Raw genomic sequence first — 57,671 nt, forward strand, 5'->3', positions numbered from 1 at the left:
ATCCGCACGCTGTGAGAATGCATTGCGTTCATTGATATATACATCGTAATCAATCATATGCGCAACGGTGTTGGGCGTAACGACAATTTCATTAACGGCAAAACCGGAATTGATTAGATTGCCATTATCATAAATTGAAACTTCGAGTAAAAAGCGAGGGTCATCGTCATATTCTCCGGCAATAACTGGACTTAACTGTTCCACGACTTGCTCATGCGAAATGTCGGTTAAAAAGCCCAAATTACCCCGATTCACGCCGATTACTCTAATCTTATAATGTGATAAATAGCGAGCAGAACGCAACATATTGCCATCGCCACCAACGACAATCGCCAGATCAGCTTGTTCTCCAATCGTATCCAAATTGGCATAGACATTGGCTGGAAATTTAATAAATTCCGCTAATCGGTCTTCAACTAAAACACGAATCCCTAATTTGATTAACCAATCATAAAGCACTCTGTGGGTTTCGATAGCGTCTAATTTGCGTGGAATGCCAACTAAACCAATACATTTAAATGGTGCACCCATAAAATATCCTTGTCATTTTTTTATTTAAGTATCATTGATTTTTTTAATTAAAAATAAAAAAATATATATTAACCTATAGAGATAACCTTGCAATAACAAAAATCGTCCCCATAATAACCTTAATTCACTAAGTTTTCGACTATATTTGGAGTACCTTATGACAGAGCAAGACAAGAACATGTCAGAAAATGAACCTAACATTGATGTAGCGGTAGAAGAACCAAAAGAATCAGAAGCACCAGCTGAACCGAATTACGAGGAGCAATTAAAAGCGAAAGATGCACGTATTGCTGAATTAGAGCAGGCATTACAAATTGCGAAAAAAAATGAGAGTGAGGCGATGATTCGTGCCCGTGCTGAGATTGATAACGTTCGTAAACGTGTTGAACAAGACGTTGATAAAGCGCGAAAATTTGCGTTAGAAAAATTTTCGAATGAACTGTTGCCAGTTATCGATAATTTAGAGCGAGCTTTAGAATCTACCGATAAAAATAATCCTGAACATCAAGCAACTGTTGAAGGATTAGAGCTTACCTTAAAATCATTTTTAGATACCGTCAAAAAGTTTGGGATTGAGGTGATTAACACAGTAGATTCACAATTAAATCCTGATGTTCACCAAGCGATTAGCATGGTTGAATCGCCAGATCATCAATCAGGTCAAATCGTCAATACCATTCAAAAAGGTTATACCTTAAATGGTCGTTTAATTCGTCCGGCAATGGTGATTGTTGCGAAATAAATAAGCGATTATGCTGAGATAAAAGGGAAATCGAGTATTTCCCTTTTTTGTTTCGGTTTGTTCAAAAGATAGATTAATACATTTTTTATCTTTTATTTAAACTGTTATGGCAATGATAAATATCCTTTTATAAATTCAACGATTTGACCTGCTTGATTGATATCAAGAACGGGTAAATCGGTTTCTAAAGGGGCATCACTGGCGATGGCTAGGGTATATTCGTCAATATACAATTCAGATTGATTTGTATGCCGATGACAAATAATTTTAGGTATTTTTTCTTCTTTAAATCCTTCAATCAAAACGATATCGACATGGCTAAATTGGTTAATTAGTGTCGATAAATCGACAGGATTGTTTGGGGTCTCTTCAATAAATGCATAGCGGTTATCACATGCAATGATAGTTTGTAAAGAACCGGCTTTTCGCAGTTCATAACTATCTTTACCGGGAATATCCAGTTCAATATTATGATGCGCATGTTTTAACGAGCCAATGCGAAAACCCTGTTCGACCAATAAAGGAATTATTTTTTTGAGTAGGGTCGTTTTACCACTACCACTGAAGCCACTAATTCCAATCATTTTTGTATTGTGCATAGACTCTCTGCTTTATCGTGTTATATTGAAGATGCGATTAATATAACATCATATTAAAAAATGAAGTTGGAATAAAGGTAATGATATGTATGATTTTTTGAATGATTATAACCAAACAGTGCATCCAAGCTTGTTAAAAAGCTTTGTTGAAACGACCAATAAAAAGTTAAGTGGCTATGGTTTAGATGAGTGCTGTCATCAAGCTAAAGAAAATATCAAAAAGCGTCTAAAATCCCCGAATGCAGATATACATTTTATGCCAGGTGGAACTATCACGAATTTAACGGTTATTTCGCATATTTTAAAACCTTATCAAGCGGTTATTGCGACCGAAAGTGGACATATTAATGTGCATGAAACAGGGGCGATTGAAGCAACAGGGCATAAAGTATTAACGGTGAAAAGCCATGATGGAAAGTTAACACCTGAATTGCTAAAACCTGTTTTGGCACATCATCGTGATGAACATATGGTACAACCTAAATTAGTGTATATTTCAAACACCACCGAACTTGGTACTATCTATAGTAAGCAAGAGCTTAAAAAGCTATATCAATTTTGTCAAAATAATCAACTTTATCTGTATTTAGATGGTGCACGTCTGGCAATGGCATTAGCCGCAAAAGATAATGATCTAACCTTTCCGGATTTAGCTAAATATACCGATGTTTTTTATATAGGTGGCACGAAAGTGGGGGCATTTGCGGGTGAAGCATTGGTGTTTAATAAACTGACGATTAACCAAGATTTTCGATTTAGTATGAAGCAAAAAGGCGCAATTTTAGCTAAAAGTTGGATTGTTGCCGTACAAATGAATGCGTTGATGCAAAACAATTTGTATATCAAACTGGGTAAGCATAGTAATTATATGGCAGATAAACTGCAAACACTGTTTGAAAATGCTGGATTTTCATTCTTAAGTAAACCACAAAGCAATCAATTATTTGTTAGTGTGCCAAAACGATTAGCCAAGAAAATTCTTGCACATTATTCGGTCGATAATCTTGGGGCAATTGATGAGGCGCATATCGGGTTACGTTTTTGTACTTCTTGGGCAACACAGGATGTTGAAATAGACGATTTTGCTAAACACTTAACAAAGTGGAATAAATAGCAGTTTAATCTAAAAATAAGAGATTTATTTTTTTGATTGAGTGAGTTGCTCAAGTATCTCAGGGGTATTAATATTGGTAAAACATGATGGTTTATCACTAAAATCGACAGCATAAGCATTGATTTGTTGTAAAAATAACATCAATTTACGCTCACCTTGTGCCAAATAAGCTTTAAGTGGGGTAATGATGGTTTTATGAATCAATAAAATGGTTGGATGATGATACTGACCATCAAAGGGATAAACAGCGTGATGTGTCGTGGTGTGTTGGATTAAACGAAAGATTAAATCGTCAGGTAAAAAAGGCGTATCACAACTGACAAATAAGTTCCATTCAGTAGTGCTACGTAATAATCCACTGTAAATGCCGGAAAGGGGGCCATGATAACCTGCTAAATCATCAATGAAGGTAGGGTAGCCTGCCTTTTGATATTGATTCAGATTGCGATTACAGTTAATCATGATGAAATCTGTTTGTGATTCAATACGATCAATGACATGTTGATAAAGCGGTTTTCCATGTAGCTGTAATAATCCTTTATCGTTACCATTCATTCGGGTACTTTTTCCGCCAGCTAAGATAATTGTTGTAATAGGTAGTTTGCCCATAAAATGTCTCTGTTTCACATTGCGAAAAATCTAAATAGCATTACTATATAGCAAAATTAATTTAAGTTATAAGGGAAAATAGACTTATCACAATTATTTCATAGACATTAAATTGTATTGAAAGATAAGTCGATACCCATGACTTTTAACGTGTCGTTTGTATTTAATAAAAAGAATCGCTACTATTGTTTATGTTTCTGTGACAGAATTTATAGCGTTAAATATTTAACATTAATTTTATCTCATCATCTTCAATTAATTTGAAGTATACAAAAAGGTATGAATTATGAAATGTCATCGTATTGATGAATTAATGGAGTTATTACAGGCAGCCTGGGAAAAAGATTCAGATCTGAATCTGTTACAATTTCTTGCACAATTAGGGCAAGAAGCAGGTTTTGAAGGCGACTTAAAAGAGTTAAGTGATGAGGTTCTGATTTATCATTTAAAAATGCGTGACGCTGATAAAAATGAAGCTATCCCCGGTCTGAAAAAAGATTATGAAGATGATTTTAAAAGTGCATTGTTAAAAGCGCGTGGCATTATTAAATAATAAGGAGAATTGACTAATGAAAAAGACGTTTATTGCTTTGGGAGTATTACTTTTTTCGGTAAATAGTTTTGCAGAGCAAGCCCCCGCAAGTATTGACTCTAAGGAAGATCAAACACCGACTATTACGGCACCATTAGCACCGATTGAAAAAGGTGTTCAGTATGTTGTACTACCGACTAATCCATCACCAGACAAAGAAGTGATTGAGTTTTTTTCATTTAATTGTCCTAGTTGCTACCGATTTGAAACAAAATATCATGGTGCACAACTTATCAGTAAGGATTTACCAGAAGGGGTAAAATTTAAACGTTATCATTTAGAGGATTTTGGGCCACTTGCCAAGGAACTTGCCCAAGCATGGGCGATAGCTAATGTACTCGGTATTCAAGATAAAGCTTCAGATGCTTTTTATCAGGCAATACAAGAAGAACGCAGCATAAAATCTGCTGATGACATCAAAGCGGTATTTTTAAGATTAGGTGTGGATAGTAAAACGTTTGATGAAACGAAAGACAATTTTTTAGTTAAAGCTTTTATGGCACAACAAACTGATGCCATTAAAGAATTGAAACCAAACTCAATACCTTCTGTTATCGTTAATCGCAAGTTTTATGTCAATTCCAAAGGACTTAATATATCTGATGAACAAGCATTTATGAATGATTATTTAAGAGTGACTTCGTTCTTAGTCGGATTAGATCCTAAAACCGAAAATTAAGCGAGTGTCATTGATTAAAACATCTGTTTTGAGAGCGATAAATTGTCATATTATTTGAATGTAACATGATGACAATTTTTAAAGCTGTCATTTTAAATCCCTTTGCAAAATCATGATTGCAGAGGGATTTTAATTTTAGGTGAGGTTTTAAAAACGTTATTCTCGTTCTAAAGCATAAATCGGATCAAGTTTGGCGGCTCGTTTAGCTGGAAAATAACCAAAAATTATGCCAATGATACTCGAGCAACTAAAGGCAGCGATAATTGAAATGATAGAAAAACGCATCGCAAAGGATGTGACAACATAATTGAAAATCCCACCAACCACAAATGATAACAAGATGCCTAATGTGCCACCGATAAGACACACTAATACCGCTTCGATTAAAAACTGTTGCAGTATATCACTTGAACGCGCACCCACTGCCATGCGTACGCCAATTTCTCGGGTTCTTTCTGTGACGGATACTAGCATGATATTCATAACACCAATCCCCCCCACTAACAGTGAGATAAATGCAATGGTTGAAATTAATAATGTTAATACCCAAGCTGAGGAATTAACGGTTTCACGGATGCTATCTGAATTAAAAATAAAAAAGTCTTTAACACCATGCCGTTGTATCATAATTTTATTAATCGCTTGTTCAGCAATCGATAAATCAACATTATCATTGACCCGAACCGTAATACTTCTTAACGAGGTTTGTCCGACCATGCGATTAATGACTGTGGTGTAAGGAAGCCAGATGTTAAGGCTTTCATTATTACCAAAACCTTGTTGTTGTTTTGTGGCAACACCAATTATTCGTACCGGTAATTGACCCACCATCAGAATTTTGCCGATTGGATTTTCATTCTTAAATAGCTGTTTAACGGTATTTTCATCGATAACGGCATCTTGTGCTGACGAAGCAACACTGGTCTGATCAAAAGCAATACCTTGCGTAATGTTATAGCCACGAACGGCAAAAAATTGCTCTCCAACACCATTTACTGTTCCCGTTACAGCCAAATTTTTAACCCGAAAATAGACTGATGTTGCCAGATTTGGGGTCGTGCTATGTACAAAACTTTGTTTTGCTAAAAAGTCGGCGTCGGATGAGCGTAAGGTGGTAATTTTATCAGCGTTGCGATCCCCAAATCCGCTTCCGGGATAAATTTCGAGTGTACTTGTCCCTAACGAATTTATATTCGATAATATTTTTTGTTTGGTGCCTTCGCCTAAGGCAACCATTGAAACGACCGAGGCAATACCAATGATAATACCAAGCATGGTAAGAAAAGTTCGTAATCGTTGAGAAAGCATCGACAATATTGCCATATTAAAGGCATCTCGAAAACGATTGTACTTAGCTTGAAAGTTGTCTTGGGTTTTTGTCGTTTCGATCTGTTTGACTTGGCGATGATCCTCTTCTTCTGCGTGATAGTTAGGATTGATTGAGTCAGAGATAATATTTCCGTCACTGATTTCAATAATTCGCTCCGCACTTTGGGCAATATTACTATCATGTGTCACAATAATGACGGTATGCCCTTGTTTGTGAAGTTCTCGCAAGATAGCCATGACTTCTAATCCGCTTTTACGGTCAAGTGCGCCCGTTGGTTCATCTGCTAAAATAACTTGTCCGCCGTTTATTAAGGCTCGAGCAATACTGACACGCTGTTGTTGACCGCCAGATAATTGACTGGGTTTATTATTAATCTTATCTTCAAGCCCTAAACGGGTTAATATTTCAATAGCTCGTTTTTTTCGTTGTTCATTGGTGATTCCGGCATAAATAGCTGGGATTTCAACATTACCTTGTGCCGTTAAGGCGTTTAGCAAATGATAACGTTGAAAGATAAAACCAAAGTGTTCACGACGTAATTCAGCTAATTCATCAGGTGATAATTGATTGGTGGTTCGTCCTCCAATGGTATAGACACCAGAGCTTGGTTTATCTAAACAACCTAAAATATTCATTAATGTTGATTTGCCCGAACCAGACGCCCCAATAATGGCAACCATTTCGCCAGCATTAATCGTTAGATTGATGCTTTTAAGCACTTGAATGGTTGAATCGCCAGCTGGAAATTCACGAACAATGTTTTCAAGTTTAATAAGCGGATTATTAGTGTTTGTCATATCAGAATCTTATCCTCGGCGTGCGTCCATTAGGATTAAATAATGCGCCATTGTCACTACCAATAATGACGACTTCCCCTTCTTTAAGTCCGGATTTGATTTCCACATTAATATTATTATTGATACCTAAACTGACTTCTCGTTCTTCAGCATTATTATGTTGATTAAGTACATAGACAATTGCTTTATTATCTGCCAAATTTTTTTGGATAGCTTGAGATGGGATTGCCAATACATCTTTTGCTTCAGATAAAACAATATAAACTTGGGCTGTCATCGAAATTCGTAAAATATGATCAGGATTATCAACATCGAATAATCCATTATAGTAAATTGCTGTTTTAGTGGTGGATGAAGAAGCGCTTAAACTTGATGAACTTTCCGTATTAATCGAATCTGGCGCAGGTTCAATGGCGCGTAATGTTAAACCGTCAAAACGTCTATTAGGTTCACCTAATATGGTGAAATAGACGGGCATTCCTTTTTTTACATTAATAACATCCGCTTCTGAAATTTGTGCTTCAATGGTCATCTTATCTAATTGTGCAACCTTCACAATGGTTGGTGCACTTTGCACAGAGTTAACGGTTTGACCTTGATCAACGGGTATGGCGACAATCACGCCATCAATAGGTGATCGTATTTTTGTATAACCAAGATTCACTTTGGCTGTATCAACAGCGACTTGTGCACTGATGATATTTGCATCTAAGGCAGCAATATCTGCTTTGATTGCATCGAGATCGGCTTTGGCTGAATCTAAATCGGATTGAACGCCGACCCCTTTATTGACGAGTTTTAATTGGCGATTATAAGTCAGTTGGTAATTAATTAAGTTGGCTTGTTTTGATTTACGTTGTGCTTCAAGGCTACTAAGCGAAGCTTCGGCTTGTTTCAAATCATTGCTCTGTTTTAGATCATCAATTTCAGCAATCATGTCCCCTTGTTTAACTTGATCACCTAATTCAACATATAACTTTTTGATCTGACCCGAAACCTGCGCACCCACGCTGACTTGCTTGAAAGCGCTAATTGTACCATCAGCCAGTACCGTTTTTTCAATATTAACTTTAGTCACAGGTGAGGTAATATAATTCACTGGTGATTGTGACGGAAAAACGATCAGCTTGATAATATAGAGAAGCACAAACAGAAAAATAGCAATCACTATATTTTTGAATTTAATTAACTTTAACAATATCTTTTCATCCTTTTATTCTATTCTTTAATCGTTTTAGCATTGTAGCGTAATAATATAAATGTTATTGATAACTATTCTTAATAAATTGTAATTATTATGAAAATAATACAGGCTAAATTATCTAATTTATATTGAAATATTTCAATAAATTCAGACTTATTGAGTCTATCATGAACATGATATCCGTATTCTTTTTTAGAAATTAGGAAGGATTGCGCTATAATGGCGCAAATTTTTTGGAGATGATAAAGTTAATTGAGCAATGGCATTAAAAATAACCAGTAAATGTATTAATTGTGATATGTGTGAGCCTGAATGTCCTAACGAGGCTATCTCTATGGGGTTTGATACTTATGAAATCGATCCTAACAAATGCACTGAATGTGTCGGTTATTATGATCATTCAACTTGTCAGCGTGTTTGCCCAATTCAAAATGCTATTATTGCTGATCCTGAGCATGTCGAGACCCATGAACAGCTATTGGCAAAATTTGAGCAACTAAAACACACAAATTAACCCGTTAGTTTGCTTTTACTTCAATACGCAATTCTTTTGGAATTTCAAAGGTAATATTTTCTAAAATCCCGTCTGTTTCGATCAGTGATGTGCAACCCAAACTTTTCAAATGTTCAATAACCTGTTGCACTAATATATCGGGTGCAGATGCGCCTGCTGTTACGCCCACCGTGCGAGCATTAGTTAGCCATTCTTGCTCAATATCGGTGGCATAATCAATCAAATAAGCATTTTTACTGTTGCGTCTGGCAAGTTCAGCTAATCGGTTTGAATTGGATGAATTTTTTGAACCGACGACAAGTATCACATCTGCTTGTGAGGAAAGTTGTTTTACGGCTTGTTGTCGATTGGTTGTAGCATAACAAATATCATTTTTACGTGGGCTACGGATTTTAGGAAATCGTACTTTTAAGGCAGCAATGATTTCAGCCGTATCTTCCACTGATAAGGTCGTTTGAGTGGTAAAGCAAAGGTGATCTTCGTTTTTGACTTGTAATGTTTGAACATCGTTTATCGATTCAATCAAATAAATACCACCATTAGGATTATTGTATTGACCTAATGTACCATCCACTTCAATATGCCCGGCATGACCGATTAAGACCACTTCTTCACCACGATAACTGGATCTTGCCACTTCCATATGAACTTTAGTCACTAATGGGCAAGTTGCATCAAAGATACGAAGTTTTCGCTTTTTTGCTTCTTCACGCACCGCTTTAGATACACCATGCGCAGAAAAGATAAGAATACTATCGTCAGGTACTTCGTCAATTTGTTCAATAAAAATTGCGCCTAACTCTTTTAAGTTGTTAACCACATAGCGGTTATGTACCACTTCATGGCGAACATAAACAGGTGCGCCAAAGAGTTCAAGTGCGCGTTCAACGATCGTGATAGCTCGATCAACACCAGCACAAAAACCTCGAGGGTTAGCTAAAATAATTTGCATATTATTCGGTCTTTTGGGGTTTTTTATAACTACTTAAAATAAATAATCCAATACCGATACAAATCGCACAATCAGCAATATTAAAGGTTGGATAGTGCCAGCTACCGAAATTCACATCTAGAAAATCAACCACAAAACCATGATAAAGGCGGTCAAATAGGTTGCCTAAAGCACCACCTAATATAAGTGATAATGAAAAATTTTCTAATTTTTGCTGTCGTTTATTACGATAAAGCATATACAAAATAGCACCACTAATGAGTAAAGCAACGGCTGCAAGCATCCAACGTTGACCTTCAAAAATACTAAATGCAGCGCCAATATTTTGTACATAAGTAATCGAGAAGAAAGGCAACACGTTAATTGATTCATAAAGGTGGAATTTATTTAGGATCCAAAATTTACTAGCAATATCAATAAAAAACACAATTGTGCTAGTCATTAACCAGTAAAGTCCATTCTCTTTTTTCATAAAGTTCATGCTCATGATGATATTTCGCCGACTGTTGTCGGCGTTTAATGTAATAAGTGGCTATAAGCTATTGTCTTATAGCCGTGTTTATCTGTCATTCAATTATTAGGCGAAATGTCTAACTTCACCATTACCATGAATGTTTTCTTCACAGCGTTTACATAAATGTGTTGTTGGGTCATTATCAATGGTGTAATGCCAACAGCGAGGACACTTATCACCTTGCGCTTTAGAGAGCTCGATTTTTAGACCGGCTATATCACTTTGTACTGCCTGTTGTGGCGCACTGTCTAGTGGTTTCACGCTGGCTTGTGATGTGAGTAGTACAAAGCGTAATTCGTTCTCTAATTTAGCGAGTGCTGTGGCAATCTGATCGTCTGCATAAAGGGTAACAGTGGCTTCAAGAGAACCGCCAATCACTTTATCGTTACGACCTTGTTCTAGCACTTTGTTTACTTCGCTACGAATTGATAAAATTTGTGCCCAATACTCACTATTTAATGTTTCGTTATCGGATAAACTAAATAGTTCGTTATACCATTCATCTTCAAATACAAACTCTGATTTTTCAGCTGAAGGTAAATATTGCCAAATTTCGTCAGCGGTAAATGATAATACTGGTGCTATCCAACGTACCATTGCTTGAGCAATATGATATAACGCAGTTTGGCAACTATGACGAGCAACGCTATCACTTTTTGCGGTGTACTGACGATCTTTAATAATATCTAAATAGAATGATCCCATTTCAATTGAACAGAATTGCATAATACGTTGTACGACTTTATGGAAATCATAGCTTTCGTAAGCTTGGATAATTTGATCTTGTGCCTCTTTTGCCATGCTGACCGCCCAGCGATCCAGTACCACCATATCTTCAGGTTTGACCATGTCTTTAGCTGGATCGAAGCCGTTTAAGTTAGCCAGTAAAAAGCGAGCTGTATTACGAATACGACGATAGCTATCTGCGGCTCGTTTGATGATTTCGTCAGAATAGCTCATTTCACCCGAATAATCGGTCGAAGCAATCCATAAACGTAAAATATCCGCTCCGAGTTTACCCATAACTTCTTGTGGGGTAACGATATTGCCTAACGATTTAGACATTTTTCGACCTTGACCGTCAACCACAAAACCATGAGTTAACACTTGCTTATAAGGAGCTTTGTTATCAATCGCTGTTGATAGCATTAAAGATGACATAAACCAACCACGATGCTGATCTGAACCTTCTAAATACATGTCAGCTTCGTGCCCTTCAAACTCAGGGCGTACACCGACTACCGAAAAGAAAGTTGATCCTGAATCAAACCAGACATCAAGGGTATCTGGGACGTTGCGATAATCGTCTGCATCGGGGCCAAGCAAATCTTTGATATCTGCATCCCACCACGCTTGGATACCGTGTTGTTCAACTAATTTAGCGACTTTTTCAACAAGTTCCAGAGTATCGGGGTGTAGCTCTTCGGTCTCTTTGTGGACAAATAACGTCATTGGTACGCCCCATGTACGTTGACGAGAGATACACCAGTCAGGGCGATTAGCAACCATTGTTTCAATTCGTGCTTGTCCCCAATCCGGAATCCAGCGGACTTGTTTAATTTCTTTTAATGATTGGGCACGTAAACCTTGTTTATCCATGCTAATAAACCATTGCGGTGTTGCACGATAAATAACCGGAGTTTTGTGACGCCAACAACATGGATAGCTGTGTTCAATATTTTCAAAATGAAGTAGCGCATTGTGGTCTTTTAATATGTCGATCACAACTTTATTCGCTTTAAATACAAATAAGCCATCTAAACCTGCACCAGTGCCTGGTAAATAGCACCCATTGCCACCAACAGGGTTTGCAACTTCAAGCCCATATTTTTGACCAACTAAAAAGTCTTCCGCACCATGGCCGGGTGCAGTGTGCACCGCACCAGTACCAGCGTCAACCGTAACATGTTCACCAAGTACAATGGGTTCATCAAAATCAAGGAAAGGATGCTTAAAGCGTAATAGTTCAAGCGCATCACCTTTACAGCTGCCAAGTACTTTCCATTCTGAAATTTCGGCACGTTTCATGACGGATTCGACCAGATCAGTGGCTAAAATTAAGCATTCTTTATCATTTATTTGTACCAGTTGATACTCAAATTCAGCATTTAAGGCAATGCCTCGGCTAGCGGGTAATGTCCAAGGTGTTGTCGTCCAAATCACGGCATAAATAGTTAAATCGGTATGAACGCCAAATTTACTTGCAACAGCTTGGTTATCCACGGCTTTAAATTTTACATCTATAGCGGGTGAAGATTTATCATAATATTCTACTTCCGCTTCTGCTAACGAAGACATACAATCAGTACACCAGTAAACAGGTTTTGCTCCTTTGACTAAATGCCCGTTTTTGATGACTTTACCTAATGCTCGAATAATATTCGCTTCCGTATCGTAATTCATTGTACGGTAGGGATTTTGCCAATCACCCAGTACACCCATACGTATAAAATCAGCTTTTTGTAGTTCAACTTGAGAAGCAGCATAGTCACGACAAATTTGGCGAAACTCAGCAGGCGTTACTTTTACGCCTGGTTTGCCGACTTGTTCTTCAACTTTTTGTTCGATAGGCAGACCATGACAGTCCCACCCTGGAATATATGGGGAATCATAACCGCTTAAACCTTTTGATTTAATAATAATATCTTTAATAATTTTATTAACTGCATGACCTATGTGAAGTTTGCCGTTTGCATAAGGAGGACCATCATGCAAAATAAAGGCTTTTTTCCCTTTTTTTACTTGGCGGATTTTGCGATAAAGTTCTTTATCGTACCAGTTTTGCAACATCGCCGGTTCACGTTTGGCAAGATCACCTCGCATTGGGAAACCGGTTTCCGGTAAATTCAATGTATTTTTATAATCTGTCATGCTGATTTATTCCAGTTAATTTTGTTGATACTACTTTCTTAATTGGTTAATTGTGCACTGATCTTTTTCGCAGTGCAAACATCTTGTGTAATTTGTTCTTTCAACGCTGTTATAGAGTCAAATTTTTTCTCGTCTCGTAATTTTTCGAGGAAGGTTACGTCTAAATATTGTCCATAAATATCACCCGAAAAGTCAAATAGATTCACTTCTAAAATGGCTTTTTTTCCTTGAATAGTTGGTCTTATACCAATATTAGCAATGCCATAATAAGATTGTTGGCTACAACAATTTTTGACGTTAACTAAATAGACACCGTGTAAGGCTGGTTTTTTGCGGTGTAGTTGAATATTTGCCGTTGGAAAACCTAATTGCCTTGCTAATGCATTGCCATGAATAACACGCCCTTGAATGCTATACGGACGCCCTAATAGACAACGTGCTAATTCAAAATCATTGTTGAGTAAAGCTTTACGCACCGCGGTACTACTAATTCGTAACTGATTCCAAACGTAGGTTGGCATACTTTCGACAGTAAAATCATTTTTTTGTGCATAATGTTCAAGAAGATGAATATCCCCTTTACGTTCAAACCCAAACCGAAAATCATCACCAATAATAATATATTTGGCCCGTAACTGATTTATCAACCACGCTTGAATAAAGTCATCAGCAGACATTTTGGCAAAGGTTTGAGTAAACGGAACAGCAATAATATAGTCGATACCGAGTTTTTCAATAAAAATCACTTTTTCTTGAAATGAAGTTAATCGGGAAGGGGCATTTTCCAAACAAAAAAACTCTAACGGTTGCGGTTCAAATAGCATAACCACGGTTGGTAGATTTAATTTTTTACCTTGGGTGATTAAATGGTTAATTAATTGCTGATGTCCTAAATGTATGCCATCAAAATTGCCCAATGTCAGTACGCACTGGGAAAATTGATTTTTTAAATTAGCAATACCGCGAATGATCTTCATGAAAATGTGTTATTTAACTGTGTAATTTAACTCAAGTAGCCGAGAATTATACCAATCTTTCTTGAAGATGCACGTAATATAAAGCTGATTTTCGGTTGTTTTGTATTTGAGTTTTAGGTTTTGATTATTGTTAAATATTCAATTCCCATACGATTGTTACAAAAATCCGCTGAATTTAGGTTTACGTCAATTTTGATTGTTACCAAAAAATCCGACAATAAGCCAGTTCATTTGCCCGTTTTTTATATTCAGCTTGTTGCGCTTTAGGAATAAAAAAACGGTTTTTTTCTATCTCTTCGCACTCTTTTACATCACGTTTAATTTGTTCTGCTTCTTCTTTTGAAATTCGAAAGAAAACTGTATTAAATATACCGATTTTTGAATAGTTATCACCATGAAAAGTCACTCTGTTTTCTAAACCAAAATTTCTTTCTGATGGATAAGCGAGTCCATCGAAATTGTCTTGGGGTTTTGTCACTTTTCGCATCGCAATGGTTTGATCATTACCATAAACATAGTTTTCATTGATAAAGTAATTATCCCCTTGTTTACTTATTTCAACAACATTGGCGTACGTTGCAGTATATTTAAAATCGGGACCACCTTCTACCCAAAAACCAATAAATTTATCGTTATTATTAGAATTATTAGATTCCTGTTCAGAGCATGCTGTTATCAATAATACCATAAAAATGAGTGATAAAAATTTCATTGAATATCCTTATATTAAGAGTGATGTAATGCTCTTAAAAATTCTTGTCTGGTACTTGGATTGGTTTTAAATCCGCCACCCAGCGCGGTCGTGGTTGTCATACTGCTTGAATCTTTAATGCCTCTGGCTTTCACACAATAGTGAGTTGCATCGATTGAGACCGCCACATTGACCGTGCCAAGTAAGGTTTGAAGAGCAACGAGTATTTGTTGAGTTAATCTTTCTTGTACTTGTGGTCGCTGTGAAAAAAATTCAACAATTCGATTAATTTTGGATAAGCCAATAACTTTATCTTTAGGGATATAAGAGACGGTGGCTTTGCCGTCAATGGTGACAAAATGGTGTTCGCATACACTGGTTAAGGTAATATCACGAACGGTGATCATCTCGTCGACTTGCATTTTATTTTCAATGAGTGTGATTTTGGGAAAATTTTCATAATAGAGCCCAGAAAAAATTTCATCAACATACATTTTAGAGACACGATGTGGTGTTTCGGCAAGACTGTCATCAGTAAGATCCAACTCCATTAATTTCATGATCTCACGAAAATGTTCTTCGATTTTTGCCTTGCGCTCACTATTATCCATTGCTAAACGACAAGAAGGGGTTTCAAGATTTTTAGCTGCCAGTGCATCTTTAACTTTTTGTGCAGCAAGACTTAACTGTGTCATTAATCGTATACTCAGGTTAAAAAAGATACAGTATTATATAATACTCATTTTGCAATATACAGTTTTTTAAGTTAAAACTTTCTATTAAAACATTGTGTAAATATGAAAGATTTTTACATTTTATTGTTGTAGATAATAAGAATATTGTTGTTAATTGGGGTATACTGTTAACCATTATAGCGAATAACCTTTGGGTAATACTAATGCCAAATAAAACACCAATTATCCTGATTGATGGATCTTCTTATCTCTATCGTGCTTTTTTTGCATGTCCGCCGTTAACCAATGCCAAAGGTGAGCCAACAGGGGCTATTTTTGGTGTCATCAATATGATCCGTAGTCTGATTAATCAGTACAATCCGACACATATTGCTGTAGTTTTCGATGCTAAAGGTGGCTCTTTCCGTAACGAAATCTACAGTGAGTATAAAGCCACTCGTGAGGCAATGCCGGAAAATCTTCGTCCGCAAATTAAACCAATTCACACAATTTTAAAAGCCATGGGTTTGCCTTTACTCTGTATTGAAGGGGTGGAAGCGGATGATGTGATTGGTACACTGGCAAGGCAGGCTGAAAAGGAGAATCTGGACGTTTTAATCAGTACTGGTGATAAAGATATGGCACAGCTTGTCAGTGATAAAATTACCCTGATTAATACCATGAATAATACGGTGCTTGATCCGAAAGGCGTGATGGAAAAATTTGGCGTGCCACCCGAAAAGATTATTGATTATTTAGCATTAAGAGGCGATTCGTCTGACAATATCCCAGGAGTTCCGGGAGTAGGTGAAAAGACGGCTCAAAGTTTATTAACTGAATTTAACAGTGTTAACGATATTTATCAGCGTTTAGATGATATTGAAAAATTATCAATCCGTGGCGCAAAATCGTTAAAACAAAAATTGATTGATAATCAAAAAGAAGCCGAGTTGTCTTATTTGCTGGCAACGATTAAAACCGATGTGCAATTAGATTTTACTAATGAACAGCTCATGTCGAGTGATATGGATGTTAATGCATTAAACGAATTATTTGCCTATTACGGCTTTCATCGTTGGCAAAAAGAGTTGATATCGGGCAGTTTTTTAAAAAACCAAAAAGCATCAGCGGTCAATGTGAACCAGAATATGCCGTTATTGGCGCAAGAACATTCACCTGCCCAAAATAAACAGACTGATTATCAATGCATTTTGACTGATAAACAATTAGAACAGTGGGTAACCAAATTATCGCAAAGTCAGCAATTTGCGTTCGATACTGAAACGGATAATGTCGATCATGTGCATGCTAAATTAGTTGGGATTTCGCTCTGTATCACGCCGCATGAAGCTGCTTATATTCCGCTTGCTCATCAATATCTTGGTGTTCCTGAGCAGTTACCGCTTGATAGCGTGCTGGCAAAATTAAAGCCAGTGCTAGAAAATCCGAAGATTAAAAAAATCGCGCAAAATGCTAAATTTGATTACAGCGTACTGGCTAACTATGGTATTAAAGTACAAGGTATTGCCTTTGATACCATGCTTGAGTCATATGTACTAAATAGTACAGAAAGACACGATATGGATAGCATGGCTAGTCGTTATTTGAATCATAAAACCATCACTTATAATGAGTTAACCAAGCAGGATAAAAAACAAGTGACTATTGATGCTATTGATGTTGAAAAAACGACACAATACGCAGCAGAAGATGCAGATATTACGTTACAATTACATGAAAAACTGTGGCCAGAGTTAGAAAAAGATTCAAAATTAACTAAACTGTTTACTGATATTGAAATGCCTTTGGCCATTGTGTTGGCTGAAATGGAAAGAACAGGGGTATTGGTTGATGCTAAACAGTTAAATGATTATTCCCATGAACTTGCCAAACAGTTAATGGCGACGGAAGCCGAACTTCAATCACTGGCTGGTGAAAAATTTAATCCTGCTTCGCCAAAGCAGATTCAAGCAATTTTATTTGATAAACATCAATTGCCTGTTTTGAAAAAAACGCCAAAAGGTGATCCGTCAACCAGTGAAGATGTGTTGAGTGAATTGGCTAATGAGTACGAATTACCACGTATGATTTTATTTTATCGAGGATTGGCTAAACTCAAAAATACCTATACAGATAAATTACCTTTAATGATTAGTCCTATCGATCATCGTATTCATACGAATTACAATCAAATTGGGACAGTAACAGGACGTTTATCTTCCAATGATCCTAACTTGCAAAATATACCGGTACGCAATGAAGAAGGGCGTCGAATCCGCCAAGCATTTATTGCACCAGAAGGGTATAAGATTATTTCTGCTGACTATTCACAAATTGAATTACGCATCATGGCACATCTATCGCAAGATAAAAGTTTACTCAATGCGTTTGCCCATGACAAAGATATCCACCGTGTGACGGCGAGTGAAGTATTAAGTAAACCTGAATCAGATGTGACGTCGGAAGAACGTAGACGCGCTAAAGCGGTCAATTTTGGTTTGATTTATGGAATGAGTGCTTTTGGATTATCAAAACAGATCAATATTCCTCGTAAAGAAGCGCAATTCTATATCGATCGCTATTTTGAACGTTATCCGGGGGTACAAACTTACATGGAAGAGACGCGTCAATTGGCAGCACAGCAAGGTTATGTCGAAACCTTATCTGGTCGACGTTTATATCTGCCTAAAATCACCTCGACTAACGGCATAGAAAAACGAGGAGCCGAGCGAGCAGCAATTAATGCGCCAATGCAGGGTACCGCGGCGGATATTATTAAAACTGCGATGATAAAAATGAGTGATTGGATTAACAACCAACCGTCTGGCAATATCAGAATGGTGATGCAAGTGCATGATGAATTGGTATTTGAAGTCAAACAAGAATTGGTTGATAAGTACAGTGCACAAATCAAATCCATTATGGAAAATTGTTATCAATTATCTGTGCCATTAAAAGTCGATGTTGGCGTCGGTGATAATTGGGATGAAGCACACTAATTTTTCATCAGCATTAGTAAATTATAAGATGTTTTCTGTTTTTAGATTTAAATGTAGGCTTAAGCTCAAACATCTTGAAAATTTGTGATCGATTTTAAGGCGTGAATAGGCTATTGCTCAAACCTTTTAGCGTGTTAGAATAAGTAACGAAACTGAATTTATATCAAAATGTTATTATTCTGGTTAGTTAGTTAACCGAATTGAATAAAAGAGCGCTGTTAACGCTTTTTTCGTTTACGTGCTCTTTTTTATTATTATTAGGATTATTTCATGAAAATTAAAACCCGTTTTGCACCAAGCCCAACCGGTTATTTACATGTTGGAGGAGCACGTACCGCGCTCTATTCTTGGCTTTATACTCGTCATGCACAAGGTGCATTTGTCTTGCGTATTGAAGATACTGATCTAGAGCGTTCAACGCCAGAAGCCATTGAAGCGATCATGGAGGGGATGAATTGGTTAGAATTATCATGGGATGAAGGTCCTTATTTCCAAACTAAACGTTTTGATCGCTATAATCAAGTGATTGATGAAATGCTTGCTAAAGGAACAGCTTATCGTTGCTATTGCTCAAAAGAACGCTTAGAAAAACTGCGTGAAGAGCAGATGGCGAAAGGCGAAAAAGCACGTTATGATGGCCATTGTCGTTGTGATGAAGTCCAAAAACAACATAACCATAGTGAACCGCATGTTGTCCGTTTTGCCAATCCGATTGATGGTGTTGTCGTATTTAACGATTTAATCCGTGGCCCTATTGAGATTGCCAATAAAGAGCTTGATGATTTAATTATTCGGCGAACAGACGGTTCACCAACTTACAATTTTTGTGTTGTGGTGGATGATTGGGATATGGAAATTACGCATGTGATTCGTGGTGAAGATCATATCAATAATACACCTCGTCAAATTAATATTCTCAAAGCATTAGGCGCACCGCTTCCTGAGTATGGTCATGTATCTATGATTTTAGGGGACGACGGACAAAAATTATCTAAACGTCATGGTGCGGTGAGTGTGATGCAATACCGTGATGATGGCTACTTACCGGAAGCTTTACTCAATTATTTAGTACGCTTAGGCTGGTCACATGGTGATCAAGAGATATTCTCCGTGCCTGAAATGATTAGTTATTTTACCTTAGATGCAGTAAGCAAATCAGCCAGTGCTTTTAATACTGAAAAATTATTGTGGTTAAATCATCATTATATTAATCATTTAGATGCTGATTATGTTGCTCAGCATTTAGTTTGGCATATGAATCATCAAGGCTATGATTTAACACAAGGCCCAGATTTAATCACAATTATTAAATTGTTTGGTGAACGTTGTAAAACACTTAAAGAAATGGCGGAATCATGCCGTTATTGTTACCAAGATTTTGATGATTTTGATGCTGATGCCGCTAAAAAACATTTGCGCCCCGTAGCTAAAGAGCCGTTAGAACTTATCAAAGCTAAAATTGGTGCAATTGCTGATTTTGACTGGCAAATTGATAAAATTCATCATGCTATTGAAGCCACGGCGACTGAACTTGATGTTGGAATGGGGAAAGTGGGAATGCCATTGCGTGTTGCAGTAACAGGAATTGGGCAATCGCCATCCGTGGATGCAACGGTATTTGCCATTGGCAAAAAACGAACACTATCTAGAATTGATAAAGCATTAGCTTATATCGCACAGCGAGAACAGTCACCAGCGTAATATTATTGCATTGCCGAGCAACACTCGGCAATAAACCTTGCTAAGTAGAGAGTTTATTTATGGCTCGCTTGAAAAAACGCTATTGGTTTTCATTTATTTTTATGCTGATTATTTCATTGCTAGGTCTGTTTGGATGGCATTATTGGTTGTCTTTTAAGCAAAAAAATCAGTTAACCTTAGATTGGCATGGCTTCAATATTGGTTTTGATGGGGTATCATTTGATACTTTTACCGTTTCTCAGCAATCACAATTATCTTTAACGGCAAAAAAATTGCATGTTTCTTGGTCAAATCTATCAGCAGAAAATGTAGATATCTATTGGCAGCCCGTTAACGCTAAAGCAGAGAATATTAGCGATCACGGAGTTGATGGCGAGTCTGATCACCTTAATCCATCTGAATTTGATACTTCATCTTTTTCATCAATATTATATTGGTTACCTAAAGCTATTCATATTCATTCGTTGCGATTTTATCAAAACAAAGTGCCTTTGTTTGATATCAAGCTAGATATGGATAAACAGCCACAAGCTATACAGCTTGAGTTATCCACCAATACCCAATATGCTGCAAAGTTATCGACTGTTTTACAATTTAATGAAGCCGATTCGCGTATTGATATTCAACATGGCATGTTTACGACCTCATTAGCTCAATTTGGCATACAAAATGGCGATTTATCCTTACCGTTTAAAGGATCGATAACCCAAAAACAGCTTACACTGACCAATTTGGATAATGCGTCATTTAGCTTAAAAAAAGCGAATGTCTCGGAAGATTTCATTGTTAATGATCTAAGTGGAAATGTCCGCTTTCAAATTCAGTCACCGCTTCCATTTCAATTGGATCAAACCTCAGCGACAGGTCAATTAACGATTAGTCAGTTTAATGGTCTTTATAAAAATAGTGAGATTAAATCGGCAACGGGTAATATTAATCTTTCGGTTAACAACAATAATTTTACGCTTTTCACATCTGATTTATATATTCAAGAAATCAATCTTGGCATTGGTTTTGAAAAAGTTAATGTTGCTGGCGCTTATTCGTCAACTTTAACTGCACCGACTAGCGGTGTCATTACGTGGAAAAAATTACAAGCTAGGCTATTTTCTGGTCAGTTGTCGGTTGATAAAGGAAAATTGAATTTATCCAGATTGCCTCAACAAATTAATGTCAGACTAAAACAAATACAATTAAAAGATATTTTAGCCAAATATCCGGTTGAAGGGCTTGCCGGTAATGGGACGATAGATGGCATCTTACCGATTACATTAAGTGAAGTTAAAAACAAAAATGAGCTATCATATAAGCTGGTCGTTAAAAATGGTCAATTAGTTTCAACTAATCAGGGTGAATTACAGTTTGAAAATTCAGCGCTAAAAGATTATGTAAAAAATAATCCAAATATGAAAATACTCACTGATATTCTTAAAAATTTTCATTATACTAAGCTCTCGAGTAAAGTTGATTACGCTAATGATATTGCTAAGTTAGGTCTGACTATTCAAGGAAATAATTTAGACGTGCAAAATGGTAAAGCGGTGAATTTAAATATCACGCTGGAAGAAAATATCGCTAAATTAATGACCAGTTTACTTTTATCAGACCAAATTAGTGAACCGATTCGTAAACGAATTGAGGCACGATTGAAAAAAAATCATGATAAATGAAAGAGGCTATTTTTATGATACGGAATGTGATTGCAGTCATGGTAGTGAGTAGCGTATTAATGGGATGCTCGCCGACGGTGAGAGTTCAGGCACCCAATGAGCCAATAAACATAAATTTGAATGTTAAAATAGACCATGAAATCAACATAAAGGTTGATAAAGCGTTAGACAATGTAATTAATAAATCTGGTTTATATTAATTATTTATTGAAGATTCACGGTTATATTTTGGTTGGCGTTGTCAAAAGTGAATTAAGAGTGTAAATCACTTTGGCGTTAATGAAATATAAAGTATTTATTAAAGGGGTTATTATGACTATTTATAAAAAGTTAACGATTGCATTATTAACAGCAGCTTTATCTTTACCCGTGTTTGCATTAAATTTAGATCAAGCGATTAACGCATTAAGTCAAGCAAAAGCGAGTGGTTTAGTAGGCGAACAAGAGGATGGCTATTTGGGTGTGGTTAAAAACGAAAGCAATGCAAGTGAAATAGCACAACTCATTAATCAAGCTCGTAAACAAGAATATCAAAAAGTTTCTGCTGAAAGTAAAGTTCCTTTGAACGAAGTTGAAGTAAGGGCAGGAACGAAAGCTCAGGAAAAAATGCCTGCTGGACAATATATAAAACAACAAGGTCAATGGAAAAGAAAGTAATGATGTCATAAAGTCGTTAACTTCTTTTTGCAACGATAGGAAAAGTATCACGACTTGGGACTTTAATTGTTTATAAATAGTGTGTATGCTGTCTACCTTTATTATTTGCGCTTTAAGCTTGGTAAGAATAAAGCGCAAAGTAATTTAAAATAAAAAAATTTTCAAATTTTCATATAGTTATTTTTACGTACAAATAGTATCGCGTTTGCGATTTTAAGTGGAGAAAATCAATGTGTTCGATTTTAGGTATTCTTGATATTAAATCAGATCCGGAACAACTACGAACAAAAGCATTAGAACTATCAAGTCTACAGCGTCATCGTGGGCCGGATTGGTCTGGTATTTTTGCTTCTGATAAAGCAATTCTTGCTCATGAACGTTTATCAATTGTAGATGTTAATACAGGATCTCAACCGCTTTATAATAAAGATAAAACTCTCGTTTTAGCGGTAAATGGCGAAATTTATAATCATCAAGAACTCCGAAATCAGTACAAAGATCGCTATGAATTTCAAACAGGTTCTGACTGTGAGGTTATCTTAGCGCTCTATCAAGAAAAAGGAATTGATTGTCTTGATGAACTACAAGGTATGTTTGCCTTTATTCTCTATGATATTAATAAAGGCACTTACTTTATTGGTCGTGATCACATTGGTATTATCCCAATGTATATGGGACATGACGAAAATGGTACATTCTATGTCGCCTCTGAAATGAAAGCGTTAGTCCCCGTTTGTAAAACGATTGAAGCTTTTCCTCCTGGATGCTATTTATCAAGCACTGAAGGTGAAATTAAAACCTACTATAAACGTGATTGGATGGATTACGAAAACGTCAAAGATAATAAAACAGACATTAATGCGCTTCGAATAGCATTAGAAGAGTCTGTTAAAAGCCATCTTATGTCAGATGTGCCTTATGGTGTTTTATTATCTGGTGGGCTTGATTCTTCCGTTATTTCGGCAATCACTAAAAAATTCTCAGCGCGTCGTGTTGAGGATCATGAAAAATCTGAAGCTTGGTGGCCACAATTGCATTCATTTGCAGTGGGTTTAAAAGGTGCGCCAGATCTTAAAGCAGCACAAGCGGTTGCCGATCATCTTGGTACAGTTCACCACGAAATTAACTTTACTATTCAAGAAGGTATTGATGCCATTCGTGATGTTATTTATTTTATTGAAACTTATGATGTCACAACTATCCGTGCTTCTACGCCAATGTATTTAATGGCAAGAAAAATTAAAGCAATGGGTATTAAAATGGTGTTATCTGGTGAAGGTGCTGACGAAGTATTTGGTGGTTACCTCTATTTCCATAAAGCGCCAAATGCTCAAGAGTTCCATGAAGAAACGGTGCGAAAATTAGCAGCGTTACATATGTATGATTGTGCACGTGCTAATAAAGCGATGGCTGCATGGGGTGTTGAAGCTCGTGTCCCATTCCTTGATAAGAAATTCTTAGATGTGGCAATGCGCATTAATCCGAAAGATAAAATGTGTGGTAGTAACGGAAAAATGGAAAAACACATTGTTCGTGAAGCATTTGAATCTTATTTACCTGCGTCTGTGGTTTGGCGTCAAAAAGAGCAATTCTCTGATGGTGTTGGTTATAGTTGGATCGATACTTTAAAAGAGATTGCAGAAAGCAAAATCACGGATCAACAATTGGAAAATGCAAAATTCCGTTTTCCTTATAATACGCCAACGTCGAAAGAAGCTTACATGTACCGAGAAATTTTTGATGAGCTATTCCCCGTTGAAAGTGCAGCACATTGTGTGCCGGGTGGTCCAACTGTTGCTTGCTCTACGGCAAAAGCGATTGAATGGGATGAGTCATTCAAAAATCTTAATGATCCATCAGGCCGTGCGGCAGTAGGTGTACATAACGATGCTTATAAAAAATAAGCGTTAAATGTCGTTATTCATTGACATAAAAAAACGGGGAATACCCCGTTTTTTTATTGCTCTCATCACTTGTTTTAATAACAGCGACGATTAGTGGGCAGCGCCTTTAGGTGCACCAATTGGTAAAATAGTGCGTCCGTATTGTTCGTTAAGTACTTCAGCCATTGCTAAATAAATCGCACTAGCACCACAAATAATCCCTTCAAAGCCTGCGATATGAATGATACTGTGATTACCAGAAATATTACCAATTGCTAATAACGCAAATAGGACAGTTAAACTAGCAAAAACAAATTGTAATACTCGATTACCTTTTAACGTACCGATAAACATAAATGCGGTGAAAATCCCCCATAATGCAAGGAAGATACCAACAAAGGTTGCATCGGTTGGTGCTGTTGCTGGTGAGGTTGGTAAATACCAAATGCCAACAAGCGCAATCCAAAAGAAACCATATGAAGTAAACGCTGTTGTCCCAAAAGTGTTACCTTTGCGAAATTCTAAAATTCCAGCGATCACTTGTGCTAGTCCACCATAAAAAATACCCATAGAAACGATTGCTGTCATCACAGGGAAAAATCCCGCATTATGAATATTCAATAAAATGGTTGTCATACCAAATCCCATTAGTCCTAGTGGACCTGGATTTGCAAGTTTAGTTTGTTCCATAAGGATCCTATAAAATGTGTCTTATTAAAAAAAGAGCGGCAATAATAAGTGTAGAAAACTTTATAATCAAGATTTATGCAAAAATAATTTTTCATTCCCCCCCTTGATATTAATAATAATGTTCCCATCTATGTGGAAACACTAACATTTCTTTGACTAAATTAAAGACTTGAAAATCACAATTTCAGTCTTATATATAAGAAATAAAATACAGGTTTTGAGGAGAAAAGATTATGGGTAAAATTATTGGTATCGATTTAGGTACAACAAATTCATGTGTTGCAGTAATGGATAATGGTCAAGCTAAAGTTTTAGAAAATGCTGAAGGCGACCGTACAACCCCGTCGATTATTGCTTACACACAAGATGGTGAAATTTTAGTTGGTCAACCAGCAAAACGTCAGGCAGTAACAAATCCGCAAAATACATTATTTGCCATTAAACGTTTAATTGGTCGTCGTTATGAAGATGCTGAAGTACAACGTGATGTGGGTATTATGCCATATAAAATTGTTAAAGCTGATAACGGCGATGCGTGGGTAGATGTAAAAGGTCAAAAAATTGCGCCACCACAAATTTCTGCTGAAGTACTAAAGAAAATGAAGAAAACTGCAGAAGATTATCTTGGTGAGCCAGTAACAGAAGCGGTTATTACCGTTCCAGCTTATTTTAATGATGCGCAACGTCAAGCAACTAAAGATGCGGGTCGTATTGCTGGTTTAGATGTTAAACGTATTATTAACGAACCAACAGCTGCTGCACTTGCTTATGGTTTAGATAAAGATGTGGGTAACCGCACAATTGCAGTCTATGACCTTGGTGGTGGTACATTTGATATTTCAATTATCGAAATTGATGATGTCGATGGCGAAAAAACTTTCGAAGTATTAGCAACTAATGGTGATACTCACTTAGGTGGTGAAGATTTTGACTCTCGTTTAATTAACTATTTAGTTGATGAATTTAAACGTGAACAAGGTTTCGATCTTAAAAATGATCCACTTGCAATGCAACGTTTAAAAGAAGCAGCAGAGAAAGCAAAAATCGAATTGTCATCAGCGCAACAAACTGATATCAACTTACCTTATATCACAGCTGATGCATCAGGCCCTAAACATTTAAATATTAAAGTGACACGCGCTAAACTTGAATCTTTAGTCGAAGATTTAGTTAAACGCTCTATGGAACCAGTGAAAACAGCATTAAAAGATGCAGGTCTTACTGTTTCTGATATTAAAGATGTGATTTTAGTTGGTGGTCAAACCCGTATGCCAATGGTACAAAAAGCGGTTGCAGACTTCTTTGGCAAAGAACCACGTAAAGACGTTAACCCTGACGAAGCAGTAGCAGTAGGTGCTGCGGTACAAGGTGGTGTTCTTGGTGGTGATGTTAAAGATGTATTATTACTTGACGTCACACCATTGTCTTTAGGTATCGAAACGATGGGTGGTGTAATGACTACCTTAATTGAGAAAAATACGACTATTCCAACTAAACATAGTCAAGTATTCTCAACCGCTGAAGACAACCAATCTGCGGTAACGATTCATGTATTACAAGGTGAGCGTAAACGTGCTGGTGATAATAAATCATTAGGTCAATTTAACCTTGATGGTATTCAAGCTGCACCACGTGGTATGCCACAAATTGAAGTGACTTTTGATATTGATGCCGATGGTATCTTACATGTATCAGCAAAAGATAAAAATACTGGTCGTGAACAAAACATTACCATTAAAGCTTCTTCAGGTTTAAGTGAAGAAGAAATCCAAAAAATGGTCAATGATGCGGAAGCAAATGCTGAAGCTGACCGTAAGTTTGAAGAGTTAGCACAAGTACGTAACCAAGCAGATCACCTTGTTCACTCAACTCGTAAACAAGTGACTGATGCAGGCGATCAATTATCTGCTGATGATAAAAAAGCGATTGAAGATGCGGTAACTGCATTAGAAAATGCTGCTCGTGGTGAAGATAAAGCTGAAATTGAAGCTAAAATTAATGCGTTAATGGAAGCATCAAAAAAATTACTTGAATTAGCTCAACAACAAGCGCAAGCAGATCAATCTGCAGGTCAAGCAAATAATGGTAGCGCTTCGGCTCAAGATGATGTTGTTGACGCTGACTTTAAAGAAGTTGATGATGATAAAAAATAATCGTTAACTAAAATGTTTTTTAATGAGTTATTTCAACGAGTTTTAGACATGTAACACATTAAACGGGCGCGAGGTAACTCAAGCCCGTTTAGTTGTTTATGCAATAAAAAATAAAGGTTAATTATGGCGAAGAAAGATTATTATGAAACATTAGGCGTGAGTAAAAGTGCCAGTGAAGCTGAGATAAAAAAAGCCTATAAACGCCTAGCCATGAAATATCATCCTGACAAAAATCAGGATAATAAAGCTGAAGCAGAAGCGAAATTCAAAGAAGTTAAAGAAGCTTATGAAGTATTAACCGATGCGCAAAAGAAAGCGGCTTATGATCAATATGGTCATGCAGCCTTTGAACAAGGGCATGGCGCAGGCGGCGGTGGTTTTGGTGGCTTCGGTGGTTTTGGCGGCGGTTCTGCATTTGATGATATCTTTAGTGATTTCTTTGGTGGTGGTCGTGGACGTAGTCAAACTTCCTCACGTGGCGCAGATCTGCAATATAATATCTCGTTAACACTGGAAGAAGCTGCTGCAGGTGTCAGCAAAGAGATAAAAGTACCGACTTGGGTAATTTGTGATGTTTGTCATGGACAAGGAACTGAAAAAGCCTCAGATGTAATGACGTGTGAAACCTGTCATGGTGCAGGCGTGGTACAAATGCGACAAGGTTTTTTTGCTGTGCAGCAAGAGTGTCCAACCTGTCATGGTCGGGGTAAAGTGGTAAAAAATCCATGTAAAAAATGTCATGGTGAAGGACGCGTTCAGAAAACTAAGACCCTTTCTGTAACGATTCCTGCCGGCGTTGATACAGGTAGTCGTATTCGACTTTCCGGTGAAGGTGAAGCAGGTTTAAATGGCGCACCAGCTGGTGATTTATATGTTCAAATGCAAATTAAACCACATGCTATTTTTGAACGTGATGGTACTAACTTACATTGTGAAATTCCAATTAATATTGCTTTAGCATCGTTAGGTGGAGAAGTAGAAGTACCAACACTAAATGGTAAAGTAAGCTTAACTATCCCTGCTGAAACACAAACAGGTAAAGTGTTCCGCTTACGAGGTAAAGGTGTTAAATCGTTACGTGGAAGTTCCATTGGTGATCTTTATTGCCATGTGGTTGTTGAAACACCAGTTAATTTAACCAGTAAACAGAAGGAATTGCTTAAAGAGTTAGGTGAAAGTTTTAAAGCCGATAAAAGCTCTAAGCACAGTCCAAAAGAGAAGAGCTTTTTTGATAAAGTGAAGAAGTTTTTTGGTTAAAAAAAACGATTTATTCATAAACGAGATTAGTTTTGCTAATCTCGTTTTTTTATACTTTTATCTTAGGTTTGATTTTATTGGATGCTATTACCATCATATTTAAACATACTCTTTATTATCTACTTACTTTTCGCTCTTTTAAGCGATATATCTTCTCAAATTTATTAGTATAGCTCTGTATAAATGCTATTAATAGGTATCCTTCAAAAAGCAATTAAATCTATTGAGATATCGATCGATTTGATTAATTAGAAGAGGCAATTAATGCAGCTTTAGAAACTAATAAAAACAGAATTCATTGCCAGAATATAGTTAACAGTTGTTAGAAGTAGGTTGTGGCTTGGTAAAGATGAGGTATTAGCCATTTATCTTGCTCAGTATATCGCAAGACAAAATAAGATGCTTTCTATATATTTAATGTGATTTCGTTCCAATTTGATCACACGATTGAGGCTAGATTGATTGAGCTGAAGGATAACAGATAAAAATAAACCCAGTAAGTACTGGGTTTATATAATGTGTTATCAAAAAATTACATTTTAGTTGTAAATGTACGAGCGATAACGTCGCGTTGTTGTTCTGCTGTCAATGAGTTGAAACGTACCGCATAACCAGAAACACGAATAGTTAATTGTGGATATTTTTCTGGGTGTTGTACAGCATCTTCAAGCGTTTCACGACGAAGTACGTTAACATTTAAATGTTGTCCACCTTCAACTTTGATAGTCGGTGCAACATCTAAAGGAATTTCACGATATTCAAACTGACCAAGTTCAGCTGTTGGAATGACTTGATCTTCTTTATATACTGATTTAGCTGCGACACAACGCGCTTCATTAGTCGAGTCATCTAATAACCAAAAAGAATTAAGAAGTGCTGAGTTGTCAGCTTTAGTAATTTGGATACCTGTAATCATTTTAAAACCTCCTATGAGCGTTATTGCCCCTAAAATATTAGGGTTAATATAACACTTATATAATTTGATTAAAGTCAAAAAAAGCTATTAATACGATAAGCTGTACCTTTTATTTAACTTTTATAGCGCTATAGGTTATGATTAGTAAAAATGAGAAATTTTTAGCAAGATATATTAAGTAATTTTACGGCGTGGACAAACTATGACAACACAATTAACATGGCATGATGTTATTGGTACTGAAAAAGACAAACCCTATTTTCAAAAAATCATGCAATTTGTTACCGCTGAGCGTAATAGCGGTAAAATCATTTATCCTCCTCAACACGATGTATTTAATGCATTTCGTTTTACTGCTTTTAATGACATCAAAGTTGTCATTTTAGGTCAAGATCCTTATCATGGACCGAATCAAGCACATGGACTTTCTTTTTCCGTGTTACCGGGAGTTAAACCTCCTCCTTCATTATTAAATATTTATAAAGAGTTATCTACCGATATTCCTGGTTTTCAGATCCCATCTCATGGTTATTTAGCATCTTGGGCGACTCAAGGGGTACTTTTGCTTAATACGGTATTAACGGTGGAAGCTGGTCAAGCTCATTCACATGCCAAAATAGGTTGGGAGACTTTTACCGATAATGTTATAGCGGCTATAGACAAACATCTTGAGGGAGTGGTGTTTTTGTTATGGGGATCACCTGCGCAAAAAAAAGGGCAATTTATTAATCGGCAAAAACATCATGTATTAACTTCTGTGCATCCTTCACCTTTATCAGCCCATCGTGGATTTTTAGGTTGTAAACATTTTTCCAAAGCTAATAATCTTATTGTCCAACAAGGTAAAGCAGCTATTGACTGGCAACCTAAATTACCTTGAAATTAGACAGAATTATATAAATTATTTGGTTTTTTGAAAGCGATTTAGAAGTGAAGTTAAACTAAAAATAGTCAATACGATCATGTGGTGTTAATATTCTCATCAGATTCGCTGATGAGAATAAAAGAATAAAAAAACTTACTGAATCCCTTTAGGATTTTCGCCATATTGGTTGCTACCAGGTGTTGAATCTGTAGCTAAAAAGACGATTAAAATAATACCACCAACAAGAGGAATAAGAGCGATCAACATGAGCCAGCCTGATTTATTTGTATCGTGTAAACGACGAGCAGTTACAGCAAGATTAGGTAATAAGCTCCCAAATGCAACGATAAGATATAAGATAGCGCTTAAAGCTTCAGAAATAAAACCTATCACAATAAGATTCACAGCTTGTATAATTACTAAGAATAAAATAAACATCCAGTACTCTTGACGACGAGCACGGCCATTAAAATTAACATAATTTTTTGTAAAACAATTGATAAACCAATTCATCCTATTTCTTTCCTATAAAATTTAATAATTAACAATTAAAAACCACCTTACTAAGGCGGCTGGTTATTCTAATCAAAAAAATTACATAAAACAAATTTTTCATCAATTTTATACTTTTTACTTATTATTATCTTTTTTGGTTTTATAAAACTTAGCAATTTAATTTGAGTTTTCTCTCGCTTCTATCTATGTTAAAATCACCCCTCAGTGGTTATTTAAAGTGACCAAAATCTTTCAGCAAAATAACACTGAGGCCCTCCATGAAAATAGTTGAAGTTAAACACCCTCTTGTACGTCATAAAATCGGTTTAATGCGCGAACATGATATTAGTACTAAAGACTTTCGTGCGCTTGCCAGCGAAGTTGGTAGTTTATTAACTTATGAAGCCACGGCTGACTTACCTACTGAAAAAGTGACCATTGAAGGTTGGTGTGGACCCGTTCAAATTGAGCAAATCAAAGGTAAAAAAATAACTGTAGTACCAATCCTGCGTGCCGGTTTAGGTATGATGGATGGTGTGCTTGAGCATGTGCCGAGTGCTCGTATTAGCGTCGTTGGGTTTTATCGTAATGAAGAGACCCTTGAACCAGTGCCTTATTTCCAAAAATTAACGTCGGACATTGCGGAACGAATGGCTTTGGTTGTTGACCCTATGCTAGCAACGGGTGGATCAATGGTGGCGACGATTGATTTATTAAAACAAGCAGGGTGTAAAAACATTAAAGTATTAGTTTTAGTGGCTGCACCTGAAGGTATCAAAACATTAGAAAAAGCACATCCAGATGTTGAACTCTATACTGCATCCATTGATGAACGGTTAAATGAACAAGGTTACATTTTACCAGGACTTGGCGATGCTGGAGATAAAATATTCGGCACTAAATAAAATTTCATTTTTTAAACCGGCTTAGCCGGTTTTTTTATGCTTAAAAAATGAGTTTAAAAGATTAAGTTGAAGTGGAGATGATCAACATGTCAAATAAAATAAATAATAAACAAAAATATAAAACATCACAGGAGAAACCTGCTTGGCAAGATATTTTTACTGGTGCACAAATGCTCTTTGTTGCTTTTGGTGCGTTAGTGTTAGTGCCGCTATTAACTGGGTTAAATCCTAATGTCGCATTGTTTACAGCGGGTATAGGAACGCTATTGTTTCAACTCACAACGAAAGGCAAAGTACCGGTATTTTTAGCTTCCTCATTTGCCTTTATTGCACCGATCTCATTTGGTGTAGCTCAATGGGGGATTCCTGCAACTTTGGGCGGATTGGTTGCAGCAGGATTTGTGTTTATGTTTTTTGCTTTATTAGTCAAACTAAATGGTAAACATGTTATCGATCGTATTTTACCGCCAGTGGTAACTGGTCCTATTATTATGGTCATTGGTTTATCTCTTGCGCCTGTCGCAGTGGGTATGGCAATGGGTAAAGATAGTGGTCTTCAGGTTAAGGATTATCAATTAATTATGATTTCAATGGCCTCATTATTGACAACGCTAATTGTGGCAATTTGGGCGAAAGGATTTTTCAAACTTGTTCCAATTATTGCAGGTATTGTCGTTGGTTATGTGATGTCTTGGATAATGGGTATTGTCAACTTTCAACCGGTTATTGATGCGCCATGGTTTAAGATACCGGATTTCACTTTTCCTGAATTTCATTGGCAAGCTATTTTATATATGATACCTATTGTTATTGCACCAACGATTGAGCACGTTGGTGATATCATGGCGATTAGTTCTGTTACTGGCAAAGATTATACTCGTGAACCGGGATTACAACGCACACTCTTGGGGGATGGGTTAGCAACTTCGACTGCAGGCTTTTTTGGTGGACCGCCTTGTATTACCTATGCAGAAGTAATTGGGGCAGTTACCTTAACACGAAATTTCAAAACTCGTGTAATGACATGGGCAGCAATTTGGGCAATTTTAATGTCATTTATTGGTAAAATCGGCGCATTTTTGAGTACTATCCCAACTGTTGTTATGGGCGGAATTATGGTGCTTTTATTTGGTTCGATTGCATCCGTTGGCATTAATATATTAATTAAGCATAAAGTTGATCTTTCCGTCTCGCGCAATATGTGCATTGTTTCATTAGTGCTGGTATTTGGTATTGGTGGGATGATTTTTGATTTTGGTTCTTATGCATTGCAAGGGATAAGTTTATGTGGCATTTTAGCTATTTTATTAAATTTAATCTTATCTTATCCGAGCAAAACAGTCAAAACTGATTAAGATCAGTTAATATCACGGTTAACGAATTAATCGTTAACCGTGATAAATTAAACTAAAGAAAGGGCGCGATATTTTCATAAAATACGTCATTCATTTATCGATAAAAAGTGAGTAGACATTCACTTTTTTAGTCTCTGGTTAATGACAAATGACATGTTATTCGTCGTTTTTCTTAGTGAATAAGAAACCTATCCTGATTTTAACATTTATACTATTTTAATATTTAGTCTCGATTTTATTGCGATGAATGACTGAGATTATGATCCATTTCTATTTGGGTTGGTAAGCAATAACTTATTTAATCTTTGTAGGTTTTAAGAAATATCATTATTTTTGGGGTATTTTCTTTTAAATTGATTCAATTTAAAAAACAGTGAATTGTTGAAATACGCTTGATTAAGATGAACTCTCATTTTTAGTTGCATGAAAAACATTATTTTTAATTGGTATCCAAAGTTAGTAATGGCTTACTTATTTAATAATCAATTGATAAATATAATATTGTATCTATTTTCGGAGTGGTAGTAAGTTAAATTAAAAAATATTATTTAGATATATAAGAGATATTTGCATTGGAATAAAAAACTCACTTATTTATTGAGATAAGTGAGTTTTCAATAGTAGAGTATCTTATTTTATTGGACGCATGGTTGGGAATAAAATGACATCACGAATAGTATGACTATTCGTAAATAACATCACCGTTCGGTCAATACCAATGCCTAATCCAGCTGTCGGCGGTAAGCCATGTTCTAAAGCCGTAATATAATCTTCATCATAGAACATTGCTTCATCATCACCGGCATCTTTTTGTGACACTTGATCAGCAAAACGTTGAGCTTGGTCTTCCGCATCGTTAAGTTCTGAGAAGCCATTGCCAATTTCACGCCCACCAATAAAGAACTCGAATCGGTCTGTGACAAATGGATTTTCATCATTTCGACGAGCCAGTGGTGATACTTCAGCAGGATATTCGGTAATAAATGTCGGTTGAATCAGATTGGCTTCAGCAACCTCTTCAAAAATTTCAGTCACAACTCGACCAAGTCCCCAACCTTTTTCAACTTTGATACCTACTGCATTAGCAATAGCACATGCTTTATCAAAATCATCTAAATCAGCATTATTGGTTTCTGGACGATAATGACAAATGGCTTCACGCATAGTCATTTTAATAAATGGTTTACCAAAATCGAAGGTATGTTCACCATATTGAACAACGGTATTACCCGTGACAGCGATTGCCAGACGGCGGAATAATGCTTCAGTTAGCACAATCAAATCTTTATAATCGGCATACGCCATATACATTTCCATCATGGTAAATTCTGGATTATGTCTTGGCGATACCCCTTCATTACGGAAGTTACGATTAATTTCAAAGACACGTTCAAAACCACCAACAACCAGACGTTTTAAATAAAGTTCTGGTGCGATACGTAAGTACATATCTAAATCAAGGGCATTATGATGTGTAATAAAAGGTTTTGCTGACGCCCCACCTGGAATAACTTGCATCATCGGAGTTTCAACTTCCATAAAGTGATTTTCAAGCATGAAATTGCGAATTTCAGTTACCACTTTTGAACGAGCGATAAATGTATTTCTCGACTCTTCATTTGTGATGAGATCCAAGTAGCGTTGACGATAACGCATCTCTTGGTCTGCAAGCCCATGGAATTTATCCGGTAATGGACGAAGTGCTTTAGTTAATAAGCGAATTTCTTCACAGTGAATAGAAAGTTCGCCAGTTTTAGTTTTAAATAAATAACCTTTAGCACCGACAATATCCCCTAAATCCCATTTTTTAAATTGCTCGTTATAAAAATTTTCGGGAAGATCATCTCGTGTTACATAAAGTTGAATTTGCCCAGCAACGTCTTGCAAAGAGACAAAAGAAGCTTTACCCATTATACGGCGCATCATCATTCGACCGGCAACAGTGACGGTAATTTTATTCTCAATTAATTCTTCGTTGGTTTTATCGTCATACAATTTATGAAGATCACTTGAAATAGCATCACGACGAAAGTCATTTGGGAAAGCAATGCCTTGCTCGCGAATATTTGCTAGTTTTTCACGACGTATAGTTAGCTCGTTATTAAACTCTTCAATATGGTTTTGTTGCTCTTGCTGTGTTGACATAATTTTACCTTTTATTTATCACCAAGCGGTTTATAAACCTGCTTTTAAGCTTTCTTCAATAAATTGATCTAAATCACCGTCTAAAACGGCCTGAGTGTTGCGTGTTTCAACGCCGGTACGCAAATCTTTGATTCTTGAATCATCAAGCACATAAGAACGGATTTGACTACCCCAACCGATATCCGATTTGTTCTCTTCCATCTGTTGCTTTTCAGCATTTTTCTTCTGCATTTCAAGTTCATACAGTTTTGCTTTTAACTGTTTCATTGCTTGATCTTTATTACTATGCTGAGAACGATTATTTTGACACTGGGTAACAATTCCCGTTGGTATATGTGTAATTCGAACAGCAGATTCGGTTTTATTGACATGCTGTCCACCAGCACCTGATGCCCGATAGACATCAATACGAAGATCGGCAGGATTGATATCGATATCAATATTATCATCAATTTCTGGATAGACAAAAACAGAAGCAAATGATGTATGACGGCGATTACCCGAATCAAAAGGACTTTTTCGTACTAAACGGTGGACGCCCGTTTCGGTACGTAACCAACCGTAAGCATAGTCGCCTGATACTTTGATGGTTGCAGATTTTATTCCTGCAACATCGCCATCAGATACTTCCATGACTTCTGTTGTAAAGCCTTTAGATTCTGCCCAGCGTAAATACATTCGCAGTAACATTTCAGCCCAATCTTGTGCTTCAGTACCTCCAGAACCTGACTGAATATCTAAATAACAATCTGCACTATCATAATCGCCTGAAAACATTCGACGAAACTCTAGCCCAGCCAGTTTTTTTTCTAACTGTTCAAGCTCTAGATTTGCTTCATTAAACGTATCTTGGTCGTCGGCTTCAATAGCAAGTTCAAGCAAACCTTCAACATCGTCAAGGCCTTGAGTTAAAGAATCTATTGTATTGATGATTTCATCAAGCGTTACCCGCTCTTTGCCTAACGCTTGTGCTTTTTCGGGATCTGCCCAGACTTCTGATTGTTCTAATTCGGCATTAACTTCTTCAAGTCGCTCTTTTTTTAAATCATAGTCAAAGATACCCCCGAATCACATCAGTGCGCTCGGTAAGTTCGGCTATTTTGGATTTTATCGGATTAATTTCAAACATGTATTATTTAGTTCGGTTTTGCGATTTTCAATTAATCGCCCATTGTAGCGGATTTAAGTATAATTTAGCAATTGCCAATTTGCAGATACGATGATTGGTAAATAATACTATAAATAAAAATGACGCATTAAGCGTCATTGATAATTGATTAACTATACTAAAAACAGTTATTTTTTTGCTTGAGCGTATAATTCAGCAACTTTATCCCAATTAATTACATTCCAAAATGCCCCAATATAATCAACACGACGATTTTGGTATTTTAAGTAATATGCATGTTCCCAAACATCTAAGGCTAAAATAGGCGTACCTGAAACACCTGAGAATTTTTCGCCCATGACAGGAGAATCTTGATTTGCAGTTGAAACTACTTCAAGTTTACCATTTTGTAACACTAACCACGCCCAACCAGAACCAAAACGGGTTGCAGCGGCTGCTGAGAATTTTTCTTTGAATGCATCTACAGAACCGAAATCTTTTTCAATAGCTGCTTTAAGTTCACCTTTAAGCTCGGTACCAACTTTAAGTAATTCCCAAAATAGGGTGTGATTAACGTGACCACCCACATTGTTTTTGATACCTGTTAGTTTATCAGCTGGCACTTTATCTAAATTTTTAAGTAAAGTTTCAGGACATAATTCTTTAAGTTCTGCCGGTAAAGTCTCTAAAAGCGCATTTGCATTATTGACGTAAGTTTGGTGATGTTTGTCATGATGAAGATGCATCGTTTCCGAGTCAATATACGGTTCTAACGCGTCATAAGCATAAGGTAGAGGTGCAAGAGTGTAAGCCATGAAGATACTCCTTTCAAAAATTAGATATTCGTTATTGCTATATTTTACAGAGTATACGGTCAAATTGCTTATCTCACAATCTATTGTTTGAATAGTTCAGAACTATTTAACGATCGAATAATCAATAAATCAAATTGCCTAATTGACAAAACCTCCTGCCAATATCTTTCCCAACCTTATGCCAAATTGAAAAGAGTGGATTAAGTTTTATGATAGAAACATTGAGTTTTTCAATTACTATGCGCAGATTGGTCATTTTGTTATATTGAAAATATATATCAACATCTTTTAACTGTCTTAATAAAACCGATTGATGTTTTTTATGAGAGTAGCAACATGAATGATTATGACTATCGACAATACTAAAAGACCTACGATTTTCCACCAATTAATTTTACGTTTTAAGATAAAATACTCTTTACCTAATTTTAACCTCAATTTACTTCGTTTTTCGGGGTTGTCTACTTTTAATATTTAGCATAATTTCGAACAACCAACCATGAACGATAATATAATTTAATTTGTGGAAGCAGACAGATAGTATTGACTAAGCTTATCCAAAAAAACAAAGAGTTTATAATTCATTTTACTATAATCATGTAGGCGTAATTTTTCTTCTGTATCAACAAAACGATATTTAGCCGCTTGACTAAGGTCATTTTGCGAGTGGGCAATCAACTTTTCAACTACCTCATGTGTTAACTCCATATGACATTGGAAACCATAAACCAATTTGCCATAAGCAATAATTTGCCGAGGACAGCCTTCACTATAAGCAATAATTTGCGCATTTTGCGTTAAACCAGGCATATCATTGTGCCAGTGACCTACTGCTAGCGTATCGCCAAAATGAGAAAAAAGCGGATTTTTTTTGCCTATTTCCGTTAAGGTAATGGGGAATTTACCGATCTCTTTTTCAGGACTATGCTCAAAATGTGCACCTAGTGCTTCGCCAATTAATTGGGAGCCAAGGCAAACGCCAATAACGATTTTATTCGCTTTAATTGCTGATAAAATGAAGGTTTGTTCTGCTAATGAATCAAAATGTGCACACTCTCGTTTAGTTGTAGCAGGGGATTGTGGACCGCCCATAATAATAAGAAAATCAATATTATCTATCCTTTCAGGAAGTGGCTCACCCAGATAAACTCTTGAATAAGTAACCGTATGAAGATGTAACTTAGCCCATTGTTCATAAGCGCCTGGTGCTTCAAACTCTTCATGAAGAATAAAATGGATATGCATGAGTAAAAATTTCCTTACTTATTAATTTAACAATAACATTATAGATAAATTTTGAACATTTAAAGTGTTATCAAAAGTATTATGGGTAACTATATTTTTAAAATATTATTAACCATTTTGCATTAAACACAATATTAAAATTTGAAAAGGAGTGTAATTTGTTGGAAATAAAAAAAACCTGCTATGAGCAGGTTTTAACAATTCGGTAAGTTGGCTCCTCCAACAGGACTTGAACCTGTGACATACGGATTAACAGTCCGCCGTTCTACCGACTGAACTATGGAGGAACCGAAATGTAGCGCGCATATTATAGATTTAATGGCGTTATGTCAATAGTTAAATTGTATTAAATGCTTTTTCGTTTTAATAACCTCCCTTTATTTTATTCAAGTGTTAGGATTATCTTGAATAATTCCGTTTGCCTTAAGAGTTGTTGAGGGTGAGATCCAAGCTGTTGTTCTGGGATCTTCTCTTTTAGCGAATGATAATATTCGATCCAATATGGTAAAACTTGATGAGTCGTTAAATCTCTAAAATTCATCGGGTATAAAGCAAAATAACTTTCATTGTGTTCGTTTCGAAAAGCGTAGGTAATGAGTTCACTGCAATAGAGTCCAGCTGTATTTGGACGAAAGCTATGGTTGTAAGGTAGACCAATACATGTTTTAGCTCGCTTAATGGCATTTTCAATCAACCCTAAATTATCAATTCGACCAATGATATTAAATTGCGCTGCATCGATAAAATGCGTCAGCGTTTGGTCAATGACCCCGTATTTTGGCGTTGCTTCAATAACGATATTATTTCCAATATATAATCCTACATGATTGATATTATTGGTTAACTCATCCAAGTTACGTGTTGCGCCTGAACAGGTGACTGCATCATTAAAGGCATTAACCTCGTTCAGACATTGAAAAATAATATCGCCTTTTTTTAAATCAGTGATTTTTAGCACGGTAACGCCATAAAAGGAACATGACTGAAGTTGCTATGATAAACTTAAGTGCATCAAATCCAGCAAAAGGGAGATATCCGAGTTTTATTGCTTCAATGAGGCTAATATGTAAATAACCAGCTAAATAAAGAACGCCAAACACAAAGATTAATAAATGTGCACAAGCGAATGCGATTAATCCTAAAATAAAATGGCGATCATAACCTTTTTCAGCGGCAAAGCCGGCTAAATAAGCACTAAATACCGCCCCATATAGATAACCGGCAGAAGGGGAAAGAAAAGCTATCATGCCACTACTTCCGTTGGCAAACAATGGTAATCCTATTGCACCTAAAAAAAGATATTGAATTATTGCTAATGCACCTAATTTACGTCCTAAAAAAGCACCAATAAGGAGTATAGCTAACGATTGTAAAGTAAAAGGAACAGGATAAGTTGGAATGCTAATGTTAGCGGCTAGTCCTAATAATAATGCCGCACTTGTTGTTACAAAGAGTTTTCGTTGCCAAGAGGATAGCTTAAATAGTGTTGTAATAAAGGTTGGATAATACGGGGTAACTTGATGTTTCATAATAATTATACCTTGCTTTGATAAGTAAATATTTTGCTAATAATAACGCAAAGTTTTATTATGTAAACTGATTTTTTATGGAAAGGTTTACTTTTGAGAGGGTTATCACACTCTATGAAAAATGAATGTGATAACAACAGTAATATTTTGATTAAACTAAGAAAGGATTATTAATACGCTCGTGACCAAAACTAGACATAGGGCCATGTCCAGGAACAAAAACGAAATCATCACCAAGTGGTAATAGCTTATGTTTAATTGAAGAAATCAAATCGGCATGATTGCCTCTCGGAAAATCCGTTCTTCCTATACTACCGTTAAATAACACATCACCAACAAAAGCGATTTTATCAGGATGATTAATAAAAACGACATGACCGGGTGTATGGCCTGGGCAATAAAGTACATCGAGTGAAATATTGCCGACTTTGATTTTATCCCCTTCTTTTAACCAATGATCCGGTAAAAAGGGTTCAATATAAGGAAAACCAAATTGAATACATTGCTGAGGTAATCCACTAAATAAAAATTCATCTTCTTGATTTGATCCGATGATTTTTACATCATAATGTTTTGCTAATTCTACAGCCGCGCCAACGTGGTCCAAATGTCCATGCGTTAATAGGATTTGTTTAATATTCACGCCCAGTTTTTCCACGGCTTTTTTGAGCAATTCGGGTTCACCACCGGGATCGATAAAGGCTGCATCCTTTGTTTCATCACACCAAATAATGCTACAATTTTCCTGAAAAGCAGTAACCGGAATGATTTGGTATTGAAACATATTGTTATCTCCTTGTTTCTTGATGATGAGCAGTTAAGTTTTGCCCATCTTGTTTTTTTAAAGCTGCAAACACAATGCTAGAAAGTATTGTGATAATTCCTAATATCATAAAAGTAATTTGGAAAGACTTAATGGTAGCGGTTTCCTCACCGACTAACCTAACAAGCACAGCACCTAAGGCGATACCGAAGCTAATAGCAAGTTGTTGGTTTACCGCCATTAAACTATTTCCACTACTGGTTGTTTCACCTTGTAAATCAGCTAAAGTGATACTGTTCATTGCCGTAAATTGTAATGAATTGGTACAACCAATGCAAAAAAGTAATAGACACATCAGGATGATCGGAGTGGATAAACTTAATTGTGACATTAATAAAATGAACGTCCCAGCCAATATAGTATTACCAATCAAGACGTTTCGATACCCTAATTTAGCTAAAATTGTAGGAATAAATGATTTAATTGCCATTGAAGCTAACGCCATAGGAATTAATATCATTCCTGCTTCAATTGCTGAATAACCAAAGCCAACTTGTAATAGTAATGGAATTAAAAAAGGAACCCCTGAAATACCTAATCGACTAATCAAATTACCGATAATACCGATTTTAAAAGTGCGAATACTAAATAAGGATAATGGAAATAGAGGGGTAGTTGCTTTTTGAGCGTAGAATCGATAACCAAACAGAAAGATTAAACTTATTATTGCCAGAAATAGAGAAATATAACTACTTTGTCCCTCACTTAACAGTTCCAAACTTAACGTGGCACTAATAAATGTTATGGCAATAATGACAAAGCCCCAAAAATCAAAATAGATGCGTTCACCTTTAAGGTTTGGCATATATTTCCAAGCAATAATGATCCCGGCAATACCAACAGGGATATTAATTAAAAATACCCAATGCCAACTGATCATTTCGGCTAAATATCCGCCAAGAACAGGGCCAATTACAGGGCCTACCAACCCTAAAATGGATGAGGTATTTAGCGCTGATAAAAATTCATTACGCCGATAAGATTTGATTAAGACTAATCTGGAAACGGGTACCATCATTGAACCGCCAATACCTTGTATAACCCTTGAAATATCCATAAAAATAAGGGTGTTTGATAGGGCACAAGACAGCGATCCCGCTGTAAAAAGAAACACGGCAGTCACAAAAACATTTTTAGTTCCAAAGCGATCGGATAATAAACCACTAATTGGAATAAACAATGCTAAAGTTAATGCATAACAGATTACCGCAGATTGCATATTTAAGGGGGATTCATGAAGATCTTTAGCAATCGAGGGGAGTGCCGTATTTAAAATTGATGTATCGAGTGATTGCATTAAAAATGCGACTGCCGCAATCCAAGGCAACATTCGATATACCATAGGGGATAATTGAATATCATTGCTCATTATAGTGATTACCTATTATTGTTGCGATGATAGTTTTAAGGCTATCAATAAGATGATAGAAGACAATTTATCTCATATTACCTCGAAACGACTTTGTCGTCGATGAAATAAACCAGAAAGCATAATTAATTTAAGTTTTCTTTACAGTGAATTGGTGATACTTATCGGTTTGGATTTGATCGGTTTATCTTATCAATAATTGGCAAGAAATAGATGACGATTACGCATATTAATATTCATAGCGTAAATAAGCGGGTTAGAGACACAATCGCAGGATTTAAAAATCGATTTTAACCAGTCAAAAAAAACTGCCTTGTATCGCTAATGTTTGGCGGTGATAATCCACATATAATTATAAAGTTATTTATAATTAATGCTTCAAATGATTGATTCGACTAAATAGTGTTAAGGTATTAGATAAGATTGTACGAAGTATTTCTGGTTGGGGTTCTTTGCGTAATTGGCTTAAAATATTAAATATTTCAATGATATATTCTGGACGATTAATTTGACCTTGTCGACCACTTAATGGCATATCGGGGGCGTCCGTTTCAAGTACAAGACTTTCTAAAGGCAGTTGGGCGATGGTTTGGCGAGTTTTATTAGCGCGCGCGTAACTTATCACTCCTCCGACACCAATATAATAACCAAGTTTTACAAATTGCATCGCTTGTTGATAACTGCCCGAAAATCCATGTATTACCCCCCGACACGGTAAATTTGCTTGATGAAGTTCGTGGTACATAATGTCATGCGTTTTACGTGAATGAATTAATACGGGTAAATCATATTTTTTAGCCAAGGTAAGCTGTGCACGAAAATAAAATAGTTGTTGTTGCCAATCAACGGCAAGATTGTATTTATCCAGACCAATTTCGCCCATTGCTACTAATTTTTTGGGGTTTTTATTAATAATATCGGATAATTTTTCTAAATCTGATTCTGTGTGTTGATAAATGGGATGTAAACCAAGCGCTGCATAAACTTCATTATATTGTTCGGCAAGGTGTAATACTGTATGAAAATGATTCGCAGAGACAGCGGGCACAAGGAGCGCATCAATTTTTGCTTGCTGTATTTTTTCAATAGAATCAGCGATATCTGCGGTAAAAATGGGAAAATCAAAATGACAATGTGTATCAATAAACATAATGCCTCCTATTTTACCTTTTCTTGATGTAATAAAATGGGTAATAAAAATTGTCGAGCTGAATAAATAATCTGCTCAATAAGTGGATTGGTTAATTCAGGATATAATCGGGCATAATAATTATCACATTCTGCTGAATTGAATCCCCCTCCTTGCCAAGTGTTTTTAAGTTGATTGATAGCTTTTTGACTGATTTCAATCTCATTTGTTTTAGAATTATACGCGGATACTAACCAGTTCCACGCACTTTGAATTGGGAAGAGTAACGGTTGATTAATACCTTGCAAATAGCCTTCGATTAAAGTTGTTAAAATAATTTGTGCTTGCTCAGGGTTTAAATATTCAAAACGCCATTCACTCTCTTCCCGACCATAGATACGACTATAACTATTCGTGTTTTCTGGATTGGAGATGCAATAAATAAGATGATCGATCCATAATGTTATGCCATCACGGATCGAAAGTTTCGATGGTCGCCATGTTAAAATTCCATCCTCTTGAACATGGGTTAACCAGCCTTGCAGTATGTAATGTTGTCCATTAGCAAAAAGGGTTAAATTGACCTCTTCGGCAGTTTGTATCAGGCGTTCTTGGCAAATTTTATTCGCTAACGATTGCATAGATTCATTTTGTTCATCATAAATAATCTGACCAAAGGCGCCGTCTGGTAACTCGCCGGTTAATGCTAATCGATGATACAAATCTGATTCTTGGATAGTGTGATCAATTAATTGATTTAAAATTTTTAAATTAAGCTGGTATCGTTCAAAATTATCCAGATTAAAATTTTCAGCATCCGGTAAAGTATCATCAAGATAATTAATATAGAAATTGAATCGTTTTTGTAAAAAAAATCTTATGGAGTGTTGATAGAATCGTTTTAATTCATCAAGACTAATGTTATCAATCGTCATCGCCGAAATATCACTAATGAAGGATTGACTTTCACCTTGCTGTTGTGCTGCCGGTAGCCATTCATTGGCATAGCTTTTAGGCGAATTTAAATAATTTTGAGGATTAAATGGTGTGCGCGTATGTATGACACGTAAATTATCGAAACCGTTTGTACTATCTTTGGTATTATCATAGTATTGAACGATATAGTCCCATAGTTCATCAATTAATACTGACGGATAACGTTCAGTATTATCTTTAATTTCTCGCCCAATATAACTCATGTAGAGTTGTTTTTGAGCAGATAAAATTGCTTCTAAAAAAAGATACCGATCATCTGTGCGACGACTTCGATCCCCTCGTCTTGGGTACTGAGCAATCAAATCAAAATCAAGCGGTAGCGATGTTCTAGGATAATCACCATCGTTCATGCCTAATAAACATACCACTTTAAAGGGAATCGAACGCATTGGCATCATAGTACAAAAATTGATTTTGCCCACTAAAAAGCGATGAGCTAAATGATTTTGTTCTAAACGTGATTGCATTGCATCATGTAAAATAGTCATCGATATGTTATCCGCAAAATTTGCTGACAATCCACTGTCAATCAGCTTTTGCCACTCGTCTTGAATCATCAATAAAATAGATTCACGTTGTTCATTACTAATAAAAAAATCATTGAGTAATTCAAGGCAACAACTTTGCCATTCAACTAAAGGTTTGGCTTGACTTAACAATGTTGCCCATTTACAGACTATACTAATAAATTCAGCTAATTGACCAATCAGTTCAGCATCCAAACCGGTTGCGCCGTCATACGGGAGTATTTGTTGCCAGCTTCCTTGCTCACTGCTCATCGTATAACCAAGCAATAAACGTTCAAGTCCAAATAACCAACTGTGGGCATTTTCAAGACCATAACGAATACCCGATTCAATGATCCATGTCCTTAAAAGCGTTAATTGTGATTCATTGATCGAAAATTTTTCCGCAATTGCTGGGATCTCCAGTAAATTAAATAACTCTTCTGCCGTAAATCGACTTTGAGGAAAATTTAAAATCGCAAAAAATGCTTGCACAATGGGATCAATATTTCGAGCTTTCTGATCGGAAATAGTGAAAGGTAAATAACGTTGACCTTCAGCATTACCAAAAACGGCACGAATATAAGGGATGTATTTATCAATATCTGAAACCATCACAATGCAATCACGTAACTCTATGGTTGGATCAGCATCAAAGACAGATAGTAAATAGTCATAGAGTACTTCGACCTCACGCTGTTCGCTATGGCATGCATGAAACGAAATTGATTTATCGGTTGAGTCAATGTGAAGTGCTGTTTTATCTGACGGATATAGCTCCAGTATATCTTGCTGAATAGCGTGTAATAAACAAGTGCGATCGTGATCAACAAACACATCAATATCTTGTTTGTTTTGGAATTCCTGTAATAAAAATAAACAATCCCGTCCTAGTTTACCCCATGACGTTAGAAGTGAATTTGGGATTTTATCGGGTGTATTTTGTATGTCAGTTAGCTGTTTTTCGACAATATCTCCCCAATACCATTTGCAAGGATTGTTAAACATCAAATGCACATCGATATGTTTTCCAAGTGCTGAGAGTAGCGAAAGATAAATGGGTGGAAGGGAAGTAATACCAAAAATGAAAATACGGTTAGGTAACGTGTTTAATTTTTTTTTATCAAAATGATCATCCAATAAGATATCAAGCATTTGTTGGTAGATATTTGCACGGTGATACGGTTGACTAATGGCTATTAATTGTCTCCACAGTTCCGCTTGCCAAATTTCATCGGGATGATGATTTAATTCGACCACGGTTTTATTCGATTCCCATTTTGCTAGCCAGTCAGGGCGATAAACTAAGTACTGATCGTATAAACGAGCAATACGTGTTGCCAGTTGATATAACTTCCTTTCTGTTTTATCTATATTGAGATAATGTTTGAGTGCACTAAATTCCGGCTTATCAATGAGTTGAGGCAGTAAATAAAATAGACGCCAAGTCATGGCTTCAGGATTAAAACTGTTTTCAATCGGCGAATCCGGTAATAAAGATTGATAAACTTGCCAGATAAACTGAGTTGGATAAGGAAAAGCAATGTTTGCCACAATACCAAGTGCATCAGCAAGCTCGATCTGCAACCATTGCGCCATGCCTTGGCTTTGCACAATCACCATATCGGGCATGAACACATTTTCTAATGGTTGTCTTTGCATCAATTCACTCACCAATGATTTGAGCAGATCGACTTGATTTGAATGATAAATGGTAAACATAGTCGCTTTAAATTCGAAAAGATTATTCAAAATTATCGCTGATAGTGACTAATAAATCTAGTAGCCTATCTTCATAGAAAACAAATTTTGGGTCTTTATAATTTTAAACTTAATGGGTATCATTAAAGAAAAACACACACAAAACGTTCATTATTTATCTTAATCAAAGTAAATTTTGCAGTTTGCTGAACGTATTCTCATATTTAATTATTTTTATTTATGACATAAAAATTTAACAATATAAAAAAAGATGAGTTAATTATTCAATTCAATTACAAAAGTAATAAACGGTTTTACTTCACAGTGTGAATATGAAAACTTGTCGTTATTGGGGTACTGAACAGGACTATTGGAAAAGCAGAAAAGATTACAAAACTAATTTTTGTAACCTTTTTGATTTTAATAACGAAACTATTGTCCAATACGGCGTGTTAATTCGATAACACGCATTTTAGCTAAAGCTTTTGACAATTCAGCAGAGGCTTGTGCAAATGACATATCATCACTTGGATGATTAATATGTTCTTGGGCACGTCTGACTGCTTCTTGTGCTCTGGCTTCATCTAAGTCTTCGCCTCGAATAGCCGTATCCGCTAAGATTGTTACTATATTGGGTTGAACTTCTAATATACCACCCGATAGGTAGATAAATTCTTCTTCACCATTGAGTTTCACAATACCTACCATACCTGGTTTAATGGTGGTAAGCAGTGGTGTATGACCCGGGTAAATACCAAGTTCACCTTCAATACCTGTGACTCTGATTCGCTGAACATCACCCGAAAATAGGTGAGATTCAGCACTAACAACTTCTAATTGATAGGAAGTTAGTGCCATAATACTATCTCCGTTCAATGAATCTCTTACAGAGATTTCGCTTTTTCAATCGCTTCATCGATTGAACCAACCATATAGAATGCTTGTTCAGGAATGTGATCATAATCACCGTTCATGATGCCTTTAAAAGCACTGATTGTATCTTTTAATGGCACATATTTACCCGGTGAACCAGTGAACACTTCGGCAACGAAGAATGGTTGAGATAAGAAGCGTTGAATTTTACGTGCACGAGCCACGGTCAATTTATCGTCTTCTGATAACTCATCCATACCAAGAATAGCGATAATATCTTTTAATTCTTGATAACGTTGTAAAATTGATTGCACGCCTCGTGCACAATCATAGTGTTCTTGACCAACAACCAATGGATCTAATTGACGACTGGTTGAATCAAGTGGATCAACCGCAGGATAGATACCTAATGAAGCGATTTGACGACTTAATACAATTGTTGCATCTAAGTGAGCAAAGGTTGTCGCTGGTGATGGGTCTGTCAAGTCATCGGCTGGTACGTATACGGCTTGAATTGATGTAATTGAACCCGTTTTAGTCGATGTAATACGTTCTTGAAGGATACCCATTTCTTCGGCTAATGTTGGTTGATAACCTACTGCTGATGGCATACGACCCAATAGTGCCGATACTTCTGTTCCGGCTAAGGTATAACGATAAATATTATCGATAAATAAGAGTACGTCTTTACCTTCATCACGGAATTTTTCAGCCATCGTTAACCCAGTCAATGCTACACGCAAACGGTTTCCAGGTGGCTCATTCATCTGACCATAAACAAGCGATACTTTATCAAGTACGTTTGATTCTTTCATTTCATGATAAAAGTCATTACCCTCACGAGTACGCTCACCAACACCTGTAAATACTGAGTATCCAGAATGTTCGATAGCGATGTTACGGATTAACTCCATCATGTTAACGGTTTTACCTACACCTGCACCACCGAAAAGACCGACTTTACCCCCTTTTGCAAAAGGACAAATTAAGTCGATAACTTTAATACCGGTTTCAAGTAACTCAGTTGAGTTAGCTAGTTCTTCATAGGTTGGTGCTGCACGGTGAATAGCCCAGCGCTCTTCTTCGCCAATTGGGCCTGCTTTATCAACAGGATCACCAAGTACGTTCATAATACGACCTAGTGTTTTAGTACCTACCGGTACTTCAATACCGTGCCCTGTGTTGACGACTTTAAGTCCACGTCTTAAACCATCAGATGATCCCATTGCGATACAACAAACAACGCCACCACCTAATTGTTGCTGAACTTCCAGAACTAATTTTTCGGCGCCAGTTTCCACTTCTAATGCATCATATACCTTTGGTACTGCATCTTCTGGGAATTCGACATCAACCACCGCACCGATGATCTGGACAATCTTTCCAGTAGCCATTTTTATTCCTCTACGTCTTTTTCTTAACTATAAGCCAATATATTTAGCATTAACCTGAAACAGCAGCTGCGCCCGATACAATATCAATCAATTCATTGGTAATCGCACCTTGACGTGCTTTGTTATACACAATTTGTAATTCATTGATTAAATTTGCACCATTATCGGTTGCTGCTTTCATGGCCACCATTCTTGCTGCTTGTTCACTCGCTAGATTTTCTACCACAGCTTGATAAACCTGTGATTCAATATAACGACGTAAAATCACATCTAAAAGCGATTTAGCATCAGGCTCATAAATATAATCCCATGTTGAAGCAGTGAGTTTTTTATCTTCTGAATGTGGTAATGGTAATAATTGCTGAATAGTCGGTTTTTGCGACATGGTATTAATAAATCTATTCGTTGCGATATATAATCTATCAATTTTCCCATTATCATACGACTCAAGCATCGTTTTTACTGGACCTATCAAATCAGATAATTCTGGTTCATCACCTAAATTAGTCACTTGGGTTAAAATGTTTGTTTTTACTGATGAGAAAAACGAAACCCCTCGTGAACCAATTAATGCGACATCTGCTTCTACACCTTTTTCCTGCCATGCTGACATATCAGCAACGACAGTTTTAAAAAGATTGATATTTAAACCACCACATAAACCACGATCGGTTGAAATAATAAGATAACCAACTCGTTTTACATCCCTTTCTTCTAAATAAGGATGTTTGGCACCTATTTGAGCTAACGCTAAATGTCCAATTACTTCACGAATCATTTCGGCATATGGGCGAGAAGATGCCATTCTATCTTGCGTTTTACGCATTTTGGAATTGGCAACCATTTCCATTGCTTTTGTGATCTTTTGCGTACTTTGGATACTGGCAATTTTCGTTCTGATCTCTTTTGCATTAGCCATTTGTTACCTCACCCTTACCAAGTTTGAGTTGATTTAAAGCTATCAAGCATTGCTTTTAACTTACTTTCAATCTCATCATTGTAATTGCCTGTCTCGTCAATCTGTTTAACAAAATCGGCATATTGACTATGCGCATAAGCTAGTAGTGCTGCTTCAAATGGTAAAACCTTAGCGAGTTCAACATCTTCAAGATAACCACGCTCTGCTGCATAAAGAACAATTGATTGTTCAGCAACTGTCATTGGTGAGTATTGCTTTTGTTTCAATAATTCTGTTACTTTTTCACCATGACTTAATTGGTTTCTTGTTGCTTCATCTAAATCAGATGCAAACTGAGAAAACGCAGCTAATTCACGATATTGTGCAAGGGCTGTACGAATACCACCAGATAATTTTTTCATTATCTTAGTTTGCGCAGCACCACCTACACGAGAAACCGAAATACCCGGATTAACCGCAGGACGGATACCAGAGTTAAACAAGCTGGTTTCTAAGAATATCTGACCATCAGTAATTGAAATTACGTTGGTTGGTACGAACGCTGAAACGTCACCAGCTTGGGTTTCAATAATTGGTAGCGCCGTTAATGAACCTGTTTTACCTTTCACTTCACCTTTGGTGAACTCTTCAACATACGCTTGGTTAACACGTGCTGCACGTTCAAGTAAACGTGAGTGAAGATAGAACACGTCACCCGGATAAGCTTCACGTCCAGGTGGACGACGAAGTAACAATGAAATTTGACGGTAAGCAACTGCTTGTTTAGATAAATCATCATAAACAATTAACGCATCTTGACCACGATCACGGAAGTACTCGCCCATTGCACAACCTGCGTACGGCGCTAAGTATTGTAATGCCGCTGATTCAGAAGCGGATGCAACAACAACAATGGTATTTTTTAGTGCACCATGTTCTTCAAGTTTACGTACAACATTGGCAATGGTTGATTGTTTTTGACCAATGGCAACATAGATACATTTAACACCTGAGTTACGTTGGTTAATAATTGCGTCGATTGCTAATGCGGTTTTACCGGTTTGTCGGTCACCGATGATAAGTTCACGTTGACCACGTCCGATAGGAATCATTGAGTCAACGGCTTTATAACCCGTTTGTAATGCTTGGTCAACCGATTGACGGTCGATAACACCAGGGGCGACGACTTCAACAGGTGAAAACCCATCATGTTGAATTGAACCCTTACCGTCGATTGGTTCACCAAGGGTATTAATAACCCGACCTAATAGACCATCGCCGACAGGTACTTCTAAAATACGACCAGTACATTGTACTTTCATCCCTTCGGATAGATCTTCGTATGGTCCCATAACGACTGCACCGACAGAATCTCTTTCAAGGTTTAACGCCATTGCGTAACGATTTCCTGGTAGTGAAATCATTTCACCTTGCATGACATCGGTTAATCCGTGGATTCGAAGGATACCATCACTTACCGATATGATCGTTCCTTCATTGTGAGCGTTACTCACAATATTGAACTGAGCAATACGCTCTTTAATTAGTTCACTTATTTCAGTTGAATTTAGCTGCATTATCAGTCCCCTTAAGACTGTAGAGCGTCATTTAATCTTGTTAAACGCCCTCTGATACTACTATCAATAACCATATCGCCCGTACGAATAATAAAACCAGAAATGAGCGATGGATCAATATGACATTTTAGTTTTACTTTTCGTGATAAACGTTTTTCGACAGCGATAGAAATCTTATCAAGTTGTTCGTTAGACAGTGCTTGTGCCGAAATGACATCGACATCAGCTTGAGCTTCTCTCTCTGAACAATATTGTTCAAACAGTGTTAGCACTTCGGGAAGAAGTGATAACCGTTTGTTTTCAGACATAATCTTAATAAAATTAGTACTAAACTCATCTAATACATCTTTACAGATATTGATGAGTAAATTAGCAACCGAATCGGCTTTCATGTCAGATGTCAAAATACTGCGAATTTGCTCATTTTGACTAACTTCAGATGTTAGCACTAACATTTTATGCCAAGATTCGATGTTATTTTTTTCTACCGCAAACTCAAAAGCAGCTTTAGCATAAGGGCGAGCAATTGTAATTAAGTCTGCCATTGCTCTAGTCTCCTTATAATTCAGCTACGAGTTTATCAATGATGTCGCTATTTGCGGCTTCATTAACAGAGCGTTCAATAATTTTTTCTGCACCAGCAATAGCAAGTGTAGCGACTTGTTGTTTAAGCTCTTCTTTAGCTCGTTTACGTTCAGCCTCTACTTCAGCAAATCCTTGCGCAACAATTCGTTCTTTTTCTCGAATTGCTTCTTGTTGTGCTTCTTCAAGAATAATTGCTTTGCGTTTATTGGCTTGCTCTATAATTGCATTAGCCTCAACCTTAGCCTGTTGCATTAAGTCAGATGTATTTGCTTTGGCTAATTCCAAATCTTTTTTTGCTGTTTCTGCTGAAGCAAGTCCATCAGCTATCTCTTTTTGACGTTTTTCAATCGCAGCGATAACAGGAGGCCAAACAAACTTCATACAGAACCAAACAAACAATACAAATGTTATTGCTTGGCCGAGGAGAGTTGCGTTCATATTCATGAGACGATTCCTCTTAGATTTTTATTAGCCGGCAACAGCAAAGATGATATAAAGCGCAATACCCACACAAATCATTGGGATCGCATCCACTAGCCCCATAACAATGAAAAATTGAGTTCGTAACATAGGGATTAATTCTGGTTGACGTGCTGCACCTTCTAAGAATTTACCACCTAGTATACCGATACCAATCGCGCCCCCTACAGCAGCTAATCCCATCATTATGCCTGCGGCTACATATAAAATTTCCATTATATACTCCAGTTTAATATAAAAAATATTGAAATTAATGTTCTTCCGTTGTCGATGCCATTGCTAAATAAACGATCGTCAACACCATAAAAATAAAAGCTTGTAATGTAATAATTAAAATATGGAAAATGGCCCACGGTAAAGATAATACCCATTGTGACCACCAAGGTATTAATGCCGCAATTAAGATGAAAATAAGTTCACCTGCATACATATTACCGAAAAGTCGTAGACCTAAAGACAGTGGTTTAGCTAATAGACCGACAAGTTCAAGTACTAAATTGATTGGTGCAAATGCCCAGTGATTAAAAGGGTGAAGGGTGTAATCTTTGATAAACCCAGAAATTCCTTTGTACTTGATAGAATAGAAGATAATTAAAATAAAGACGCCTAAAGCCATTGACATTGTAATGCTGACATCTGCTGTTGGCACTACTCTTAAATGAGATAAACCTAAATATTGTCCTGCATAAGGGAGGAAATCAACCGGGATAAGATCCATGAGATTCATAAAAAAGACCCAAATAAATACCGTTAATGCTAACGGTGCAATGAGCTTGTTTTGACCAGTGAACATGTCTTTGACAGTATTATTAACAAATTCAAAGATCATCTCGACAGCACATTGTAATTTACCTGGTACCCCACTTGTTGCTTTTTTGGCAACACGATGAAAAATCCACAAGAAAATGACACCAAGAAAAATTGAAAAAAACAATGAATCAAGATTAAAGGTCCAAAAACCTGAACCTACTTGTAAGTTTTCAAGATGGTGCTTGATATAAGCTTGTGGCGAAGCCGGAGAGGAAACTGCCATATAACCTTCTTACTTATTCCTAAAAATAAAAAATATTACAATGTTTTATCTATATTAAAAGGTATAGACAATCGCTGTAATAACCCTAAGCTAGTATTTTAAACCCAATTACCTATATAAAGTCAACAAATTATTAACAAAATAAATAAATTCAACACTTTTTACTAAAAAACTGTAAATTAACAGAGCTTGCTTAATAAACTCATCAAACGTATTGATTTATTAAAAACACATTATTACATATAAAAAATATTATTTTTAAGCTTTAACAGCTAGCGCAATACGTTCTGCCAATTTTTGTACTTCGGTTTCTTCGCTGCCTTCAACCATTACTCTAATGAGAGGTTCTGTTCCAGATTTGCGAATTAATACCCGCCCGTTACCATCAAGTTCTTTTTCAACTTCCTCTATTGCTAGTTTTACTGCTGAATTTTTTAATGGATCACTTTTTTCGGTATAGTGAACATTAATTAATACTTGAGGTAACATTATCATGCCACTACATAAATCAGATAAAGACATATCGTTGCGAACCATAGCACTTAAAACTTGTAGACCGGCAATAATACCATCGCCTGTTGTTGTTTTATCTAATAGCAAAACATGACCTGAGTTTTCAGCCCCTAAACGCCATTTCTTCTCAATAAGCTTTTCAAGAACATAACGGTCACCAACTTTAGCACGAGCAAAAGGTATGCCAAGGTTTTTAAGTGCTATTTCCAGTCCCATATTACTCATTAATGTACCAACAACACCACCTTTTAGTTGACCTTGTCTGAGTGCTTCGCGAGCAATGATATAAATAATCTGATCGCCATCAATTTTTCGACCTTCATGGTCAACCATTATAATGCGATCACCATCTCCGTCTAATGCAAAACCTAAATCTGCTTGTTCATCAATAACTCGTTTTGACAATTCTCTGACATCAGTAGCACCACAATTTTCATTGATATTTACACCGTCAGGTTCACAGCCAATTTTGATGACTTTTGCGCCTAGCTCACGCAATACTTTTGGCGCAATATGATAGGTTGCGCCATTCGCACAATCGACTACAATTTTCAGACCCGATAGACTTAGCGCATGATCAAAGGTACTTTTACAAAATTCGATATAACGACCTGCAGCATCAGTAATACGGCTGGCACGTCCTAATTGTTTGGATTCGACACAATCTATCTCTTTTTCTAACTCTGCTTCAATTTCTAACTCAATTGAATCAGCAAGTTTTTTTCCTTCGGTGGAAAAAAATTTAATACCATTATCGTAAAAAGGATTATGTGAAGCAGAAATGACAACACCGGCATCAGCTCGAAAAGTACGAGTTAAATAAGCGATAGCAGGCGTTGGCATTGGTCCGGTAAAAGCAGTAGCAACACCGGCAGACGCAAATCCTGCTTCAAGTGCTGATTCAAGCATGTAGCCTGATATACGCGTATCTTTTCCGATTAAAACTTTTTTTACACCATCTTTAGCTAATATGCGTCCAGCTGCCCAACCTAATTTAAGAGCAAAATCGGGAGTGATAGGATATTGTCCAACTTTACCTCGTATCCCATCAGTACCAAAATATTTTCGATTAGACATTTTATTTCCTCATACTAAATTTTATTTCTAATAATAATTTTATTGATAAATAATTACATAAGATTTTTGTGCTAATTATAATTTATGATGTCGGATGTTATATTTATGCATAATAAAATTATTCTCTATTATCATTAGCGAATTTTAATAGAACTTGGCTTTCTTTGATAAAACGTTGTGCATAGCTACCAAACCATTTGGTGACTTCATTAAAATTTTCAACAAATTTTGCCTTATCACGTTGCTCAATCAATTCAACCATTTGTCCAAAGCGCTGATAATAGCGTTTAATTAATTTGATATTATCATCTGATGCCATAATGATATCGGCATACAGTTCAGGATCTTGAGCAAATAATCTGCCAACCATCATCAGTTCAAGGCGATATATAGGAGAAGAAAGGGCAATTAATTTCTCTAAATCAACATGTTCTTGCTGTAAATTAACACCATAAGAAAAAGAGGTGAAATGGCGTAATGCTTGAATAAATGACATGCATTTGTCATGCTCTTTGGCACTGATAGCACATAAATTTGCCCCCCAAATTCGCATTTGATCAATAAGCCATTGGTATTTTTCAGGGTCTCGTCCTTCACAATACACTATAATTTGTTTCGCTAAATTAGGTACATCAGGACCAAACATAGGGTGTAAGCCGACGACAGGGCCAGGATGTTTTTCTAACATGGCTTGAAGCGGTTTTACTTTGATAGAAGTGAAATCGGTTAATATACAATTTTTAGGTAGAGTCGGTAATTGTCGAATGATTTCACAGGTTTTATTAATTGGTACGGTCACAATGACTGCAGCAGCATCAGCAACAACTTCTGCGGCTTGGTGCATAGTTTTGGAACCTAATGTTTTTACTTCATAACCAGATAGGGTGAATAATTGCGCAAATAATCGCCCCATTTGTCCATTGCCACCGATAATAACAATTGACCCTCGGCCTTTATAAACTTTTTTAAAACCTTTGTCGTTTTCACTAATATAAGACTCTCGCATTAGTCGTCGTAATATATCTTCGATTAGTGCTGGAGAAATACCTAAATTTTCTGCTTCTAGCCTTCTTTTCGCTAACATCTCAGCTTCACGTTTAGGATCATAGATTGGAATACCATATTTGCTTTTTACTTCGCCAACTTCTTCGACTAAGGCTAATCGCTGAGTAATGAGTGATAAAATTGATTTATCGACCTCATCAATTTTATCGCGTAGTTCAAGTAATTCCGTTGTCATATTCGGTGATTCCTTTATCACAAATGGTAGCTTTTACTGTAATAGCTTAACAGTATATCGTATTTTTGATAGCATGGTTAAATCTAAACATCAAATCGAATATAATAAATTTATCATGAAAGTTATCTCATTTAATATTAATAGTCTGCGTGCACGCATTCATCAGTTAGCTGCAATTATCGATAAACATCAGCCCGACATTATTGGTTTACAAGAAACCAAAGTTCACAATGATCAATTTCCTGTCGAAGAGTTAGCGCAATTTGGTTATCACTTACATTATCATGGTCAAAAAGGACATTATGGTGTTGCGTTATTAACCAAACAAAAACCAATATCAGTGCAGTGTGGCTTTCCAACCGATAGTGATGATGCGCAGTGTCGTTTAATTATGGCAGAGTTACCGACCAACCAAGGAAATTTAACTGTGATAAATGGCTATTTTCCTCAGGGTGAAAGTATGCATCATGAAGTTAAATATCCTGCCAAACGTAAGTTTTATCATGATTTGATTGATTATTTACGGCAACATCAATTGAGTAATCAGTTATCCTTGATAATGGGAGATATGAATATTTGCCCAACCGATTTAGATATCGGTATTTCTGATGATAGTCGTAAACGTTGGTTACGAACTGGTAAATGTTCATTTTTACCAGAAGAGCGGGAATGGATGGATAATTTAATGTCATTAGGCTTTACCGATACTTACCGTCATGCACATCCAACCGAACAAGACTATTCATGGTTTGATTATCGATCTAAAGGTTTTGATACCTTTACTGGACTGCGCATCGATTTAATTTTAGCTAGTCAAAAATTGTTATCCTATTGTCAGCAAACTGGCATCGATTATGATATTCGAGCCATGGACAAACCGTCTGATCATGCGCCAATTTGGGCAGAATTCGATTTAACATAAATTTTTAGTGTCATTAAGAAGGATGAGTACATGTTGAATAATTCGATTTTATCGGTAAAAGATCTTAATCAAATGGTCAAAGATCTACTTTCTGATGCGATTGGTCAAATTTGGTTAGTTGGCGAAATTTCGAATTTTTCTCGTCCATCTTCAGGGCATTGGTATTTTACGCTTAAAGATGATGATGCCCAAGTGCGTTGTGCGATGTTTCGAAATAGTAATTTTCGAATGGGGTTTACACCACAAAATGGGCAACAAGTTTTAGTTCGAGCGATGGTGACATTGTACGAAGCTCGTGGAGAATATCAATTAGTCATTGATAAAATGCAACCGGCTGGTGCAGGATTACTGCAACAAAAATTTGAGCAATTAAAACAAAAACTATCTGATGAAGGACTTTTTGATCCTATCTATAAAAAAAGTTTACCGGAAAATATTTGTACTGTTGGTATTATAACCTCTGCGACTGGGGCAGCATTGCATGATATACGTCAGATTTTAAAACGCCGGGATCCTAGTTTACAGGTAATCATTTATCCGACTCAAGTTCAAGGTACAGAAGCTGCTGGTCAAATTGCCAAGATGATCCAAATAGCAAATGCACGTCAAGAGTGTGATGTATTGATTGTTGGGCGAGGCGGTGGATCGCTTGAAGATCTTTGGTCATTCAATGAAGAAGTGGTTGCAAGAGCGATATTTGCTAGTCAACTCCCTATTGTAAGTGCAGTTGGACATGAAATTGACTTCACCATAGCTGATTTTGTTGCTGATGTGAGA

The 57,671-nt window shown here is 36.5% G+C and carries 52 protein-coding genes and 1 tRNA gene (2 of these 53 cut by a window edge); 18 read left to right on the plus strand and 35 right to left on the minus strand.

Features of this window, described 5'->3' with window-relative positions; translation table 11 throughout:
- On the minus strand, positions 1-531 hold the 5' portion of the coding sequence (gene nadK, locus A9G10_RS04880) for an NAD(+) kinase (protein WP_065558493.1). It extends 348 nt beyond the left edge of the window; 531 of the gene's 879 nt are visible here — the first part of the coding sequence; it begins with the start codon at positions 529-531; its stop codon lies off the left edge, out of view.
- Between the two features lie 157 nt (positions 532-688).
- Between nadK and grpE the strand changes: the two genes are divergently transcribed.
- The gene (grpE, locus tag A9G10_RS04885; protein WP_065558494.1) at positions 689-1,273 is read left to right on the plus strand and encodes a nucleotide exchange factor GrpE; all 585 of its coding nucleotides are present in this window, start codon (positions 689-691) and stop codon (positions 1,271-1,273) included.
- Between the two features lie 104 nt (positions 1,274-1,377).
- Here the strand turns inward: grpE and mobB are convergent, their stop codons facing one another.
- Positions 1,378-1,872 carry a molybdopterin-guanine dinucleotide biosynthesis protein B gene (mobB, locus tag A9G10_RS04890; RefSeq protein WP_065558495.1) on the minus strand — a complete coding sequence of 165 codons (495 nt, stop codon included), beginning with the start codon at positions 1,870-1,872 and terminating at the stop codon, positions 1,378-1,380.
- Positions 1,873-1,957: 85 nt separating this feature from the next.
- On the opposite strand from mobB, the gene A9G10_RS04895 reads away from it, so the two are divergent.
- The gene (locus A9G10_RS04895) at positions 1,958-2,986 is read left to right on the plus strand and encodes a threonine aldolase family protein (protein WP_065558496.1); all 1,029 of its coding nucleotides are present in this window, start codon (positions 1,958-1,960) and stop codon (positions 2,984-2,986) included.
- A gap of 24 nt (positions 2,987-3,010) precedes the next feature.
- Here A9G10_RS04895 and mobA read toward each other — a convergent pair whose 3' ends face one another.
- Positions 3,011-3,595, minus strand: coding sequence for a molybdenum cofactor guanylyltransferase MobA (gene mobA / locus A9G10_RS04900; protein WP_065558497.1), 585 nt, complete (start codon positions 3,593-3,595; stop codon positions 3,011-3,013).
- A 286-nt stretch (positions 3,596-3,881) separates the two neighbouring features.
- Between mobA and A9G10_RS04905 the strand changes: the two genes are divergently transcribed.
- Together A9G10_RS04905 and A9G10_RS04910 are read left to right on the plus strand one after the other, a co-directional pair.
- Positions 3,882-4,148: a YihD family protein gene (locus A9G10_RS04905; RefSeq protein ID WP_065558498.1), complete on the plus strand. Its 267-nt coding sequence runs from the start codon at positions 3,882-3,884 to the stop codon at positions 4,146-4,148.
- Positions 4,149-4,164: 16 nt separating this feature from the next.
- Positions 4,165-4,866, plus strand: a complete 702-nt coding sequence (locus A9G10_RS04910) for a DsbA family protein (RefSeq protein WP_081299056.1) — start codon at positions 4,165-4,167, stop codon at positions 4,864-4,866.
- Between the two features lie 156 nt (positions 4,867-5,022).
- Here A9G10_RS04910 and A9G10_RS04915 read toward each other — a convergent pair whose 3' ends face one another.
- On the minus strand, positions 5,023-6,993 hold the full coding sequence (locus A9G10_RS04915; protein WP_065558499.1) for a MacB family efflux pump subunit: 1,971 nt from the start codon (positions 6,991-6,993) through the stop codon (positions 5,023-5,025).
- A gap of 1 nt (position 6,994) precedes the next feature.
- On the minus strand, positions 6,995-8,191 hold the full coding sequence (locus A9G10_RS04920; protein ID WP_065558500.1) for an efflux RND transporter periplasmic adaptor subunit: 1,197 nt from the start codon (positions 8,189-8,191) through the stop codon (positions 6,995-6,997).
- Between the two features lie 265 nt (positions 8,192-8,456).
- Between A9G10_RS04920 and A9G10_RS04925 the strand changes: the two genes are divergently transcribed.
- Complete coding sequence (locus tag A9G10_RS04925) at positions 8,457-8,711, plus strand: YfhL family 4Fe-4S dicluster ferredoxin (protein WP_065558501.1); 255 nt, start codon at positions 8,457-8,459, stop codon at positions 8,709-8,711.
- A 4-nt stretch (positions 8,712-8,715) separates the two neighbouring features.
- Here A9G10_RS04925 and ispH read toward each other — a convergent pair whose 3' ends face one another.
- From ispH to folE, 6 genes are all read right to left on the minus strand, one after another.
- Positions 8,716-9,663, minus strand: coding sequence for a 4-hydroxy-3-methylbut-2-enyl diphosphate reductase (ispH, locus tag A9G10_RS04930; protein WP_065558502.1), 948 nt, complete (start codon positions 9,661-9,663; stop codon positions 8,716-8,718).
- A gap of 1 nt (position 9,664) precedes the next feature.
- Positions 9,665-10,135, minus strand: a complete 471-nt coding sequence (lspA, locus tag A9G10_RS04935) for a signal peptidase II (protein ID WP_143425955.1) — start codon at positions 10,133-10,135, stop codon at positions 9,665-9,667.
- Between the two features lie 105 nt (positions 10,136-10,240).
- Positions 10,241-13,048 (minus strand): isoleucine--tRNA ligase, encoded by a 2,808-nt coding sequence (gene ileS / locus A9G10_RS04940; protein ID WP_065558504.1) that lies wholly within the window; start codon positions 13,046-13,048, stop codon positions 10,241-10,243.
- Positions 13,049-13,086: 38 nt separating this feature from the next.
- Complete coding sequence (gene ribF, locus A9G10_RS04945) at positions 13,087-14,025, minus strand: bifunctional riboflavin kinase/FAD synthetase (RefSeq protein WP_065558505.1); 939 nt, start codon at positions 14,023-14,025, stop codon at positions 13,087-13,089.
- A 199-nt stretch (positions 14,026-14,224) separates the two neighbouring features.
- The gene (locus A9G10_RS04950; RefSeq protein ID WP_065558506.1) at positions 14,225-14,737 is read right to left on the minus strand and encodes a hypothetical protein; all 513 of its coding nucleotides are present in this window, start codon (positions 14,735-14,737) and stop codon (positions 14,225-14,227) included.
- Between the two features lie 14 nt (positions 14,738-14,751).
- Positions 14,752-15,411, minus strand: a complete 660-nt coding sequence (folE, locus tag A9G10_RS04955) for a GTP cyclohydrolase I FolE (protein WP_065558507.1) — start codon at positions 15,409-15,411, stop codon at positions 14,752-14,754.
- A 203-nt stretch (positions 15,412-15,614) separates the two neighbouring features.
- On the opposite strand from folE, the gene polA reads away from it, so the two are divergent.
- The 6 genes from polA (at position 15,615) to asnB (ending at position 24,321) form a co-directional block, all read left to right on the plus strand.
- Positions 15,615-18,389: a DNA polymerase I gene (gene polA / locus A9G10_RS04960; RefSeq protein ID WP_065558508.1), complete on the plus strand. Its 2,775-nt coding sequence runs from the start codon at positions 15,615-15,617 to the stop codon at positions 18,387-18,389.
- Positions 18,390-18,659: 270 nt separating this feature from the next.
- Positions 18,660-20,090, plus strand: coding sequence for a glutamate--tRNA ligase (gltX, locus tag A9G10_RS04965; protein ID WP_065558509.1), 1,431 nt, complete (start codon positions 18,660-18,662; stop codon positions 20,088-20,090).
- A gap of 59 nt (positions 20,091-20,149) precedes the next feature.
- Positions 20,150-21,760, plus strand: coding sequence for an intermembrane phospholipid transport protein YdbH family protein (locus tag A9G10_RS04970; RefSeq protein WP_065558510.1), 1,611 nt, complete (start codon positions 20,150-20,152; stop codon positions 21,758-21,760).
- A 14-nt stretch (positions 21,761-21,774) separates the two neighbouring features.
- Entirely contained in the window at positions 21,775-21,960 is a 186-nt protein-coding gene (locus A9G10_RS04975) for a YnbE family lipoprotein (RefSeq protein ID WP_065558684.1), read from the plus strand.
- A gap of 112 nt (positions 21,961-22,072) precedes the next feature.
- The gene (locus tag A9G10_RS04980) at positions 22,073-22,417 is read left to right on the plus strand and encodes a YdbL family protein (RefSeq protein ID WP_065558511.1); all 345 of its coding nucleotides are present in this window, start codon (positions 22,073-22,075) and stop codon (positions 22,415-22,417) included.
- Between the two features lie 230 nt (positions 22,418-22,647).
- Positions 22,648-24,321, plus strand: a complete 1,674-nt coding sequence (asnB, locus tag A9G10_RS04985; RefSeq protein ID WP_065558512.1) for an asparagine synthase B — start codon at positions 22,648-22,650, stop codon at positions 24,319-24,321.
- Between the two features lie 90 nt (positions 24,322-24,411).
- Here the strand turns inward: asnB and satP are convergent, their stop codons facing one another.
- A complete protein-coding gene (satP, locus tag A9G10_RS04990) occupies positions 24,412-24,990 on the minus strand; it encodes an acetate uptake transporter (protein ID WP_065558513.1) in 579 nt (192 codons plus the stop codon).
- Between the two features lie 233 nt (positions 24,991-25,223).
- On the opposite strand from satP, the gene dnaK reads away from it, so the two are divergent.
- Together dnaK and dnaJ are read left to right on the plus strand one after the other, a co-directional pair.
- The gene (dnaK, locus tag A9G10_RS04995) at positions 25,224-27,143 is read left to right on the plus strand and encodes a molecular chaperone DnaK (protein ID WP_065558514.1); all 1,920 of its coding nucleotides are present in this window, start codon (positions 25,224-25,226) and stop codon (positions 27,141-27,143) included.
- Between the two features lie 123 nt (positions 27,144-27,266).
- Positions 27,267-28,400, plus strand: coding sequence for a molecular chaperone DnaJ (dnaJ, locus tag A9G10_RS05000; RefSeq protein ID WP_065558515.1), 1,134 nt, complete (start codon positions 27,267-27,269; stop codon positions 28,398-28,400).
- A 532-nt stretch (positions 28,401-28,932) separates the two neighbouring features.
- Here the strand turns inward: dnaJ and grcA are convergent.
- Positions 28,933-29,316 carry an autonomous glycyl radical cofactor GrcA gene (grcA, locus tag A9G10_RS05005; protein WP_065558516.1) on the minus strand — a complete coding sequence of 128 codons (384 nt, stop codon included), beginning with the start codon at positions 29,314-29,316 and terminating at the stop codon, positions 28,933-28,935.
- A 202-nt stretch (positions 29,317-29,518) separates the two neighbouring features.
- Here grcA and ung point away from each other — a divergent pair, with 202 nt between their 5' ends.
- Positions 29,519-30,196 carry a uracil-DNA glycosylase gene (gene ung, locus A9G10_RS05010; protein ID WP_065558517.1) on the plus strand — a complete coding sequence of 226 codons (678 nt, stop codon included), beginning with the start codon at positions 29,519-29,521 and terminating at the stop codon, positions 30,194-30,196.
- 138 nt (positions 30,197-30,334) lie between these two features.
- On the opposite strand, the gene A9G10_RS05015 is transcribed toward ung, so the two are convergent.
- Positions 30,335-30,694, minus strand: coding sequence for a DUF805 domain-containing protein (locus A9G10_RS05015; protein WP_065558518.1), 360 nt, complete (start codon positions 30,692-30,694; stop codon positions 30,335-30,337).
- Positions 30,695-30,954: 260 nt separating this feature from the next.
- Between A9G10_RS05015 and upp the strand changes: the two genes are divergently transcribed.
- A complete protein-coding gene (upp, locus tag A9G10_RS05020; RefSeq protein ID WP_065558519.1) occupies positions 30,955-31,581 on the plus strand; it encodes a uracil phosphoribosyltransferase in 627 nt (208 codons plus the stop codon).
- An 86-nt stretch (positions 31,582-31,667) separates the two neighbouring features.
- Complete coding sequence (locus tag A9G10_RS05025) at positions 31,668-32,936, plus strand: uracil-xanthine permease family protein (RefSeq protein ID WP_081299062.1); 1,269 nt, start codon at positions 31,668-31,670, stop codon at positions 32,934-32,936.
- Between the two features lie 630 nt (positions 32,937-33,566).
- Here A9G10_RS05025 and lysS read toward each other — a convergent pair.
- The 21 genes from lysS to tyrA form a co-directional block, all read right to left on the minus strand.
- Positions 33,567-35,081, minus strand: coding sequence for a lysine--tRNA ligase (gene lysS / locus A9G10_RS05030; protein ID WP_065558520.1), 1,515 nt, complete (start codon positions 35,079-35,081; stop codon positions 33,567-33,569).
- A gap of 30 nt (positions 35,082-35,111) precedes the next feature.
- Positions 35,112-36,210, minus strand: a protein-coding gene (gene prfB / locus A9G10_RS05035) for a peptide chain release factor 2 (RefSeq protein ID WP_143425957.1) whose coding sequence is annotated in 2 segments (ribosomal slippage) — positions 35,112-36,134 and positions 36,136-36,210 — 1,098 coding nt in all. Because the reading frame shifts where the segments join, the coding sequence is not laid out codon by codon here.
- A 167-nt stretch (positions 36,211-36,377) separates the two neighbouring features.
- A complete protein-coding gene (locus A9G10_RS05040) occupies positions 36,378-37,004 on the minus strand; it encodes a Fe-Mn family superoxide dismutase (RefSeq protein WP_065558522.1) in 627 nt (208 codons plus the stop codon).
- Positions 37,005-37,520: 516 nt separating this feature from the next.
- Complete coding sequence (locus tag A9G10_RS05045; protein ID WP_065558523.1) at positions 37,521-38,249, minus strand: type 1 glutamine amidotransferase; 729 nt, start codon at positions 38,247-38,249, stop codon at positions 37,521-37,523.
- Positions 38,250-38,460: 211 nt separating this feature from the next.
- Positions 38,461-38,536 (minus strand) — tRNA-Asn (locus A9G10_RS05050).
- A gap of 95 nt (positions 38,537-38,631) precedes the next feature.
- On the minus strand, positions 38,632-39,207 hold the full coding sequence (locus A9G10_RS05055; RefSeq protein WP_065558524.1) for a YiiX/YebB-like N1pC/P60 family cysteine hydrolase: 576 nt from the start codon (positions 39,205-39,207) through the stop codon (positions 38,632-38,634).
- On the minus strand, positions 39,191-39,778 hold the full coding sequence (locus A9G10_RS05060) for a biotin transporter BioY (RefSeq protein ID WP_065558525.1): 588 nt from the start codon (positions 39,776-39,778) through the stop codon (positions 39,191-39,193). The genes A9G10_RS05055 and A9G10_RS05060 overlap by 17 nt, the downstream gene beginning before the upstream one ends.
- A gap of 151 nt (positions 39,779-39,929) precedes the next feature.
- On the minus strand, positions 39,930-40,562 hold the full coding sequence (locus tag A9G10_RS05065; protein ID WP_065558526.1) for an MBL fold metallo-hydrolase: 633 nt from the start codon (positions 40,560-40,562) through the stop codon (positions 39,930-39,932).
- Between the two features lie 4 nt (positions 40,563-40,566).
- Positions 40,567-41,970: an MFS transporter gene (locus A9G10_RS05070; protein WP_065558527.1), complete on the minus strand. Its 1,404-nt coding sequence runs from the start codon at positions 41,968-41,970 to the stop codon at positions 40,567-40,569.
- A 370-nt stretch (positions 41,971-42,340) separates the two neighbouring features.
- Complete coding sequence (locus A9G10_RS05075) at positions 42,341-43,120, minus strand: TatD family hydrolase (protein ID WP_065558528.1); 780 nt, start codon at positions 43,118-43,120, stop codon at positions 42,341-42,343.
- Between the two features lie 8 nt (positions 43,121-43,128).
- On the minus strand, positions 43,129-46,353 hold the full coding sequence (gene recC, locus A9G10_RS05080; RefSeq protein ID WP_218837337.1) for an exodeoxyribonuclease V subunit gamma: 3,225 nt from the start codon (positions 46,351-46,353) through the stop codon (positions 43,129-43,131).
- A 381-nt stretch (positions 46,354-46,734) separates the two neighbouring features.
- A complete protein-coding gene (locus A9G10_RS05085) occupies positions 46,735-47,160 on the minus strand; it encodes a F0F1 ATP synthase subunit epsilon (protein WP_065558530.1) in 426 nt (141 codons plus the stop codon).
- 26 nt (positions 47,161-47,186) lie between these two features.
- Entirely contained in the window at positions 47,187-48,569 is a 1,383-nt protein-coding gene (gene atpD / locus A9G10_RS05090; protein WP_065558531.1) for a F0F1 ATP synthase subunit beta, read from the minus strand.
- A 49-nt stretch (positions 48,570-48,618) separates the two neighbouring features.
- Complete coding sequence (atpG, locus tag A9G10_RS05095) at positions 48,619-49,488, minus strand: F0F1 ATP synthase subunit gamma (protein WP_065558532.1); 870 nt, start codon at positions 49,486-49,488, stop codon at positions 48,619-48,621.
- Positions 49,489-49,502: 14 nt separating this feature from the next.
- Positions 49,503-51,044, minus strand: coding sequence for a F0F1 ATP synthase subunit alpha (gene atpA, locus A9G10_RS05100; protein ID WP_065558533.1), 1,542 nt, complete (start codon positions 51,042-51,044; stop codon positions 49,503-49,505).
- Between the two features lie 11 nt (positions 51,045-51,055).
- Positions 51,056-51,589: a F0F1 ATP synthase subunit delta gene (atpH, locus tag A9G10_RS05105; protein ID WP_065558534.1), complete on the minus strand. Its 534-nt coding sequence runs from the start codon at positions 51,587-51,589 to the stop codon at positions 51,056-51,058.
- Between the two features lie 13 nt (positions 51,590-51,602).
- Complete coding sequence (atpF, locus tag A9G10_RS05110; protein ID WP_065558535.1) at positions 51,603-52,073, minus strand: F0F1 ATP synthase subunit B; 471 nt, start codon at positions 52,071-52,073, stop codon at positions 51,603-51,605.
- Between the two features lie 24 nt (positions 52,074-52,097).
- Complete coding sequence (atpE, locus tag A9G10_RS05115; RefSeq protein WP_370632135.1) at positions 52,098-52,325, minus strand: F0F1 ATP synthase subunit C; 228 nt, start codon at positions 52,323-52,325, stop codon at positions 52,098-52,100.
- Positions 52,326-52,359: 34 nt separating this feature from the next.
- On the minus strand, positions 52,360-53,142 hold the full coding sequence (atpB, locus tag A9G10_RS05120) for a F0F1 ATP synthase subunit A (protein WP_065558537.1): 783 nt from the start codon (positions 53,140-53,142) through the stop codon (positions 52,360-52,362).
- A gap of 258 nt (positions 53,143-53,400) precedes the next feature.
- Complete coding sequence (gene glmM / locus A9G10_RS05125) at positions 53,401-54,732, minus strand: phosphoglucosamine mutase (protein WP_065558538.1); 1,332 nt, start codon at positions 54,730-54,732, stop codon at positions 53,401-53,403.
- A 118-nt stretch (positions 54,733-54,850) separates the two neighbouring features.
- Positions 54,851-55,972 (minus strand): bifunctional chorismate mutase/prephenate dehydrogenase, encoded by a 1,122-nt coding sequence (gene tyrA / locus A9G10_RS05130; protein WP_065558539.1) that lies wholly within the window; start codon positions 55,970-55,972, stop codon positions 54,851-54,853.
- Between the two features lie 115 nt (positions 55,973-56,087).
- Here tyrA and xthA point away from each other — a divergent pair, with 115 nt between their 5' ends.
- On the plus strand, positions 56,088-56,894 hold the full coding sequence (gene xthA, locus A9G10_RS05135) for an exodeoxyribonuclease III (protein ID WP_065558686.1): 807 nt from the start codon (positions 56,088-56,090) through the stop codon (positions 56,892-56,894).
- A 30-nt stretch (positions 56,895-56,924) separates the two neighbouring features.
- Positions 56,925-57,671 carry the 5' portion of an exodeoxyribonuclease VII large subunit gene (gene xseA / locus A9G10_RS05140; protein ID WP_065558540.1) on the plus strand. The gene runs 585 nt beyond the window's last position, so only the first 747 of its 1,332 coding nucleotides appear in the window; it begins with the start codon at positions 56,925-56,927; its stop codon lies beyond the right edge, outside the window.

Source organism: Gilliamella sp. wkB308 (genome assembly GCF_001690185.1).
GTDB classification, from domain to species: Bacteria; Pseudomonadota; Gammaproteobacteria; order Enterobacterales; family Orbaceae; genus Gilliamella; species Gilliamella apicola_I.

Excerpts from the sequence above, each read along its gene's own strand:
- grpE (WP_065558494.1), top strand. The coding sequence starts at position 689 with ATGACAGAGCAAGACAAGAACATGTCAGAAAATGAACCTAACATTGAT.
- mobB (WP_065558495.1), bottom strand. The coding sequence starts at position 1,872 with ATGCACAATACAAAAATGATTGGAATTAGTGGCTTCAGTGGTAGTGGT.
- A9G10_RS04895 (WP_065558496.1), top strand. The coding sequence starts at position 1,958 with ATGTATGATTTTTTGAATGATTATAACCAAACAGTGCATCCAAGCTTG.
- mobA (WP_065558497.1), bottom strand. The coding sequence starts at position 3,595 with ATGGGCAAACTACCTATTACAACAATTATCTTAGCTGGCGGAAAAAGT.
- A9G10_RS04905 (WP_065558498.1), top strand. The coding sequence starts at position 3,882 with ATGAAATGTCATCGTATTGATGAATTAATGGAGTTATTACAGGCAGCC.
- A9G10_RS04910 (WP_081299056.1), top strand. The coding sequence starts at position 4,165 with ATGAAAAAGACGTTTATTGCTTTGGGAGTATTACTTTTTTCGGTAAAT.
- A9G10_RS04915 (WP_065558499.1), bottom strand. The coding sequence starts at position 6,993 with ATGACAAACACTAATAATCCGCTTATTAAACTTGAAAACATTGTTCGT.
- A9G10_RS04925 (WP_065558501.1), top strand. The coding sequence starts at position 8,457 with ATGGCATTAAAAATAACCAGTAAATGTATTAATTGTGATATGTGTGAG.
- ispH (WP_065558502.1), bottom strand. The coding sequence starts at position 9,663 with ATGCAAATTATTTTAGCTAACCCTCGAGGTTTTTGTGCTGGTGTTGAT.
- lspA (WP_143425955.1), bottom strand. The coding sequence starts at position 10,135 with ATGAAAAAAGAGAATGGACTTTACTGGTTAATGACTAGCACAATTGTG.
- ileS (WP_065558504.1), bottom strand. The coding sequence starts at position 13,048 with ATGACAGATTATAAAAATACATTGAATTTACCGGAAACCGGTTTCCCA.
- ribF (WP_065558505.1), bottom strand. The coding sequence starts at position 14,025 with ATGAAGATCATTCGCGGTATTGCTAATTTAAAAAATCAATTTTCCCAG.
- A9G10_RS04950 (WP_065558506.1), bottom strand. The coding sequence starts at position 14,737 with ATGAAATTTTTATCACTCATTTTTATGGTATTATTGATAACAGCATGC.
- folE (WP_065558507.1), bottom strand. The coding sequence starts at position 15,411 with ATGACACAGTTAAGTCTTGCTGCACAAAAAGTTAAAGATGCACTGGCA.
- polA (WP_065558508.1), top strand. The coding sequence starts at position 15,615 with ATGCCAAATAAAACACCAATTATCCTGATTGATGGATCTTCTTATCTC.
- gltX (WP_065558509.1), top strand. The coding sequence starts at position 18,660 with ATGAAAATTAAAACCCGTTTTGCACCAAGCCCAACCGGTTATTTACAT.
- A9G10_RS04970 (WP_065558510.1), top strand. The coding sequence starts at position 20,150 with ATGGCTCGCTTGAAAAAACGCTATTGGTTTTCATTTATTTTTATGCTG.
- A9G10_RS04975 (WP_065558684.1), top strand. The coding sequence starts at position 21,775 with ATGATACGGAATGTGATTGCAGTCATGGTAGTGAGTAGCGTATTAATG.
- A9G10_RS04980 (WP_065558511.1), top strand. The coding sequence starts at position 22,073 with ATGACTATTTATAAAAAGTTAACGATTGCATTATTAACAGCAGCTTTA.
- asnB (WP_065558512.1), top strand. The coding sequence starts at position 22,648 with ATGTGTTCGATTTTAGGTATTCTTGATATTAAATCAGATCCGGAACAA.
- satP (WP_065558513.1), bottom strand. The coding sequence starts at position 24,990 with ATGGAACAAACTAAACTTGCAAATCCAGGTCCACTAGGACTAATGGGA.
- dnaK (WP_065558514.1), top strand. The coding sequence starts at position 25,224 with ATGGGTAAAATTATTGGTATCGATTTAGGTACAACAAATTCATGTGTT.
- dnaJ (WP_065558515.1), top strand. The coding sequence starts at position 27,267 with ATGGCGAAGAAAGATTATTATGAAACATTAGGCGTGAGTAAAAGTGCC.
- grcA (WP_065558516.1), bottom strand. The coding sequence starts at position 29,316 with ATGATTACAGGTATCCAAATTACTAAAGCTGACAACTCAGCACTTCTT.
- ung (WP_065558517.1), top strand. The coding sequence starts at position 29,519 with ATGACAACACAATTAACATGGCATGATGTTATTGGTACTGAAAAAGAC.
- A9G10_RS05015 (WP_065558518.1), bottom strand. The coding sequence starts at position 30,694 with ATGAATTGGTTTATCAATTGTTTTACAAAAAATTATGTTAATTTTAAT.
- upp (WP_065558519.1), top strand. The coding sequence starts at position 30,955 with ATGAAAATAGTTGAAGTTAAACACCCTCTTGTACGTCATAAAATCGGT.
- A9G10_RS05025 (WP_081299062.1), top strand. The coding sequence starts at position 31,668 with ATGTCAAATAAAATAAATAATAAACAAAAATATAAAACATCACAGGAG.
- lysS (WP_065558520.1), bottom strand. The coding sequence starts at position 35,081 with ATGTCAACACAGCAAGAGCAACAAAACCATATTGAAGAGTTTAATAAC.
- A9G10_RS05040 (WP_065558522.1), bottom strand. The coding sequence starts at position 37,004 with ATGGCTTACACTCTTGCACCTCTACCTTATGCTTATGACGCGTTAGAA.
- A9G10_RS05045 (WP_065558523.1), bottom strand. The coding sequence starts at position 38,249 with ATGCATATCCATTTTATTCTTCATGAAGAGTTTGAAGCACCAGGCGCT.
- A9G10_RS05060 (WP_065558525.1), bottom strand. The coding sequence starts at position 39,778 with ATGAAACATCAAGTTACCCCGTATTATCCAACCTTTATTACAACACTA.
- A9G10_RS05065 (WP_065558526.1), bottom strand. The coding sequence starts at position 40,562 with ATGTTTCAATACCAAATCATTCCGGTTACTGCTTTTCAGGAAAATTGT.
- A9G10_RS05070 (WP_065558527.1), bottom strand. The coding sequence starts at position 41,970 with ATGAGCAATGATATTCAATTATCCCCTATGGTATATCGAATGTTGCCT.
- A9G10_RS05075 (WP_065558528.1), bottom strand. The coding sequence starts at position 43,120 with ATGTTTATTGATACACATTGTCATTTTGATTTTCCCATTTTTACCGCA.
- A9G10_RS05085 (WP_065558530.1), bottom strand. The coding sequence starts at position 47,160 with ATGGCACTAACTTCCTATCAATTAGAAGTTGTTAGTGCTGAATCTCAC.
- atpD (WP_065558531.1), bottom strand. The coding sequence starts at position 48,569 with ATGGCTACTGGAAAGATTGTCCAGATCATCGGTGCGGTGGTTGATGTC.
- atpG (WP_065558532.1), bottom strand. The coding sequence starts at position 49,488 with ATGGCTAATGCAAAAGAGATCAGAACGAAAATTGCCAGTATCCAAAGT.
- atpA (WP_065558533.1), bottom strand. The coding sequence starts at position 51,044 with ATGCAGCTAAATTCAACTGAAATAAGTGAACTAATTAAAGAGCGTATT.
- atpH (WP_065558534.1), bottom strand. The coding sequence starts at position 51,589 with ATGGCAGACTTAATTACAATTGCTCGCCCTTATGCTAAAGCTGCTTTT.
- atpF (WP_065558535.1), bottom strand. The coding sequence starts at position 52,073 with ATGAATATGAACGCAACTCTCCTCGGCCAAGCAATAACATTTGTATTG.
- atpE (WP_370632135.1), bottom strand. The coding sequence starts at position 52,325 with ATGGAAATTTTATATGTAGCCGCAGGCATAATGATGGGATTAGCTGCT.
- atpB (WP_065558537.1), bottom strand. The coding sequence starts at position 53,142 with ATGGCAGTTTCCTCTCCGGCTTCGCCACAAGCTTATATCAAGCACCAT.
- glmM (WP_065558538.1), bottom strand. The coding sequence starts at position 54,732 with ATGTCTAATCGAAAATATTTTGGTACTGATGGGATACGAGGTAAAGTT.
- tyrA (WP_065558539.1), bottom strand. The coding sequence starts at position 55,972 with ATGACAACGGAATTACTTGAACTACGCGATAAAATTGATGAGGTCGAT.
- xthA (WP_065558686.1), top strand. The coding sequence starts at position 56,088 with ATGAAAGTTATCTCATTTAATATTAATAGTCTGCGTGCACGCATTCAT.